The following is a 56,472-nucleotide window of genomic DNA, read 5'->3' as shown; positions in this document are numbered from 1 at the left end:
GGTGACCGATCGCAGCGGCAAGGAAGTGGACCAGGAGTCGTTCAACTCCATCTACATGATGGCCGATTCCGGTGCTCGCGGTTCCGCAGCGCAGATTCGCCAGCTGGCCGGCATGCGCGGCCTGATGGCCAAGCCTGACGGCTCCATCATCGAGACCCCCATCACGGCGAACTTCCGTGAAGGCCTCAACGTGTTGCAGTACTTCATCTCCACCCACGGCGCCCGAAAGGGCCTGGCCGACACGGCGCTGAAGACGGCCAACTCCGGCTACCTCACCCGCCGCCTGGTGGATGTGACGCAGGATCTGGTGGTCAACCAGCAAGACTGCGGTACGTCCAATGGCACCCTGATGCGCGCCATCGTCGAAGGCGGTGAAGTCATCGAATCGCTGCGCGACCGCATCCTGGGCCGCACCACGGCCGAGGAAGTGATCCACCCCGAAACGCGTTCGGTGCTGGTGCCGGCGGGCGAAATGCTCGACGAGGACATGCTCGACGAACTCGAGGTGGCGGGCGTGGACGAGGTCAAGGTGCGCACCGCGCTGACCTGCGAAACCCGCTTCGGCATCTGCGCCAAGTGCTACGGCCGCGACCTGGGTCGCGGTGGCCTGGTGAACATCGGCGAAGCGGTGGGTGTGATCGCAGCCCAGTCGATCGGCGAACCCGGCACGCAGCTGACCATGCGCACTTTCCACATCGGTGGTGCGGCGTCGCGTGCGGCGGTGGCCTCCAGCGTGGAAGCCAAGTCCAGCGGCTCGATCGGCTTCAACGCCACGATGCGCTACGTGACCAACACCAAGGGCGAACTGGTGGTGATCGCTCGTTCCGGCGAGATCATCATTCACGACGAACATGGCCGCGAGCGCGAGCGCCACAAGGTGCCGTACGGCGCCACGCTGTCGGTCAAGGCCGACCAGCAGATCAAGGCTGGTGCCGTCCTCGCCAACTGGGATCCGCTGACGCGCCCGATCATCACGGAATTTGCTGGTCAGGTGAAGTTCGAGAACGTCGAGGAAGGTCTCACCGTGGCCAAGCAGGTCAACGACGTGACCGGTCTCTCTTCGCTGGTGGTGATCGATCCCAAGCACCGTGGCTCGGCCAAGGTGGTTCGTCCGCTGGTCAAGCTGCTCGATGCGGCCGGCAACGAAGTGAAGATCCCCGGCACCGACCACTCGGTGACGGTGGGCTTCCAGGTCGGCGCGCTGCTCGAAGTGCGCGACGGCCAGGACGTCGGCCCTGGCCACGTGCTCGCCCGCATCCCGGTTGAAGGCCAGAAGACGCGCGACATCACCGGCGGTCTGCCGCGGGTGGCCGAGCTGTTCGAAGCCCGCAGCCCCAAGGACAAGGGCATGCTGGCCGAGATGACCGGTACCGTGTCGTTCGGCAAGGAAACCAAAGGCAAGGTCCGCCTGCAGATCACCGACCCCGAAGGCAAGGTGTGGGACGAGCTCATCCCCAAGGAAAAGAACATCCTGGTGCACGAAGGCCAGGTGGTCAACAAGGGCGAGAGCATCGTGGACGGGCCGGCCGACCCGCAGGACATCCTGCGCCTGCTGGGCATCGAGGAACTCTCGCGCTACATCGTCGATGAAGTGCAGGACGTCTACCGCCTGCAGGGTGTGAAGATCAACGACAAGCACATCGAGGTGATCGTTCGCCAGATGCTGCGCCGCGTGGTCGTCGAAGGCGTGGGCGATTCGAGCTACATCGCTGGCGAGCAGGTCGAGCGTTCGGAGATCCTCAACACCAACGATGCCTTGCGCACCGAAGGCAAGATCCCCGCGACCTACAGCAACATCCTGCTCGGTATCACCAAGGCCTCGCTGTCTACCGACTCGTTCATCTCGGCGGCTTCCTTCCAGGAAACCACCCGCGTGCTGACCGAGGCGGCCATCATGGGCAAGCGCGACGAGCTGCGTGGCCTGAAGGAAAACGTGATCGTGGGTCGTCTGATCCCGGCCGGTACCGGTATGGCCTACCACGAGGCGCGCAAGGTCAAGGAGAAGATGGACGACGAGGAACGCCGTGCCATCGCCGAAGCCGACGCGATCTCGCTGGCCGCCGACCAGGCCGATCAAGCCGATGCAGCGAGCACCAATGAAGCTTCTGAATAAGGCTTGAAGCAGCGCCTCGCGCGCCGCTGAATCTGCAGACGCCCCCGGTCATCTGACCGGGGGCGTTTTTCGTTGTGGCGCGGTCAAAGCATGCGCTGACCCCTGGAAACGCTGGGGTATATTGGCCGCGCCTGCCGGGGAGCGGGCTGTGCGCAAACCAACAAGGAGTTCCGAACATGTCCGTCTCTCTGTGGGTCTTTCTGGCTTTGGGCCTGGGGGTGTTTTTCTGGGCCGTGGGTGCCTACAACCGTCTGGTGCGGCTGAAGAACGCGATCGCCAATGCCTTTGGCCAGATCGATGTGCAACTCAAGCGCCGCTACGACCTCATTCCCAATCTGGTGGAGGTGGCGCGCCGCTACCTGGCTCACGAAGCCCAGACCCTGGAGGCCGTGATCGCCGCGCGCAACCAGGCGCGCACGGCCGAGCAGACGGCAGCCGGCAATCCGCTCAACGCCAGCGCGCTCGGTGCGCTGGCCGGTGCCGAGCAATTGCTCGGGGGCGCGCTGGGCAAGCTGTTTGCCGTGGTGGAGGCTTACCCAGACCTCAAGGCAGACCAGAACATGCGCGAACTCAGCGAAGAATTGGCCAGCACCGAGAACCGGGTCGGCTTTGCGCGGCAGGCCTACAACGACCAGGTGCTCGAATTCAACGACGCCGCTGCGCAGTTCCCCACGCTCATCATCGCGAGGCTGTTCGGTTTCATGCCGCAGAGCATGCTGGAGTCCACGACTTCCGAAGCCGAGCGCCAGACCTTGCGAATTCAGATGTGAGCGCGCGGCTGACTCCGGAGCACGCGGGTGCGCTTCTTCGAATTCCAGCGCGATGCCCGAGGCGAGACCCGGCGCCTCCTGTTCGCCTTCGCGCTGACTGTGGTGTTGCTGGTGGTGGCCGTCAACGCAGCGCTCGCCCTGGCCTGGGGGCTCACCTGGGGCTTCTGGATGCCCGGTGACCTGACCTATCCACGCCATTACTTCGCCGTGAATACGGCTGTCACTTTGCTCTTCGTGCTGGGCGGCTGGTGGGTGGAAACCTCGCGACTGGCCGAAGGCGGTGGCCAGCGGCTGGCCGAGCAGATGGGCGCGCGGCTGGCGCAGCCCTCGGGCGATTTCGATGAACAGCGCTTCTGCAACATCGTCGACGAAATGGCGATTTCCTCCAACCTGAAACGGCCGCAGGCGATGGTGCTGGCGCGTGACCAGGGCATCAACGCCTTTGCCACAGGGTGGGACGAGGACGACGCAGTGGTGGCCGTGACGCGAGGCGCGCTCGACCACCTCACGCGCGAGGAGTTGCAAGGCCTGGTGGCGCATGAACTGAGCCACATCGGCGAAGGAGACACGCGCCTGAACATGCGACTGGTGGGCATGGTGTTCGGGCTGGAGATGCTCTACCGCATGGGCCAGCACCTGTTCGAGCCCGACACGCGCGACCGCCGCATGGCCGCCGCCCTGATCGGGCTGGCCATCATGGCCGCAGGCTGGCTGGGCTGGCTCGCCGGCCATGCCTTGCAGGCCGCGGTGTCGCGCCAGCGCGAGTATTTGGCCGATGCCCGCGCCGTGCAATGGACCCGCAGCCGTGACGGCCTGGGCGGTGTGCTGCGCAAGGTGCTCACCCAGCGGCGAGAAGGCATCGAGGCGCGATCCACCGGTTCGCTCGTTCAGCACATGCTGCTGGTGGCCAACGAGAGTGGCCAGGTCGCGCACTGGCTCGACTCGCACCCACCGATTTCACAGCGCATCCGGCGCATCTATGGTCGCGACATGGGTCCGCTGCCGCTCTCGCGTGAAGAGGCGCCCGCCACCGTCGCTGTGTGACACTTGGCGGTCTCGCCGCCAGGCCTGTTTCCGGAACCCGCTGTTGACCGCTCCTGCTTCGCCTTCGCTCGCCCCCAGCCTGTCCACCCAGTTGCGCGCCACGGCGCGCTGCGTGCGCGCGGTGGGAGAAGGCCGCTCGCTCAGCGATGTCCTGCCCGAGGTGTCGCCTGCGCTTCGTCCGGGTGTGCAGGCCCTCACCTTTCACGTCTTGCGCCACCTCGGCATGGCGCGCGCCCTGGTGGCGCTGCTGGCCGAGCGAAAACCACAGGCGGCAGTGCTTGGCCTCCTGCATAGCGCCGTTGCCCTTTTGCTGGAGCCCACCGACGGCGTGCGCTACGCACCCCACACCGTGGTGAACCAGGCGGTGGAGGCGGCCCGTGCCGACCGCGCCACCGAGCGCCAGGCCCCTTTTGTCAATGCCTGTCTGCGCCGCTTCCTGCGCGAGCAGGCCGATCTGCTGGCCGAGGTCGAGCGCGATCCGGTGGCCCGCTGGAACCACCCTCTCTGGTGGATCGAGCGCCTGCGGCGCGACCACCCCGAACACTGGCAAGCCATCCTGATGGCCAACAACCAGCCCGGCCCGATGACGCTGCGTGTGAACCGCCGCCGCACCGACCGCGCCAGCTACCAGCAGGCGTTGCAGGCCGTGGGTCTGGTGTCCACTGCGGTGGGCAGCGATGGCCTGGAGCTGGCCACGCCGCAGCCGGTGGAACGCCTGCCCGGATTCGCGCAAGGCCACTGCTCGGTGCAGGACGCTGCGGCCCAGATGGCCGCCGACCTGCTGCTCGAAGGCCGCGACTGGAGCCGTGCCGACCGTGTGCTCGACGCCTGCGCAGCACCCGGTGGAAAGACCGCCCACCTGCTCGAACGCGCCGACGTCGACCTGCTTGCGCTCGATGTGGATCCGGAACGCTGCGAGCGCATCCAGGAGACCCTGGGCCGCCTGGGTCTGGCGGCCGAGGTGCGCTGTGCCGACGCCGCCCGCCCGCCCACCTGGTGGGATGGCCGGCCCTTCGATGCCATCCTGCTCGATGCCCCGTGCACCGCCTCGGGCATCGTGCGGCGCCACCCGGATGTGCGCTGGCTGCGCCGCGAGGCCGACGTGGCCGCGCTGGTGGCTGTGCAGCGCACCCTGCTGAAAGCCCTGTGGCCCCTGCTCAAGCCAGGAGGCCATTTGTTGTACGCCACCTGCTCGGTCTTTCGCGCCGAAGGCTCGGAACAGGTCCAGGCGTTCCTTGAGCACCACACTGATGCAATCGTTCGCCCCTCCGTGGGGCATTTGCTGCCGGGTTTGTCTGTCGCCTCCGGGGAGTTCAACGACAATCATTCGGGTGGACAAGACGGCTTTTTTTACACCCGGATCGACAAGGCCACGCCTTGAAAGTCCTTCCCGTACCCGGTTCTGGAGCCCGGTGTTGATCCGGGCAATCCGCCATTTGCGAAGCCTGGGCCTCGGCCTGACGTTGATCTGGCTGGCCCTGTGGCCGGCGCAGGCGCAGGGGCCGCTGCTTGACCAGCTCACCCTGCAGCGCACCACCGAGGCGCTGTACCTCTCGGCGCGCATGGAGATCAACCCCTCTTCCGTGGTGGAAGACGCGCTGCTCAAGGCCGTGCCCCTGTATTTTGTCTGGCGCGCCGACGTCTACCGCTACCGCTGGTACTGGACCGACAAACGCGTCACCAGCGCCTATCGCACCCTGCGCCTGGCCTACCAGCCTCTGACGCGCCGCTGGCGGGTGAGCCTCTCCAATGACACCGGCAATTCCAACAGCGGTGCTGGCCTGCAGTACGCCCTTCACCAGAACTTCGACACCCTCTCGGAAGCGTTGGCCGGCGTGGCCCGTGTGTCGCGCTGGCGCATCGCCGGCGCAGACCGGCTGGAACCCGGCGCCTCCCATCGGGTCGAATTCGCGTTCCGCCTTGACCTCTCCCTGCTGCCCCGCCCGTTCCAGATCGGCATGGCCAACCAGCCCGAATGGGCCATCGAACTGCAACGCTCGCTCGCCGTGCCGGAGGGCGCCGAGCCCGAGAAGCCACCGCTGGTCGATGGCGCGCACGCCGTGGAAGTCACGGGCGAGTCGCCCAGGGTCGAGCCTGCACGCTGATACGCTGGCGGCTCATCCCGCCTGGCCGCAGACACCGTGACACCTTCCAGCGAACTTCACCCCCCCCGTCGAAAGACCGCCGCCGTGCGCTGGGCGGTGGGCGCTGGTCTGGTCTTCATGGCCGGTGTGGGCATGGTGCTGTTGTTCCTGCTCACGCTGGCCACCAACAACCGCGCGCTCTACGAACAGAACTTCACCTGGCTGGTCGGCATCAATGTGGCAGTGGCCGCCTTCCTGCTGCTGGTCATTCTCTGGCTGGCGCTGCGCCTGGCCCTGCGCCTCAAGCGCGGCAAGTTCGGCAGCCGGCTGCTCATCAAGCTGGCGGCCATCATCGGTCTGGTCGGCATCCTGCCCGGTGTGCTCATCTACACCGTGTCCTACCAGTTTGTCTCGCGCTCCATCGAGAGCTGGTTCGACGTGCGCGTGGAATCGGCGCTCACCGCCGGCCTGAACCTGGGCCGCACCACGCTGGAAACCCTCACCGCCGACCTCAGCAGCAAGACCCGGGTGGCCGCCGAAAGCCTTTCGCGTGTGCCCAACTCGTCGGCGGTGTTCGCCCTGGAGCGCCTGCGCGAACAACTCGGTGTGACCGACCTGGTGCTCTGGAGCGCCAGTGGCCAGGCGCTGGGCAGCTCGGGTCTCTCGCGTTTCGACATCAATCCCGAGCGACCCACGCCCGCCCAGTTGCGCAGCGCACGCAACGCGCGCGTGGTGGCGCAGATCGAAGGGCTGGAAGAGGGCGCCGAGAACGACATCGAGGCGCTTATCGCCGTCAGCCAGGCTCGCATCAAGGTGCTGGCGCTGGTGAGCCCGCCCAGCTTCGGGCTGAATGCCGAGCCGCGCTACCTGCAGGTGGTGGTGCCGCTGCCCAGCGCGCTGGTGACCGACGCGCTGGCCGTGCAGGTGGCGAATCGCGAGTACCAGGAGCGGGCGCTCACCCGTGAAGGCTTGCGGCGCATGTACATCGGCACCCTCACGCTGGCGCTGTTCCTGGCCGTTTTTGGCGCGGTGCTGCTGGCCGTGCTGCTCGGCAACCAGCTGGTGCGCCCGCTGCTGGTGCTGGCCGAGGGCATGCGCGAAGTGGCCGCTGGCAACCTCGCGCCCAAGACCGCGCTGACCTCGCGCGATGAACTCGCCAGCCTCACGCGCACCTTTGCCCATATGACGCAAGACCTCGCTGACGCGCGCGGGGCGGTGCAGAAAAGCATGGAGCAGGTGGACGCCGCGCGCGACAACCTGCAGACCATTCTCGACAACCTCACCGCCGGCGTGGTGGTGCTCGACGAACAGGGCCGCCTGCAGAGCGTCAACCCCGGCGCGGCCCGCATCCTGCGCACGCCGCTCACGCTGCACATGGGGCAGACGCTGGCTGCCGTGCCCGGCCTGGAGGCCTTCGCTTCCGGCGTGCTGCAGCAATTCGAACGCTTTCTGTCGGAGCAGGCCCTGCACGAGGGGGGCCACTGGCAACAGTCGTTCGAGCTCAGCGCCGACGGCAGCACCCCGTTCGACGAAGGCATCACGCTGATCGCGCGCGGTGCATTGCTGCCGCACAACCAGCGCCTGCTGGTGTTCGACGACGTGTCCGAAATGGTGTCGGCCCAGCGTGCCAAGGCCTGGGGCGAGGTCGCGCGCCGGCTGGCGCACGAAATCAAGAACCCGCTCACTCCCATCCAGCTCTCCGCAGAGCGGCTGGCCATGAAGCTCGACGGCAAGGTGCAGCCGGCCGAGCAGGCCATCCTCAACAAATCGGTTCGCACCATCGTCGACCAGGTCGATGCCATGAAGCGGCTGGTGAACGAATTCCGCGACTACGCCCGCCTTCCCGCCGCGCGCCTCGTGCCCACCGACCTCAACGCCCTGGTGCGCGACATCCTCGTGCTGTACGACCACGCCGCCGTGCCGGTGCGCCTGGAACTCGCCGACGACCTGCCGCTGGCGCTGGCCGACGGGCAGCAGGTGCGCCAGACGCTGCACAACCTGGTCCAGAACGCACAGGACGCCATGGCCGGCCTGCCTGGCGCCCAGGTGGTGCTGCGCACCCGGCGCTCCGACACCGGGCAGTGGGTGCGCCTGTCCGTGCTCGATCAAGGCCCCGGCTTCGCGGAGCACATCCTCAAGCGCGCCTTCGAGCCTTACGTCACCACCAAGACCAAAGGCACTGGCCTCGGGCTGGCGGTGGTCAAGAAAATCATGGATGAACATGGCGGCCGGGTCGATCTGGCCAATCGTTTGACCGAAGGCAAGGTGAGCGGCGCCCAAGTGTCGTTATCATTCGCAGTTGCGAATTGACAACACGCTCCAAGGGAGCCACACCGAGCCATGGCAACTATTCTGGTCGTAGACGACGAATTGGGCATCCGGGATCTGCTCTCCGAGATCCTCAACGACGAAGGCCACACGGTCGAACTGGCCGAGAACGCCGCGCAGGCGCGCGCCGTGCGTTCCCAGTTGCGGCCTGACCTCGTGCTGCTCGACATCTGGATGCCCGACACCGATGGCGTGACCCTGCTCAAGGAGTGGGCCAGCACCGGGATGCTGTCCATGCCCGTGATCATGATGAGCGGCCACGCCACCATCGACACCGCCGTTGAAGCCACGCGCATCGGCGCCACCGCCTTCCTCGAAAAACCCATCACCTTGCAGAAACTGCTCAAGGCGGTGGATCAGGGTCTCAACAAGGCGCCCCCCAAACCCAGCAACAACGCCGCTGCGATGCCGCCCATGCGCATCGGCGGCATCGTCACCACCAGCGAACTCACGGTCGAATCCGTCATGACTGGGGGCGTGATGCTTGAGCCCATGCTCGACCTTGGTCCGCAGTCCTCGCAATCGTTCAACCTCGAAGGTCCGCTGCGCGAAGCCCGCGATGAATTCGAGAAGGCGTACTTCGAATACCACCTGGCCAAAGAGTCCGGCTCCATGACCCGCGTGGCCGAGAAAACCGGCCTGGAACGCACCCACCTCTACCGCAAGCTCAAGCAGCTCGGTGTGGACCTGGCGCGCAGCAAACGCAACGCGGTTTGAGCCCTGGCCAGCCCCGGAAAGCGGGTAGGGAAGCTGCTACAATCTCGCTTCTTCCAAAGGCCCGGTAGCTCAGTTGGTAGAGCAGCGGATTGAAAATCCGCGTGTCGGTGGTTCGATTCCGCCCCAGGCCACCAGCATTCATGCGCCCCAGCGCCCGATTCGGGTTCTGGGGCGTTTCTACATTCAGGTTCGGCTTCTGCAATTCATACGGTTTTGGGGTTTCATAGACGCGCCATGTGCACCCAGTTCACAAGCTGACTCAGGTGCTGATCGAGCAAACTGCCTCTACTGGCCTTGGCTTGGAACCATGCGGAGAGCCTTTTGAACTCATGCTGGTGCCAACAGGATAAGAAGTGCCCGCGAGCGATAATTGCCGCCATGGTCCAGAAGAAGGCGCAGCAATCGATCGAGCCGGGCGCAGAGAGCCCGCTCATGGTCAATTCCGTGCAGAAAGCGTTCCGCGTGCTGACTGCATTCAGCCGCACCGAACCGCGACTGACGCTCAAGCAGATTTGCGACAAGCTGGAGATCGACAAGAGCACGGCGCAGCGCTTCACGCACACGTTGCTGGTCATGGGATATCTGGACAAAGATCCGGTGACGCGGACGCTTGGCGTGACGGTAAGAATGCTCGACCTGGCGCACATCTACCTCACGACCAATCCGCTGGTGGCGGTTGCGATGCCGTATCTCATGCACCTGAATGGCGAGACCGGCGAGACCATCAATCTCACTGTGCTTGACGGCGCGTCCTCTGTTTTTGTGTCGCGTGTGGTCGGAAATCACTTGCTGTCGACCGGCGTCATGATCGGCACCCGCCTACCCGCCTACGCAAGCGCTTCGGGGCTTGCAATGCTGTCGGCGCTGTCTGAAGAGGATGTGGAGCAGGTGCTGCGCATGAGCGACCTGCGGCCGATCACACCCAAAACCGTGTACCTGCCGGCGCAGATTCTCGAACGGTTGGCGCAGATCCGGGAGAAGGGGTACGTGGTGAGTGTTGCTGACTACTTCGCCAACGATATCTCGCTGGGCGCGCCGCTGGTCTCGCAAACGGGCCAGATGATTGGCGCCATTTCACTTGCCGTCTCCAGCGATCGCTACACACCGAAGGAAGCAGAGGCGAAGTACGCCAAGGTGGTTGTGGCGGCAGCGAAGTCCATCCGCATCTGACGCTCCCTGTCGCAACGACAAGCGAGAAATTCCTTGGGATTGCCGTCCCGTATCCGTCTTGCGGGTCGCGCATCTCCATTGAAAAGCAGCAAAAACCCGCATTGCTGCTGAACCAGGCAGTGGCTCTGCGCCACTCTTCGCGCCTCGCCAGCTTCTCCCTGGATCGATAAGCAGCTCCGCGCGCTCGACGTGATGCAGGAAAACTTCTTGCATCAGCGGAGCTATGAGCGTAAACTGCATAAAACTCTTTAGTATTTTATTGAAATACTTTAAGGCATGTGTAGGAACGGTAAAACCATGGCTTCGATCAAAATTCTCGCGCCCACCGGCATGCTGGGTGCAGGCTTCGGCAAAGAGGCGCTGGAGCGCGGCATGTCGATGCGGCCTGACGCTATCGCTGTCGATGCCGGCTCAACAGATCCTGGCCCGTATCACTTGGGGTCGAGCGTCCCGCTGTACTCAGATGACGTCATCAAGCGAGAAATTCAGGCGCTGCTGCCGATGGCTCGCGCAGCGGGCGTCCCCTTCATCGTTGGGAGCGCAGGTGGGGCCGGAACCAATGCACAGGTAGACCGCGTATGTGAGCTGGTGAGGGAGGTCGCGGGCGAACTGGGTCTGCATTTCAAACTTGCCAGGATCTACTCCGACATACCGCGCGAGCGCGTAGTGCAGGCGATCGAGCGCGCAGAGGTGCGTGATTTCGAGGCCGGCTTCGAGCTCACGAAGGAGGCCGTAGTCGCTTGCTCGGGGCTGGTCGCCCAGATGGGAGACGAGCCCATCCGCAAGGCGCTGGATGAGGGTGCTGATGTCGTGATCGCAGGCCGTGCTTGCGATGACAGCGCGATTGCTGCCTATGCGATCTGGCGAGGTGCCAATGAGGCGTTGGCCATCCACATGGGCAAGATTCTGGAATGTGGGGCATTCAGTGCCGAACCATTTGCCATGGACGTGATGGTGGGCACGGTGGATGAGGCTGGATTTGTGCTGGAGCCGGGCAGCGAGAGCCGCCGTGCCTCGCTCAAGTCGGTTTCGGCACACTCGTTGTATGAGCGCGAAGATCCCTTCGAGCAGCACGGTCCCGGACGCGTGCTGGACCTGTCCCGCTGCCAGTTCGAGCAGCTCGATGAGCGCCGCGTGCGTGTGACAGGCACGCAAGGAAAGCGGACCGACGAATACTGGGTCAAGCTCGAAGGCGCGAGACCTGTGGGCTACCGCGCCATGACCATCGCCGGTGTGCGGTGCCCCACCATGATCCGCAACATCGACGGCGTACTGAATCAGGTCAAGGCGGCCACGCACACGCGGATCAGCGATCCCTCGCTGCGCATCACGTTCCGCAAGTACGGCATGGACGCCGTGATGCGCGAGCTCGAACCCGACAAGGCTCTGCCGCACGAAATAGGCCTTCTGCTGGAGACAACCGCCGCAACGCAGCAGGCGGCCTACGACGCCTGCAATGCCATGGGCGCCAAGCTTCTGCATGCTGCCTACCCAGGACAGAAGAACACATCCGGGAACGTGGCGTTTCCCTACTCGCCTCGCGCGCAGTCGCTGGGCATGCAGTACGAGTTTGCCGCCTACCACCTCATGAAAGTGGCGTCTGCACACGAATGCTTTCCCGTCTCCGTAGAAGAGGTCTGACCATGCCGGAAGTACGAAACATCAAACTCGGCAACCTCGCAGCCATTGTTCGCAGCAAGAACGCTGGGCCTTATCGCGTGACTTTCGATGTGCTGTTCGACTGCGACGAGAACTACCAGGCTGTGTCGAGCAGCAAGGCGCTCAACGCCGAATCCATTGCTACGGTGTATGGCATCGACCGACAGCAGGTGTCGTCATTCTTTGAAATCGCCGTCGCCCGAGCATTCAAAGTCACTTTCATACGACCGCACGCTCAGTGTGGCGAGGGGGAGACCGACGTTTACGGGGCGCAGCAACATGTGCCGCTGATGAACATGCCCATTCCGGTTACTACCACTGTCAAGGAGTTTCATGATGTTTGAGTCGCGCTTCCGATCGCTGCTGGCGCTTGTTGCCTGCGTGCCCCTGCTGGCCTTCGCACCGAAAGCTGGTGCCCAGGCCTTTCCTGATCCCAATCGCAACATCGAGTTGATCGTGCCTTACGCGCCCGGTGGATCGACGGACGCGATGGCGCGGATGATTGCGCCCAGGCTGCAGGAAATCCTCAAGTCGCCCGTGGTTGTGATGAACCGCGCGGGCGCTGCCGGTGCCATCGGCACCGCGTATGGCCTTGCAACGAGCGACGGGTACCGCATCATCGCAGCCGGTAACTCCAACCTTGGTCCGGGGCTGATTGCGCGCGACAAGCCCAGCTACACGCTGGATGATGTCAGCTCGCTGGCGCGCGCAACCATCAACCCGCTGTTGTTCGTGGCCAAGAAGGGCCGATTCGCCAGCTTCGAGGCTTTTGTGAAAGAGGCACGAGAAAAGCCCGACACCATCACGTTTGGAACCTGGGGCCCGCGTTCACCCGCACATTTCTATGGCGAGATGATCGGCGACAGCATCGGGGGCAAGTTGCGGCACATCCCGTATGACAGCGGCTCGAAAGCGATGCTTGCCGCATTGGCCGGTCAGATCGACATCGCTGTCGCCACTGCAGCCACGGCAAAGGCCAGCATCAACAGCGGCCAACTGATGGGACTCTTCGTCAGCACCGACTACAAGCTTGCCGACTTTCCCAACGTGGAATCGATCAAGACCCTCGGTTACCCGAACGCGGTCTACGTGTCCTTTGAAGGCTTTGTCACTGGCGCCAAGGTACCGGCCGACCGCGTGGCCGTGTTGCGCAGCGCGTTTGAAAAGATTCTCAATGACCCGAAGGTCAAGGCATCACTGGCCGAAGGCGGTGCGGAGCCAAGTTACCAGAGCGGTCCGCAATACGACCAACACCTGCGCAGCAACCTCACGACTCTGAGCGAAATCCGCGCCAAGGTCGGAATGGAAGACTAAACCCCGTCACACAGAAAGCACACACATGACCATCATTGAAGGCGGAATCAACGTCTACAACGCCGCAGTAGGCGTCATCACGCTGGACACCAAGCTTCCGCGGGCACACGGTGACGTGGCCAATGCCCGAACCTGGCCTTTTCCCATGCTGTACCGCGTGGCGCGTGGCGCATCGCCGCATGTTGTCGTGCACGAGCGCGGGCAGGGGCTCAACAAAATCCTGGTGGACACGGCCAAAGAACTTGTGGCGTCGGGTGCGCGGGGCATCACAACCACGGGTGGCTTCCTTTCGCTGTTTCAGGACGAGCTTTCGGCTGAATGCGGCGTGCCTGTGGCGAGTTCTTCCCTCATGCAAATTCCTCTGGTGCAGAAGCTCCTGCCCAAGGGCAAGCGAGTGGGCGTGGTGACGGTGCACGGTCCGCGCCTGGGCCCCGATCACCTGATTGCCGCAGGAGCGCCAGGCGACACGCCTGTGGAAGGAACGGAAACGGGTGATGAACTGACGCGCGTGTTGTTGAAGGGTGAGACACGCCTGGACCTGGAGAAGGCCGAGAACGACGTGGTGCAAGCTGGACTTCGGCTGGTGAAGCGCCATCCGGACATCGGCGCGATCGTCACGGAGTGCCACAACATGGCGCCCTACGCAGCTGCGCTGTCCAAGGCGGTTGGCCTGCCCGTCTACGACCTGTACTCATTCATCGTCTGGTTCCAGGCCGGCCTGCAACCTCGCGTGTTCGAGAAGAACTAGCTTCCAGCCATCGATCTTCCCGCATCTCCACCCGACTTCAGGAGTAATAGCAATGAGTTTCTCCGATCGTTTGATCACTGGCCGGCCGGTGTGCCGCTGGGTGCTGACCCTGGCAGGTGGTTTGTGCGCGATGGTTGGTCAATCTGCACATGCCAACATCGACGCCCAATGCAAACAGCTTGCACCGGGATTTCCCTCACGCACCATCACCATGGTGGTCGGCTTTCCGCCTGGAGGTCAGAGCGGTCAAATCGCCCGCATGATGGCTGACGCGCTGACAGCCCGGCTCGGCCAGTCGGTGATTGTTGACAGCCGCAGCGGCGCCGGTGGGACGATTGGTGCCGCCGTGGTTGCAAAAGCACCTGCCGACGGGTACACGCTTTTCATGGCGACCATGGGAACGCACGCCATCAATGCCTCGTTGTATCCGAAGCTCCCATACGACCACTTGCGCGATTTCCGTGGTGTTGCCTATGTCATCAATGCGCCAAACGTCTTTGTTGCGCGTGCTTCGTCACCCGTGAAGACGATGGGTGAGCTGCAGGCCGAAGCCAAGGCCAATGCACGCAACATCAACATCGCGCTGCCTGGCAGCGGCACCAGCCCCCACTTGTCTTCAGCGTTGTTCGAGAGCATGGCCGGAATCCAGATGCAGGGCGTCCAATACCGCGGCAACGCACCTGCGTTGGTGGACGTCCTTGGGGGGCAGGTGGAGTTCATGGTGGATTCGGTGACCACAGCACTGCCTCATATCCAGCGCGGCGATCTGCGCGCCCTGGGTGTGACAACAGCGACGCGCAGCCCGTTGTTGCCCAATGTGCCCACAGTGGGTGAAACGATTCCAGGTTATGAGGTGAGTGCGTGGTGGGGCGTCGTTGCACCGGCGGGCACGCCCAATTCGATTGTCGATCGCATCAATTGCGAAGCCAATCTGGCTTTGAAAGACCCGAAACTTGTCGATCGATTCAAGGAGATGGGTGCCGTCACGCAACCGATGACCCCAGAGCAGTTCGATCAGCTCATCGCGCAAGACACCACCAAATGGGCGCGCGTGATCAAGGCGGCCAACATCAAGCTCGACTGATCCGTTTGACGCACGGAAATCAAGCGCAAATGCGTGCGCCGATGCGTGTGCCTGCATGAAGCAATGCAGGTGCCCGGAGCAAAAAAACATCATCAAAAAATTACTCAAGGAAGATCTCATGCCCCAGTACATTGAAGTCCGCGTCGACACCTCAGGTGTCGGGCTCATCCGCCTCAACCGTCCGGAGAAGCTCAACGCCTGGACCATTGAAATGCGCGAGGAAATCATGGCCACGTTGGCCGACTTCGATGCGCGCGACGATGTCCGCTCCATCGTCATGACGGGAGCCGGCAATCGCGCCTTCAGCGCGGGCCAGGATCTCGAGGAAGCCCACGATTTCGACACAGAACGCGTCGAAGCCTGGATGCGTGGGTGGGAGCGGTTCTACGACGCGCTGCGCAGTCTGCGCAAGCCGTTGGTGATGGCGCTCAACGGCACGGCAGCGGGCTCCGCTTTCCAGGTCGCGCTGCTGGGCGACATTCGTATTGGCCACACGGGCGTGCGCATGGGCCAGCCGGAAATCAACGCAGGCATCTGCAGCGTGACGGGTCCATGGATCATGAACGCCATGCTGGGCCTCTCGCGCACCATTGAGCTGACGCTGACGGGCCGGCTCATGGATGCGGATGAATGCCACCGCGTGGGTCTGCTGCATGAGATCGTGCCGGAGGGCGAGGTGCTTGGCCGGGCGATGGCCGTTGCATCGGGGCTTGCTGCCAAACCGCCTGTCGCCATGCGCCTGAACAAACAACGGTTCCGCGAGGTGAGCGAGGCAGGATTCCGTGATGCCATCGATGCGGGTATCCGCATCCATGTGGAGTCCTACCTGTCGGGTGAGCCGGCACGCATGATGGAAGAGTTCTTCCAGAAGCGTGGTGGGAAAGTGAAGTTCGCCTGACCCATGCATCGTTACCCCCATCTATTCCCGGTCCGATGTCCGGAAGACGGTCTGGACATCGTCCCGCTGCTCCATGGAGCACTCGTTGCAGGCGATGTGCGCACGCTCTATGAATTCGGCGACGACGTGTGGGCCGTCGACCGTTTTGCGCGCCGGGTCGCCGGGCTGCAGGACTGGCTTCGCGGGCATGGCCTGAAGCCTGGGCAGCGTGTTGCGGTCATGCTCGACAACACGCCTGATCACATCGCACTGATTGCCGCCCTCATGCTCGGTGGCATCGTGTGGGTTCCCATCAACACGCGATTGAAAGCCACCGGCCTGCAATATGTCATTGATCACTGCAAGCCGGATCTCGCGATTGCCGGAAGTGCTTATGCACCGCTGTGGCAAGAGGCCCTGGGGATCAGTTCGCACAATCTCCAGGTGACCGACATACCTTCCCCCGCAGAACAGGATGCAGATACCCCCTTGCGCGCAGAGGTCCGTCCAGACGACGTGCTCTGCATCATCTACACATCCGGAACAACGGGTGCGCCGAAGGGAGTGCTCTTCACGCATCGCATGATGCGCGTGGCAAGCGAGGCTGCCTTGCGCGTAGCCGACGTGCTGCCGGGTGACTGCCTTTTTCTCTGGGAACCCCTGTGCCACATCGGGGGGGCGCAGATGCTGCTGGCGCCATTCCTTGCGGATGTCAGGCTCCATGTCGTGGAGCGCTTTTCAGTCGGGAGGTTCTGGGATCAGGTGCGCGGCGCGCGCGCAACACACCTCCATTACCTCGGCGGCGTGCTCGAGATCCTCATGCGGGTTCCCACACCAGAACCCAGCAGCCACCTGCTGCGCACGGTATGGGGTGCCGGTCTCACGGCGCAGACCTGGCGCAAAGTGGATGAAATGTTCGGTCTGTCGATCCGCGAGTGCTATGGCATGACCGAATGCTCCAGCTTTGCCACGGTGAACGAAACGGGAAAACCTGGCTCCATCGGCCAGGCGCTCCCTTGGCTGCGCGTGGAGTTGCTGGATGGCGCGGGTCACCCGGCGCAGCAGGGAGAGGCCGGCGAGATAGTGCTGTCGAGCGAAGTGGATGGCATCTTCCTGGCGGGTTATCTCGATAACCCGGAAGCGACGGCAAAGACCATCCGCAACGGCCGGCTGCACACGGGGGATTTCGCACGGCGCGATGCCGATGGTGACCTGTTCTTCGTGGGCCGGGGCACCGACAGCATGCGCGTGCGCGGAGAAAATGTTTCGGCCTGGGAGATCGAACGCGTCCTGGCCCTTCATCCCGCCATCCAGGCGTGTGCGGCCGTTGGCGTGGACGGTGAGATCGGTGAGCAGGACATTCTGCTGTATGTGCAGGTCCGCGAGGGAGCGCCACTCGACTGGGATGAGCTGCTGCAGTGGTCGCGCAACCACCTGCCCAGCTATCAGGTGCCCCGCTACTATCTTCGTGTACAGGCTTTTGAAGTCACGCCGAGCGAACGCATCCGAAAGTCCCTGCTGCCGCGTTCGGTCGAAGGCGCATGGGACGCTGCCCCCGCGCGCGCATAGGCAATACCGGTTCATTGAAAGCCCCAAGTGATGGCATCGACAGAAGAACAACGACTTCTATACCTGGGAACGCGGGATATCCAGGCGCTGGCACTCACGCCGCGAGTCGTTTGCGATGCGCTTGCGGAGGGGTTTGCAAACCACGCCGCCGGCCGGTTCAACCTGCCGCCCAAGCAGAGTCTGGTGCTGGGGCCTGGGCACTTTTTCCAGTCACTCTCGGTGACTGGAAACGAAGGAGGTCATGCCGCAACGAAATGGGTGGGCCTGTCACCTGGCAATGCTGCGCGTGGTCTTGCCAATGTCAATGGCCTGATCGTTCTGAGTGATGTCGAGACTGGCGTGCCTCTTGCCGTCATGGATGCCAATCTGCTCACTGTCGCCCGGACGGCTGGCATGTCGGCACTCGGGGCGCGGTATCTCGCGCGCGCCGACAGCAAGAGCATCGGCTTCGTCGGTTGCGGCCAGCAGGCCAGAGGTAACCTGCTGGCGCTGAGCGACGTGCTGCCCGGTCTGGAGCACGCCGTCACGTATTCGGCATCGAGCGCAAGCGCACAAGGCCTCGCGCGATGCGCCACGCAGCTGGGCATGTCTGCACGCGCGACGCTGGACAGCGAAGAAGTGCTCGGGTGCGATGTGATCGTGACCTCAGTTTCCGGAGGACCGGCACTCAAGCCCTTCCTGGATGCGTCCAGGGTGCGCCCAGGCGCATTCGTTGCGGCTGTGGATCTGGGGCGGTCATGGCGACCGGAGACGCTCGACCAGTTTGATCTCAAGGTCACCGACGACCGTAGCCAGGCCGACGATCCTGCCAACCGGTCCAAACTGGCTTTCAAGGGACGCTTTGACGCCGATCTGGCTGAACTTGTGTCCAACTCAGGCACAGGCCGCCAGGACGCAAGGCAGAAGACGTTGTTGCTTTTCCCGGGGTTCGCGCTGGGAGACCTTGTGATTGCCAGCCTTGCCTATCACAGCGCGCGGAATGCAGGCATCGGGACATGGCTGCCACGCTGAGTCGGATCGCCTATGTTTGAAACCCCCAGCGGACATCACACACCGCCACGCCAGACGGCTTCGCACTGGGGTGTCTACAACGTTGCAGTCGATGCGCAAGGTCGTCTGATTGAAGTTGGAGGACATCGCCAGGATCCGCATCCTTCACCGTTGAACTCAGGCATGGTGGAGGCCGTTCACAGCCCACTGCGGATCACGCAGCCGCATGTCCGTCACAGCTATCTGAAGCACGGTCATCGAACACAGGTCAAACGGGGTTCAGAGGCGTTCGTGCCCGTGAGCTGGGAGCTTGCACTTGACCTGGTGGCACAGGAACTGGTGCGCGTGAAAGCGGAGCATGGGAACGAGGCCATATACGGAGGCTCATACGGTTGGGCGAGCGCGGGCCGCCTGCATCACGCGCCGAGCTTGCTCAAACGATTTCTCGGGCTGCATGGTGGCTACGTAGACAAGCGTGGCAATCACAGCTGGGGCGCGGCATATCACATCATGCCCTACGTGATTGGCCGGGCCGACATCAGCCAGTTGACGACGGCTTGGCCGGCGGTGCTCGGGGCCTGCCGTCTCATCGTGATGTTCGGCGGTGCGCCGATCAAGAATGCCGAGATCGCCAATGGTGGCGAGGTGCGCCACGAAAGCCGTGAATGGCTGGCCCGCGCCAAAGAGGAAGGCATCGAGTTCGTCAACATCAGTCCGGCGCGCAGCGATGCAATGCAGAGCCTCGATGCCCAGTGGCTGCCGATTCGCCCGAATACCGATGTGGCGCTGATGCTGGCGCTGGCTCACACGCTGCTCACCGAGGGCTTGCACGACCGCGAGTTCCTGGCCAGGTACTGCGTCGGCTTTGAAGAGTTCTCCCGGTATCTGCTCGGCCACCAGGATCGCACGCCCAAGGATGCGGCATGGGCAGCGGCCATTTGCGGCGTCTCCATGGAAACCATTGCCACGCTCGCGCGCCGTATGGCGTCCACTCGGACAATGATCACCACCAGCTGGTCAATCCAGCGTGCCGATCATGGCGAGCAACCGTACTGGATGACGGTCGTGCTGGCCGCGATGCTCGGGCAGATCGGCTTGCCGGGGGGAGGCTTCAGTTTCGGATTCGGGGCCAACAGCAACATCACTTCCCCTCGGAACAGCGACATTCCGCGCCCCAAGATCTCCCTGGGGAGCAATGCCGTCCAGCAGCATGTGCCCGTCGCGATGGTGGGAGACATGCTCAGCCATCCCGGCAAGGTCATCGACTACAACGGGTCGAAGCTCACCTATCCCGATATTCGCATCATCCACTCGATGGGCGGCAATCCATTTCATCACAACACCAACCTCAACATGTTCCTTCCGGGCTGGCAGCGGCCGGAGACCGTCATCGTGCATGAGCCGTGGTGGAACCCGGTGTCTCGTCATGCAGACATCGTGTTGCCGTCCACCACGTCGTTCGAGCGCAATGACATCATGGCCGCGGAGCTCGGTCGCGACTGGGTCTCGATGCATCAGGTCATTGCGCCCGTCCATCAGTCCCGCAACGACTTTGACATCCTTGCGGATCTCTCGGCCAGGATGGGGTTCGAGTCGCAATTCACCGAAGGCCGCAGTGAGATGGGCTGGCTGCGCCACATGTACGAAGAGGCGCGCGTGATTGCCATCGCGCGTGGGTATGCACCACCTTCATTCGACGAGTTCTGGCAAACGGGCATCTACGAATTCCCGGTCTCGCAGCCGAGCGGGCCCCTGCTAGGCGAGTTCGTCGCCCAACCCGTGAAGCACCCGTTGCAGACCCCCTCGGGTCGCATCGAGATCTACAGTGCAAAGATCGCCTCTTTTGGTTATGAGGATTGCCCACCACATCCTGTATGGATGGAGCCGGCCGAGTGGCTCGGAAGCGCGCTCGCGGACCAGTATCCGCTGCATCTGCTGTCCAACCAGCCGGGCACACGGTTGCATAGCCAGAATGACATGGCCACGGTCAGCCGCAGTTCAAAAGTGGCGGATCGCGAGCCGATCCATCTTTCTGCTGCTGATGCTGAAAGCCGGGGCATTTGCGCGGGCGACATTGTCTGCGTATTCAACTCGCGCGGCGCTTTCCTCGCAGGTGCGGCAGTCGATGAAGGACTGATGCAAGGGGTGGTGCAGATCGCGACAGGCGCGTGGTTCGACCCTGCGGAGCAAGGCGTCCCGGGGAGCCTTGAAAAGCACGGGAACCCGAACGTCGTGACGCTGGGCAAGGGCACATCCAGGCTCGGACAATCGTCCACTGCGCAAACTGTGCTGGTCGAGATCGAGAAGTACCACGGGTCCCCTCCCCAGGTCACCGCATTTGATCATCCACCGACCGTGGTGTCGCTTGGCTAGATCCGCTTCATGACCAGCGCATGGCTGGTTCAAACCCTATGTCCAAAAAGACCAGAATTGCGTTCATAGGCGCCGGCAACATGGCCACGGCCCTGGCACGCGGGCTTCAGCGTTCCGACTCGAAGATCGACTGGTCCATTGCAGCGACCGATCCTGACGATTCCCAGCGCGCCCGGTTCACGGCGTCGGTTTCTGGCGCTTCTGTCAGTGCCAATGCGGCTGAGGCCTTGTGTGGCGCCGATGTCGTGATCTGGGCTGTCAAGCCTCAAGTCCTGCCGGCAGTCGCGGCTGAGCATGCAAGCAAGACGAGGGATGCCTTGCACCTGAGCATTGCAGCAGGAGTCCGGCTCCTGGACCTGGCGCGGTGGTTCGGCAGCTCGCGCATCGTCCGCGCCATGCCCAACACGCCGGCGCTTGTTGGCGCCGGCATCTGCGGCTTGCTCGCAGGCGCGGCGGTCACGGACGAAGACCGGATACAGGTCGAGAACATCCTGGAGCCGACGGGTGAGATCTTCTGGGTGTCTTCGGACGAAGCCATGGATGCGGTCACCGCCATCACGGGCAGTGGCCCAGCCTATGTGCATCACTTCATGGAAAGCCTGAGCGAGGCTGCCGTGCAGTCCGGATTCGAACCTGAGCTGGCGCGCCGAATGGTACTGGCGACCGTTCTGGGGACAGCCCGTCTGGCCCAGGATCAACCCGTCGCGTTCGGTGTCTTGCGGCAGCAGGTGACATCACGCGGCGGAACCACAGCTGCGGCACTTGATGTGCTCGACGCACGTGGAACAAGAGACGCCGTCATGGCAGCTGCGCGCGCCGCGCTCGTGCGTGCGCGTGAGCTCGGAGCCGAACTCTCTTGAGAATCCAATCAGTTGAACAACCACTCTCGCGCAATCATGTGCACCCCGAGCAGGGCCAGGCAGCTGAGAAAAACTCGTTTGAAGACCAGGGGAGACAACCTGTCGCGCAGGTATTCCCCCAGCTGCATGCCGGCAATGGCAGGCAGCAGCATCAGGGTTGAGACACCGAGCGTTGCCACCGGGTAGCTCGAGTTGACGTACAGGCCCATGGCCAGCGCCAGTGTCGACACGGTGAACGAAATCCCCATCGCCTGGATGAGTTCGTCGCGCTGCAAGCCCAGGCCCTGCAGATACGGAACCGCAGGAATCGCGAACACCCCAGTGGCCGACGTCACGAACCCGGTGATGAGGCCAACCATCGGCCCCAACCATCGCTGAGATGCCACAGGCACCGTGAAGCCTTTGCCGCTCAGGCTCCACAAGGCGTAGGCGATCAGCGCGGCGCCCAAGGAAACCATGGCCCAGGCCCCTGCCGGTGCGCCCAGCCACCATGCGCCGCCCAACGTGCCCGTGAAGACGCCGACCTGCATGGGGGCAAGCCGCCGCACCATCGGCCACGCCGTTGTCCAGGGCCGGATCTGCCAGACGTTGGTGATCAGCGAGGGAATGATCAGAAGTGCCACGGCTTGCACGGGTGCCATCATCAATGCCAGCAAGGCGATCGAGATCGTGGGCAGCCCCAGACCCACGACGCCTTTGACGATGCCGGCCAGCAAGAAGACGCCAATGACCAGTACAGGCGGAGCGCCCGCCATCGTGGCGGAAAAGGTTTCGATCAAGGACATGGGTTCTCGAGGTTCGGCAGATGCACGATTCTCCGGAATCCCGTGCACCGCCCGCATCCGGATTTGACGGAGCGAGCCTCAGGCGTGGCCAGAGGCTGATTCTCGGGAAACGTGGTAGTTTTATGCCATGCGTTTCGACCTCACCGATCTGCGACTCTTCCTCAATGTCCTTGAGGCAGGAACCATCACCGGTGGGGCCGAGAGCACCCACATGACCCTTGCCTCCGCCAGTGAACGCATTCGCGGCATGGAGGACACGCTGGGCTCGCCGCTGCTGTTGCGCGACCGTCGCGGCGTGCAGCTCACCCCCGCCGGCCGCACCCTCGCGCACCATGCGCGGCTCGTTCTCCTGCAGGTGGACCGCATGCAAGGCGACCTGGGCGACTATGGCATGGGACTCAAGGGACACGTCCGCGTGCTTTGCAACACCTCAGCGCTGAGCGAACATCTGCCAGAGGTGCTGAGCGGATTTCTCACCACTCATCCCGGCATCTCGGTGGATCTGGAGGAGCGCACAAGCCATGAAATCGTCGATGCCGTGCGCAACAGCCTCTGCGACATCGGCGTCGTGTCCGATGCGGCCGATCTCGAGGGCCTGGAAGTTTTCCCTTTTCGGGAGGATCCCCTGTCGGTGGTTGTCCCACGCGACCACCCCCTGGCACATCGCTCCCGGGTTTTCCTGGTCGATCTTGTCGACTGCGCCTTCGTCGGATTGGCCGAGGGCAGCGCGTTGCAAGAACACGTGTCGCACCACGCGCGCCGTCTCGGCAAGCGGCTGCATTACCGGCTCCGCCTGCGCAGCTTCGAATCGATCTGCCGCATGGTCGGACTTGGCATCGGTGTGGGGATCGTCCCCCAGGCGGTAGCCGCTCGCTGCTCGCGTTCAGCCCGCGTCAAGCGCATTGCGCTGGCCGATCCATGGGCAGTCCGCAATCTCGTTCTGTGTGTGCGGCGTCTGGATCAATTGCCTGCGCATGCCCAACAGATGGTGCAGCACGTGCTTGGCCCACGGCCCGGCACCTGACGCGTCGTCGGACATCTCAGCCTCCCCATGCCGCGCAGACGTCCTGACCGCTGGGCGCCTGTCGCAGCCGGTTCAGGAAATCGAGTTGCATCTTGCCCACCGCACTCCCCTGCGCCGCCGCCTTGCGAAGCCAGAGACCGGCCTCGCAGCGGTTGGCCTTCACGGTGGGCCCATACAGCGTCGGGCCGACGAGCAGAGCCATGCCCAACATCTCTTGCGCTTCGACATTGCCGTGCGACGCCGATTCACGGAGCCGGTTGAGCATGGTGCGGTACTCGCGAGCGCTCTGTGCCTCGAGGCCCATCTGAAGGTTCTGCTCCGGCGTTGGAACCATATGGGGAGTGGCCGATGCGGTCGCAGCGAAGGTTGCCGCGCAGAGCCACATGGAAAGCGCGAACGCGCCGGACCCAAGGTGAAATCGTGAAACGAAAAGAGGCATGGATATCTCCGTTAGATGAAAGTGCCATGCATCTTTTCGGAGGATCGGCGGTATGAAAAGCTGGATGTTCCTGACCTGGTCTCAGGCACTGGCTGAGCATTGCGCATGCATGTTTCAACTCACCTGTTTGCTACATGGACGTTGAGGCTGGATACCTTGCGCCGGTTCCTTTCGGCGAACTTCGTGCGCTGCCGTACGGAGGGGCACTCATTTCTACTGCCCACTCTTCTTCTGATTTTCGAACGTGGAACGGAATCCGGCACTGTTTTGCGTGTTGCTCGAAACGAAACCCATGACGACTTCGTTGAAGGCATTTGGGTTGTCCCGATGCGCGCCATGCCCGCAAGCGGGAATACGGACAGGGGCTGCTTGCGTCATGACCTGGCTGAGCGCCTTGAAGATCGCGTCGTGAATCGGCTCCGTTCTCTCTCCCGCCAACAGCAATGTCGGGACTTCAAGGGTTCGAAGGTGCTCTTCGTCCAATTGCGGAAAGGGTTCTTCCGAGGCGAGAAGGCAGCGCATTGCCCGAGCGTTCTCGAGGCGCCGCGCCATCCCTATTTTCGAAGTGGCAAAGTTCGGGGTAGTGCCGTTGATGCCTTCCACCAGCAGCTTGACGGCCTGTTCCGTATCACCTGCCTTGAATGCTGCGTCTGCAGGAAATAGAACCTCCAGCTCGAACTTGCGCCGCACTTGCTTGCCACCCAGGAGTCGGTCCGCAAGATGCATGAGCGGTGGCTCTGCGATTGCCAAGGCGGACACGGCCTCCGGCGATCGTAGAGCCAACATCAAAGCGGTGTACGCTCCATAGGATGTTCCCACCAGGATAGCTGGCTCCGAACACCAGTTTTCGAGCAGCTCGCCAAGATCTGCTGCCTCATCTCGGACAGATTTGTAGCCCCTTGCAAGCTCGTTTGCATTCGGGACGCTGTACCTGCGGCTGTACGTGATGCATCGATATCTTTCAACGAATACAGGCCATTGCGGCTCCCAGGATCGCCAATCTCCGAAACCCCCATGCACGAAGACAAGGGGAGGGCCTTCGCCCTCAGAAAGGTAGTGAAATTCGTTGCCGCTGCGGAGTTGGATTCGCTTGAGTCGTGACGGGTGCATTTCAGGTTATTCGATGGTGACGGTAGCGGCGATGGCCCGAAGCTTTACGTCGTCCTTCACCAGAAATTGCCGGAATGCGTTGGGATCTGCATATTCCACAAGCACGTTGCCATTGCGGGCCTCAGTTTCCCGAAACGCCTGATCGGCGAGAACCTCGCGCATGACGGCAGAAAGCTTGGCAACGATGGCCGGAGGCAGGTTGGGAGGTGCAGCCAAGCCACCCCACAAGTCAGCTTCAACCCCCTTCACCACCTTGCCTTCATTGACGGTGGCAATTTCAGGCGCAGTGGGGTCGCGTTTGAGCGAAATGACACCGAGCGACTTCAACTTTCCCTGACGAATCAGAGAAAGCGCAGAGGACAGTGCGATGGTTCCTACCTGGACGTGACCACCGACGAGGTCCGTCATCAACGGCCCGCCTCCTTTGTAGGCAATGACGTTGAATTTGAAGCCGGCGGCGTTGGCGAACATGATCCCGCCGAAAGTCTGCAACGTTGCCATGCCGGTCGCACCCAGCGGGATCACACCGTTGTTCTTCTTGGCATATTCCACCAGCTCGTCCGAGTTGTTGGCAGGGAAAGAGGGATGCGCAACAAGAATGGTCGGAACCGAGAACAAACGGGCGATGGGGGTGAAGTCCTTCGCGGCATAGCCTGCCTGTTTCATGGCGATCGGAGCCATCATCATGTCGTTGACGGTGCCCAGCAGCAGCGTGTATCCGTCTGGTTGAGCCCGCAGCACCTTCTGACCGGCCAGCGTCCCGGACGCTCCACCCACGTTTTCGACCACGACTGGCTGGCCCAGACGCTTGCTCATTTCAAGTGCCAGTGCGCGACCAACGCGGTCTGTCACAGCCCCAGGAGGAAAGGGGACCACCAGCGTTACTGGCTTCTCGGGATAGCTCTGCGCTTGTAGCGGTGTCGATGTCACAGCCATCGCTACGAACATGGCAAGGACTCCACGCCGCAGGAGAAGGGGATGCTGAAGGTTCATTTTTTGTCTCCGTATGAGTACTTCGAAGAAGCTACTGTGCGCCGGCATGCGATAAATATCTAATAGAATATTCCTCCTATCAATAATCATTGGTAATGGCAATGAGCGCACCCAGTTCTGTCGTTCTGAGAAATCGGCTGGTCAGCCACGCTCGGATACGGCATCTTCAAGTGCTGATGCGCGTCGCTGAGTTTGGAACCGTCACCCGCGCGGCGCAGGCGATTGGCGTGACGCAGCCCGCCGTTACGCATGCGCTGGCAGACCTTGAGGAGATGCTGGGAACGCCGCTGTTTTTTCGACATGCTCGCGGCATGAATCTGACACCAGCTGGACAAGCCCTACTGCCCGTCGCAAGACGAATCCTTGCCGCGATAGACGATGGCGCCGAGCAAATTGCAGCCGTTGCGCGAAACGGTTCTGGCGTTGTGCGAGTGGCAGCAATCACGGCAGCCATCGCAGGATTCCTGGTCAGGAGTGTGCCGGCGTTCCGGAAGAAGCACCCGGGGATAGTCGTTCAGCTTCAGGAGGCCGATCCATTCAGACAGGCCGACCTTGTCTCCCGCTCTGACATCGATGTTTCCTTCTGCCGTGCTCCCTCCGTGACGCCTGCAGGCTGGCGATTCGTTCCTCTCATCGAGGACCGTTTTGCTGTCGTTGCAGGGTCGGGGCATCCTTTGTTGAGCAAATCACGTGTTGGAATGGCTGCACTGAGGCAAGCCACATGGCTGATTGCGCCTGCATCTACCGCAGCACGAGAGGCATTCGATCGCCTCTTTGGAAGCGATGACGCAATGCCGGCTTCCTCTCAGGTCATTACAAGCGTCCCGGCAATGTTCTGGGCAATGCTTTGCCAGGAAGAGCTACTTGCCATCCTGCCTGCCAGCTTCGCCAGGCAACTTGTTGATGCCGGTGAAATCTTCGAAGTAAAGCTGGAAGAGGAAATCCCGTTCGAGCCGATCGGCATGCTCCATCCAGAGGTTGATATGGGAGAAGGCGCTCAGACCTTTTGCCAGTTCTTGGAAGGGTTTGCATTGCGCGAGAAGACTTCTGTTCCTCCAGGGAACACCCGACGCCGCCGACGACCGTGAACCAGTGGTTGCCGACTGGTTCACACCAGATTCGTGAGTTTGAATCCTACGTCGCGGTGAGAGCAATCTGCTCGTCCTGGCAGTCCTGTGGGGCGTTGTACCCCTCTCTGGTGGTGGTTCGAGTTTTTCTTCATTTACCCGAACATCATTCTCCAGAAAAGTTTGAGCTGGTGAAGCATGGGGCTCAGTTCTCTTTGGCAATATGGGCCGCCATCGCCTTGGCCCTCGCGGCGTACTCGACAAATGACTACTTCAAAGTTCCCGAGCCGCCGAAGGTGGGTGCATACCAGGCGCGATAGGCCTAGCGGTGTTGGCCCTGGGGCGGGGCATCTTCAAAGAGCCGATTCAAGAGGCAACTTGCAGATAGCTGCGGGCGCGTGCGAGCACGGGCGCATCCACCATGGCGCCTTCGAACTGGAACGCGCCGGCCCGCTGTGCGCTCGCGGCCGCCAGCACGCGCCGCGCCCAGTCGACCTGGGCAGAGGTCGGACCCAGTGCCACGTTCACCGGGTCGACCTGGCTTGGATGGATGCACAGCTTGCCCGTGAAACCGAACCGCCGGCTCCGCTGGGCATCCTGCGCCAGGCGGTCCGGATCGTGGAGGTCGACCGTCACACCGTCCACGGGGCCGGGCAGGCCGGCGCGCCGCGAGGCGGAAACGAATGCGAGTCGCACGGCGTCGAGCTCGCGCTCCTCCGCATCGCATTGCATGCCGAGATCACCCTGGAAATCGAGATGGCCGAAGACCAGGCGCGTCACGGCCGGAGCGCGCGCAATGGTGTCCAGCGCGGCCAGTCCTTCGGCCGACTCCACCAGCGCCAGCAGAGCGGTGTCACCGGTCTGAAGCGCCAGCGCATCAAGCTGCGCGCCCGACTCCGTCTTGGCCAGCATCACGGCGCCCGGGCCGGCGGGCATTTGTCGCGAGAGCCAGGCCACATCGTCGGCGTGCCACGGGCTGCTTGCTGCGTTGATGCGAATGGCGATGCGTGCGCGCGTGGCCTCGTCCAGCTGCTGCCAGTGCCCGTCCAGTGCCGCGCGGGCCTGCGCCTTGGCCGCCGGTGCCACGGCGTCTTCCAGGTCGAGAACCACCATGTGCGCGCCGCATGCCAGGGCCTTGGCCAGCCGTTCCAGCCGGTCGGCTGGCAGAAAGAGGAAGGTGCGTGCAGAGGTGGCGGAATTTTCCATAAATAAACCGTCAGGACGGATTATTATAAGGACCTGACCCAAGAACGGAGTGCGATGAAAATCCTGATTGTCTATGCCCATCCCGAGCCCCTCTCGTTCGGACGCGCGCTGCTGGATCGCTCGGTCGCGACCCTCATGGATTGCGGGCACGAGGTGGTGGTTTCCGACCTGTACGCCATGGGTTTCAACCCCGTGGCCACCGGTGACGATTTCACGCAGCGACGCTTTCCGGATGCCTTGCAGTACGACCGGGAACAGAAACTGTCGTCGCAACGGAACACGTTTTCGCCGGACATCCAGACCGAGCTGGACAAGCTGCTGGCCTGCGATCTGCTGATCCTTCAGTTCCCGCTCTGGTGGTTCTCGGTGCCCGCCATCCTCAAAGGCTGGATTGATCGCGTGTTCGTCAATGGCACCGTCTATGGCGCCGGTGGCATGCGCTTCGATCAGGGCGGTCTCAAGGGGCGCAAGGCCATGCTGGCTCTCACCACGGGGTGCTTTCCCGAGATGATGGAGTCCGACGGGCTGCTGGGTCAGCGCGATGTGATCCTCTGGCACCTTCACCATGGCACTTTCGGCTACAGCGGACTGCAGGTGCTGGAGCCCTTCGTGGGCTGGTCGATCCAGTACACGGACGTCGACAAGCGCAAGGACTACCTGGATGCGTATGAGGCGCGCCTGCGCCACATCGAGCATGAAGACACCATGCCCACGCACACATTGACCGAGTTCGGTCCCGACTGGCGGCTCAAGCCCGGGATCGAGCCTCGAACGGCGGGCCATCGCCGTTCCACTCAGCAAGGGTGATGCATGCCAAGCACGCCCTGGAACGAACTCGACATCCCTCAACTGCTGGCCCTGGACGCGGTGGCGCCGGGCCTCTGGCGCACGCGCCATGGCGACGCCAACCTCAACGGTCGTTCCTACGGTGGCCAGCTCCTCGGACAGGCCATGATGGCGGGCTTGATGGACGTGCCCGCGGGGCGCGAGCCCACCATGATGCAATTCCTCTTCCTGCAAGGCGCGATGCCGCAGGACACCGTGGACCTGCAGGTCACGGAACTGCAGGAAGGCAAGCGGTTCAGTTCAAGGCACGTGCGCGGCAGACAGGACAACGGCCGTCTGGTGCTCGATGCGCAGGTCACCTGCGCCCTGCCGATGGAGTCGCCCACCCACGGCCAGCCCAGCACGGCGCCGGTGGGGGAACGACCCGAGGACCTGGCCACGCTCGACGAGGTCGACCCCGCTCTGATGCGAGGCATCCGGCGCCTGGGCGGCTACTCCGAAGACCGCAAGCCCAGCATCGAATTCCGCATCCCGGATGCCGGTCGACAACTCGCGCCCGATACCATGAACGGGCGCTTCCGCTTCTGGATGCGTGCAGCGCGCCCCGTGCCGGAGGACACGCGCATTCATGCGGCGGTGTTCGCCTACCTATCAGACTGGTGGCTCAATTTCAGCTCGCTGGGTCTGCACCTGCGAGACCTGGGTGAGCGCCGGCTCTACATCTCCAGCCTGAACCACGCGATCTGGCTGCACCGGCCGTTGCGCGTCGATCAGTGGCTCCACGTGGACTGCGTGAGCCCGGCTGGTGCCAGCGGCCGCAGCCTCTCCATGGGCGCGGTGCACGATGTGCAGGGCCGGTCGCTGGCGACCCTCACGCAGGAATGCCTGATGGCCTACGCCGACTGATCCCGAACGACCGGCGGCGGCATCACACCTGCTCTTGTGGCAGATGCACCACCACGCCGTCGAGCTCGGGTGTCATGCGGATCTGGCAGCACAGCCGGCTGTTCTCGCGCAGTTCCGGCACGCCTTCCAGCATGAACACCTCGGTCTCCGAGCGGGCCGGCAACGCCGCTGCCCAGGGCTGGTCCACGTAGCCATGGCAGGTGGCGCAACTGCACGACCCCCCGCAATCGCCCAGGATGCCGGGGACGGCGTTGTCGAGCGCGACCTGCATCAGGCTTTTGTTGAGCGGCGCCTGGACCTGGTAGGTGGCGCCGGCGTGATCGATGAAGACGACGGTGGGCATGCGATGTACTTTCTTTGATGCACGAGACGGCAGAATACGTTGACATAGTCCGTCCCGTCGGACTATTATTGCACCAACGATTCGCTCCAACAACCCTTTCGGGAGACAGCATTTGGAACACAGCGCCACCATCTCGATCGCGCCTTCGAGGTCCTCGTCGGCGCCCGCCTGGGACCACCTCGTGCGGACCGATCAGGTCCATGGCTCGCTTTACACGGACCCCGTGATCTACCAGGAAGAACTGCGCAAGATCTGGTTTCGAACCTGGGTCTACGTGGGCCACGAAAGCGAGATACCCAACGCCAACGACTACGTGATGAAGTCCATCGGCCCCGAGCCGGTGATCATGACGCGCGACAAGACGGGCACCATCCACCTGCTGCACAACCGCTGCGCGCACCGTGGCAACCGCGTGTGCATGAGCGAGCAGGGCAACGCCCGTTCGTTCACCTGCCCTTACCACGGCTGGACCTTTGCGAACGATGGGGACCTCAAGGGCTATCCCTTCCCCTCGGGCTATGAGGGCGTCGATCGTCGCGAGCTGGGCCTGGGCCGTGTGGCGCGCGTGGGCAACTACCGAGGCTTCATCTTCGGGTCCATGGCGGCAGAGGGGCCCACCCTCGGAGAACACCTGGGTGCGGCCGCGGGTGCCATCGATGCGCTGTGCGACACCTCGCCCGAAGGCGAGGTCGAGATCACCGCCGGCTTCCTCAAGCACAAGGTCAAGGCCAACTGGAAGTTCCTGGTGGAGAACGAAACCGATGGCTACCACCCTTCGTTCGTCCACGCGTCCATCTTCGAGGTGGCACAAAGTGGCATCGGTACGCTCTACAGCGCCGAATCTACCGCGGTCTCGCGCGACTTCGGCAACGGGCACACAGAGAACGACCTGCGCCCGGAGTTCCGCAAGCGCGACGTGCCGATGTCCTGGTTCGGCACCACAGCCGACAAGCTGCCTGACTACGTGGAGAAGATGAACGCGGCGCATGGCCAGGAGAAGGCCCGCCAGGTCATGATCGACGGCACGCCGCACATCATGATCTTCCCCAACCTGTTCATCGCGGAGATCCAGATCTTCGTGATCCAGCCGCTCGGGGTGGACGAAACGGTGCAGCACGTGACCGCCCTGCAGTTCAAGGGCGCTCCCGACCTCAACCGCCGCCTGCGCCAGCAGACCATGGGCTCGGTGGGCCCGGCCGGCTTCCTGCTGGCCGACGATGCCGAGATGTACGAGCGCACGCAGATGGGCGTGCAGATGCGCAACCCCGAATGGCTGTACCTCGGCCGCGGCAAGCACCGCGAGCGGCGCGACGAAAACGGCTTCCTGATTGGCGACAACACCGACGAGGTCCCGACCCGTGGCATCTGGCGCCATTACAAATCGATGATGGAGGCCGACTGATGGCCATGACACCCGAACAACGGGAAACGCTCCAGGACGTCACGCAGTTCATCTACCGCGAAGCGCGGCTGCAGGACGAGCACCAGTACGACGAATGGGAAAGCCTGTGGACCGACGACGGCGTCTACTGGGTGCCCGCCAACGGCGACGACATCGATCCGGAGCAGAAGATGTCGATCCTCTACGACAACCGCTCGCGCATCGCCCTGCGCATCCGCCAGTACCACACCGGCAAGCGCTTCAGCCAGACGCCGCAGTCGCGCCTGCGCCGCCTGGTGTCCAACGTGGAGATTCTGTCCGACGAGGGCACTGAACTGCGCGTGGCGGCCAACGCCATGGTGTTCGAATCGCGCACGCGCGGCGACGTGGTCTGGGCATCGCGCAACGAATACACGCTGCGCCGTGAAGGCAGTGGCTTGCGCATCGCCTTCAAGAAGGTGATGCTGGTCAACAACCACACGGCCCTGCACTCCATGGCCTTCCTGATCTGAGGCACACGCCATGAACCCTTCTTCCCCCAACGCCGCACCCGAGGTGCTGATCGCCGAAGGGCCGGCGCTGCTCGAGATCCACGCCGATGGCGTGGCGCACATCCGCCTGAACCGTCCCGAGTCGGCCAACGGCCTGAACATCGAACTGCTCAAGGCGCTGCACGAGGTGGTCATGCAGGTGCATGGCCATGCCCGCGTGCGCGCCGTGCTGATCACCGGCGAGGGCAAGAACTTCTGTGCGGGGGGTGATGTGCACACCTTCCTCTCCAAGGGCGAAGACCTGCCGCACTACATCCGCGTGGCCACCTCGTACCTGCAACTGGTCGCGGCGGGTCTGATGCGGCTGAATCCGCCGGTGGTGTCGGCGGTGCACGGCTTTGCGGCCGGCGGTGGCGGCATGGGGCTGGTGTGTTCGTCCGATTTCGTCATGGCGGCCGAGTCCGCCAGGTTCCTGGCCGGCGCCACGCGCGTGGCCATGGTGCCGGACGCGGGGGTGTCGGTCACGCTCACCCAGCTCGTCGGCCTGCGCCGCGCCACCGAAATCCTGATGCTCAACCCCGTGATCACGGCATCCGAGGCCAAAGAGATGGGTCTCATCACCCGCGTGGTTCCCGACGACCGCCTGGCCGAGGAGGCGCTGGCCCTGGCGCGCCAGCTGGCCGCAGGTGCACCGGCCGCGCTGGCCAACACCAAACGCCTGCTGTGGAGCGGCATTGGCCAGGGCGTGGAAGCCGTGATGCCCGAAGAGAACCAGACCCAGGCCGTGCTCAGCGGCATGGCCGATGCGCGCGAGGGCCTCTCGGCCGTGATCGAGAAGCGCGCACCGCGCTTCGTGGGCCGGTGATGAGCGCGACCGCAGCAAGCCCCCTGGCGGGACGGCGCGCCATCGTCACGGGCGGTGCCAGTGGCATCGGCGCGGCCATCGCACGGCGCCTGGCCGCCGACGGCGCGAGTGTGCTCATTGCCGATCTGCAGGGTGACGCCGCCGCACGCCTGGCCGCCGAGATCGGCGCGACCAGCGTGCAGCTCGACGTGGTCGATTTCGATCGCGTGCAGGCCGTCGTGCGCGAACACGGCCCCTTCCACATCCTGGTCAACAGCGCGGGCGTGGACCAGCATGCCTTCTTCACCAAGACCACCCCCGCCGACTGGCACCGCCTGCTGGCGGTGAACCTGGAGTCGGTGCTGAACACCACCCACGCGGTGCTGCCCGCCATGCAGGCGGCGGGCTACGGTCGCATCGTCAACGTGGCGTCCGAAGCCGGTCGCCTGGGTTCGCGGGGTGGCTCGGTCTACGCGGCTGCCAAGGGCGGGGTCATTGCGTTCACTCGCTCCATCGCGCGCGAGAACGGCCGCAAGGGCATCACGGCCAATGTGGTCGCCCCCGGCCCGATCGACACGCCGCTGCTGCGCAAGGCGGTGGAGCACGCGGGCGAGAAGATCATGGAGGCCATGACCGGTGCCACGCTGGCCGGGCGCCTGGGCACACCCGACGAAGTGGCGGCGGCCGTGGCGTTCCTTGCGTCGGAAGCGGCGGGCTTCGTCACCGGCGAAGTGCTGGGCGTGTCCGGTGGCATGGGGTGTGGGGCATGAACCCGGCCGTGCAAGCCATCGTCGAGCGCGTTGGCCAGACCTATCGCCGCTGGCGCCGTGACACCCCGGTGGCGCAGATGCGCGCCGACTGGGACGCGCTCTTCAGCTCGCGCGCCGATGCGCTCGTCGAGCCGGTGGATGCGAACAGCGTGCCGTGCCAGTGGATCTGCGCACCGGGCGCTCGCGAAAACCGCGTCGTGGTCTATTTCCATGGCGGGGGATTCCAGGTGGGCTCGCTCGCTTCGCACGCGGAGCTCATGGCCTGCATCTCCAGTGCCGCGCAGGCCCGCGTGCTGGGGGTGGACTACCGGCTCGCGCCGGAGCATTGGTACCCCGCAGCCCTGGAAGACGCCCTGGCCGCCTGGCGGTGGCTGCTGGCCCAGGGCATGCGGCCTTCGCAGGTGGCCGTGGCGGGCGACTCCGCCGGTGGTGGACTGGCACTGTCCCTGCTGCTGGCCTTGCAGGCCCGGGGCGAGTCGTTGCCCGTGGCTTGCTGGGGCTTGTCCGCCTGGACCGACCTCACCGTGTCGGGCTCCAGCTACGAGACGCGGGCCGCCCTCGACCCCATTCATCAGCGTCCCATGATCGTCGCGATGGCCCGGAACTACCTGGGCACTGAAGGCGACGCGAAAGACCCCATGGTCTCCCCGCTGCTGGCCTCGCCAGCGCAACTGGGCGCACTGCCGCCGATGCTGCTGCAGGTGGGCGAGCGGGAAACCGTGGTCAGCGACTCGGAAGACTTCGTGGTCAAGGCGCGCTTGGCCGGCGCACGGGCCGAGCTCCAGGTCTGGCCCGGAATGATTCACGTCTTCCAGCAATTTCCCGCCGAACTTCCCGAGGCGCGCGAGGCGCTGGAGGCCGGCGGCCAGTTTCTTGCGGCGCAGTTCGACGCCGCATCCACCTGAGAGAGACCTCCATGATCGGAATCACGGGATTCGGCGGCTACCTGCCGCGCCTGCGACTGTCGCGGCAAGCCGTGGCACAGGCCAACGCGTGGTACACCCCCGGCTTCGCGGGCCGCAAGGGCACGCGCAGCATGACCAACTGGGACGAAGACAGCATCACCATGGCTGTGGCCGCCGCGCGGGACTGCCTGGGTCCGGCTGAAGACCGGCAGCATGTCCGCGCCGTGTTCCTGGCGTCGGACACGCTGCCCTTCGCCGAGAGGCTCAACGCAGGCGTCGTGGCCGGCGCCCTTACGCTGGCCGAAGACATCGAGGCCATCGACATGGGCGGCTCGCAGCGCGCGGCGCTCTCGGCCGTGGCGCAGGCCGTGGCGCGCGTGCAGTCGGGTTCGGGCGACGTGCTCGTTCTCGCCGCCGATGACCGCAGGACGCGCGCGGCCAGCCAGCAGGAGCTGGAGTATGGCGACGCCGCCGCCGCGCTGCTGATCGGCCAGGACAAGGTGCTGGCCGAGTACCTGGGCTCCAGCACACTCTCCGTGGATTTCGTGGACCACTTCCGCGCCAGTGGCGAGGAGGTGGACTACCACTGGGAAGAGCGATGGGTGCGCGACGAGGGCATCGGCAAGCTGATGCCCTGCGCCATTGCCGCGGCGTTGGCTCAGGCCCAGGTCACTGCCGCGCAGGTCGATCACTTCATCTTTCCGTCCAGCTTCGCCAAGATGGATGCGCAGCTCGCGAAGACCTGTGGCGTGCGCGCCGAAGCGGTGGCCGACGCCTTGCTCGACCGCGTGGGCGACAGCGGTCTGCCGCACGGTCTTCTCATGCTTGCGCATGTGCTCGAGCGCGCGCAGCCTGGCCAGGTGATCGTGGTGGCGCAGTTCGGCAGCGGCGCGCAGGCGCTGGTGTTTCGCGTCACCGAGGCCATTGGCTCGTTCCAGCCGGTGCGCGGCGTGGGCCAGTGGCTCGCGCGCGGCGTCGAGGAACGCAGCTACACCAAGTTCCTCGCCTTCAAGGGCCAGCTTCAGCTGGAGCGCGGGATGCGTGGTGAGCAGGACAAGAAGACCGCGCTGTCCACCGCCTGGCGCCACCGCGAGGCGCTGATGGGGCTGGTGGCAGGTCGCTGCGAAGTGACCGGCAGCGTGCATTTCCCGCCGTCGCGCCTGTCGTACGACCAGGGCAAGCCCTTGCAGGACACGCAGAAACCCCACAAGCTCGCCGATCGTCAGGCGCGCATCCTCTCGTGGTCGGCGGAGTACCTCTCCTACCACCCGGCACCACCGCACCACTACGGCCAGATCGACTTCGATGGTGGTGGCCGCATCCTGATGGACTTCACCGACCTCGATGTCGGCGAGGTCGATTCCGGCACGGTGATGGAGATGGTGTTCCGCGTCAAGGACGTGGACGAGCGCCGGGGTTTCACCCGCTATTTCTGGAAAGCCACGCCGGTGCGTGCCGCTTCCACCAACGCTTGAAAGGAACCAGCATGGCCACGGGCATCAAGGACAAGGTCGCCATCCTCGGGATGGGTTGCAGCAAGTTCGGTGAGCGCTGGGACGCCAGTCCCGAAGACCTCATGCTGGAGGCCTACAACGAGGCCATGGCCGACGCGGGCATCTCGCCGGAGCAACTCGACGCGGCCTGGTATTCCACCCACATGGACGATGTGGGAACGGGGCGCGGCGGCACGCCGATGAGCATCGCGCTGCGCCTGCCCAACATCGGCGTCACCCGGGTGGAGAATTTTTGCGCCGGTGGCTCCGAAGCCACGCGCGCTGCGGTGTACGCCGTGGCCGCTGGCGCCTGCGACATCGCGCTGGCGCTCGGCGTGGAGAAACTCAAGGACACCGGCTACGGCGGGCTGCCGATGGCGCAGGTCGGCACCTACATTCCCCAGTGGTACCCGAACGCGGTGGCACCGGCCAACTTTGCACAACTGGCGAGCGCTTACCGCACCAAACACGGCATCGACGCCGCGCTGCTCAAGCGCGCCATCTCGCACGTGTCGATCAAGAGCCACGCCAACGGTGCCAAAAACCCCAAGGCCCACCTGCAGAAGCCGATCACCGAAGAGCAATGCATGAAGGCGCCCACCATCGCGGCGCCGCTGGGGCTGTTCGATTGCTGCGGCGTGTCCGATGGGGCAGCGGCGGTGATCGTCACCACGCCCGAGATCGCGCGTGCGCTCGGCAAGACCGATCTGGTCACTTTCAAGGCGCTGCAACTGGCCGTATCCAATGGCTGGGAACTCCAGTCCAGCGAATGGGATGGCAGCTACGTGCACACCGCGCGCGTCGCCGCGAAGAATGCGTACAGGGAAGCCGGTATCCGCGATCCGCGCAAGGAACTCAGCATGACCGAAGTGCATGACTGCTTCTCCATCACCGAACTGGTGACCATGGAAGACCTGGGTCTGTCCGGCGAAGGCCAGGCGGTGCGCGACGTGCTCGATGGCGTGTTCGACGCCGATGGTGAGGTGCCCTGCCAGATCGACGGCGGCCTCAAGTGCTTCGGCCACCCGGTGGGCGCCAGCGGCATCCGCATGCTCTACGAGATCTACCTGCAACTGCAGGGCCGCGCCGGCCCGCGCCAGCTCGCGGACCCGAAGACCGGGCTGATCCACAACCTCGGTGGTCAACCCTCGCAGAACGTGTGCTCGATCTCCATCGTCGGCCTGGAAGGGGTCTGAGCGTGACGGAGCCTGTCGTCCTGCTCGACCAGCCGTCACCGCACGTGGCGCGGCTGCTCATCAACCGTCCGCAGAAGCGCAACGCGATCGACTTCGACGTGCGCGAGCAGATGACCGTGCACCTGCGCCAACTGCTGGACGACACATCGACGCGCGCCCTGGTGCTCGGCGGCGTGGGCGGGATTTTCTCGGCCGGCGGTGACGTGGACAGCATGCAAGGCCTGGACGAGGCGCAGGCGCGCGCCAGGATGCAGCACATCCACGTCCTCTGCCAGCTGGTGGCCGGCGCGCGGTTCCCGGTGGTCAGCGCCATGGAAGGCATCGCGGCGGGCGCCGTGGTCGGCCTGGCGTTGCTGGGGGACCATGTGGTGGGCGGTCCGGGCACGCGCGTGATGTTTCCCTTCCTGCGCCTGGGCCTGGCGCCCGACTGGGGCCAACTGCTCACGCTGCCGCGCAAGGTCGGCATCGGCAATGCCCGCCGCATCCTCACCCGCGGCGAGGCCGTGGGCGGCGACGAAGCCCTGCGCATCGGCCTGCTCGATGAACTGGTGGCGGACGACGACGTCATGGGCGCTGCCGTGCGCAAGGCCTCCGAACTGGCGCGCCTGCCCCAGGCCGCCTACAGCCGCATGAAGCAGCGCCTCAACAACGTCTCCGGTTCCCTGGCGGAAGAACTGGCGCGCGAGGAAACGGACCAGGCCGTCTGCCTGCTCGGCGACGACTTCCGGGAAGGCTTTGCGGCGTTTCGCGAAAAGCGCGCCCCTGACTTCGTTCGACCGGGAGGTGCCCGATGACGACCGAGACAACCCCGCCCCCGGTGCTGGTGCGCCGCGAAGGTGCGGTGGGCCTGGTGACCCTGAACCGGCCCGAAAAAAGGAATGCGCTGGACCTGACCATGCGCGCCGCGATTGCCGCTGCCGTGGAGGAGCTCGCCCGCGATGGGAGCGTCCGTGTCCTGGTCATCACCGGCAGCGAGACGGTCTTCGCCGCCGGTGCCGACCTCAACCTGCTGGTCGACAAAGGGGCGCAGGACGTCGCCGACATCGATCTCGGCCAGTACTGGGCGCCGGTGGCGAACTGCGGCAAGCCCGTCATTGCGGCGGTCAGCGGCTTCGCGCTCGGTGCGGGCTGCGAACTCGCGCTGATGTGCGATTTCATCGTGGCCGACGAGAGCGCACGATTCGGACAACCGGAGCTGGCCGTGGGCATCATGCCGGGCGCTGGTGGCACGCAGCGGCTGGTGCGCAGCCTGGGCAAGCAGGTGGCGGGCCTGATGCTGCTCGCGGGCGAGCAGATCACCGGCACGCGTGCGTTCCAGCTGGGCCTGGTGGCCGACCTGGCGGATCCTGGCCAGACGCTGCTGCGCGCGATGGAGCTGGCGAAGAAAGTGGCTCGCATGCCGCCCAAGGCCGTGGCGGCCACGCGGCGCACCTTGCGCCAGGGTGCCGACCTGCCGCTGGACGCTGCGCTGGCGCTGGAGAACCGCGAGTTCCTGCTGCTGTTCGACACCGCCGACAAGACCGAAGGCATGCGCGCCTTCCTGGACAAACGCAAGCCCGAATTCAAGGGATCCTGAGCATGGCGGAGAAGATCACCATCGGCGTCGTGGGCGCCGGCACCATGGGGCGCGGCATCGTGCAGCTGTTCGCGCAAGCCGGTCATGCCGTGCGCTGCTTCGACGCGCAGGCTGGTGCGGCCGAAGCGGCGGTGCAACATGTCGTGGGCATGCTTCAGCGCAACGTGGAGAAGGGCCGGCTGGCTGCCGACGCCTTCAACCGCATTCGCTCCAATATCAGCGTGGCCCCGGACCTGCCGGCGTTGGCCGGTTGTGGCGTCGTGATCGAAGCGATCGTCGAAGACCTGGGCGTCAAGCGCGAGCTGTTCCGCAGCCTGGAGGCCATCCTGAGCGAGGAAGCCGTGCTGGCCACCAACACGTCTTCGCTCACGGTGTCCGAGATCGCTGCAGGCTGTGCGAGGCCGGGGCGCGTGGCCGGCCTGCACTTCTTCAACCCGGTGCCTTTGATGAAGGTCGCCGAGGTCATTGCGGCCGTTCGCACCGAGCCCGCCACCGTCCGTTTGCTGCAGACCCTGACCGAGGGCGCGGGCCACCGCGCGGTGGTGACGGCCGACCAGCCCGGTTTCCTGGTGAACCACGCGGGCCGCGGCCTCTACACCGAAGGCCTGCGCGTGGTCGAAGAGCAGGTGGCCACGCCCGCCGACGTGGACGACGTGCTGCGCGAGGGCATGGGCTTTCGCATGGGCCCGTTCGAACTGCTCGACCTCACTGGCCTGGACGTGTCGTCCCGGGTGATGGCCTCCATCTACGAACAGTTCCAGCAGGAGCCGCGCTTTCGTCCTTCCGCGCTGGTGCCACCGCGTGTGGCGGCCGGCCTGTTCGGACGCAAGAGCGGCGAGGGCTGGTACCGCTACGACGCTGGCCAACAGCAAAGACCAGCGGCACGCCCGGTGCCGGCGCTGCCCGCAGGCTTGCGCGTGTGGGTGGACCCGCAGGCCGAGCATGCCGAAGGGCTGAAGGCCCTGGCCACCGGTGGGGGCCTGGTGCTGGTCCCGCAGGATGCGGATGCCGATCTTTGCATCGTGCAGCCATGGGGCATGGACGCTACCACCACCGCGCTCCAGCTCGGCCTGGACCCGGCCAGGACGGTGGCCATGGACCCGCTCACGCCGTTTGGGCTGCGCCGCACGCTGATGCTCACCTCGGTGACGGCGGTGGCCGTCCGCGACGCCGCGCACGGCCTGCTCGCCAGCGATGGCGTGGCGGTGACGGTGATCAACGACTCGGGCGGCTTCATCGCGCAGCGTGTGATGGCGACCATCGTCAACATCGCCGCCAACATCGCCCAGCGCGGCATCGCCAGCGTGGCCGATCTCGAGGACGCGGTGAAGCTGGGCCTGGGCTATCCACACGGGCCACTGGCCTGGGGAGACCTCATCGGGCCTGCACGCATCCTGGCGATCCTGCGCGCCCAGCAGGACGCCACCGGCGACCCACGCTACCGCCCCAGCCCCTGGCTGGTGCGCCGTGTTGCGCTGGGGCAGGCGCTGGTCGTGCCGGAGGCCGTGCGATGAGCGACGGCGTCACCATCGACCTCGACCACCTGCGGCAGTGGGTGGGCCGCTCGGCGACGCAGGAGCAGCACCTGGAGCCGTTTGCGGCGCGTGCCCTGGCGGGTCTGCTCGATCGCACCGATGCGCCCGGCGAGGGCGACGCGCTGCCGTTGCTGTGGCACTGGCTCTATTTCCTGGAAGCACCGAGCCGCGCCGGCACCGGCGTGGATGGCCATCCGAAGCGCGGTGGCTTCCTGCCGCCGGTCCCGTTGCCGCGCCGCATGTGGGCCGCGGGCGAACTCACGCTGCACCGGCCGCTGCGCCTGGGTCGCAGCGCGCGAAAGACATCCACCGTGCGCAGCGTGGACCTCAAGCAGGGCAAGGCCGGCGCGCTGGTGTTCGTGACGGTGGCGCACGAGCTGGCACAGGACGACCGTGCCTGCATCAGCGAGCTGCAGCACATCGTCTACCGCGAGGCGCCTGCCGCACCTGCGCCGCTGCCGCCGGGCGAGACCGCGCCCACGGCGGCCGAATGGTCGCGCGAACTGTTGCCTGACACCCCCCTGCTGTTCCGCTACTCCGCGCTCACCTACAACGGACACCGCATCCACTACGACCGCGACTACGCCACGCAGGTGGAGTTCTATCCCGGGCTGGTCGTGCACGGCCCGCTGCTGGCCACGTTGCTGCTCGACCTGGCCGCGCGCGAGAAAGCCGATGCGGCCGTGGCGCACTTCAGCTTCCGTGCACAGCGGCCCGCCTTTGACACCGATGCACTGCGTCTGTGTGGCCGCCCCGATGACGGCGGCGCCGCGCTCTGGACGGCCGACCCGAGCGGTGCCATCGGCATGACGGCGCAACTGCGCTGGCGCTGAGCCCAACCCATTCAACAGAACGCAACAGGAGACAAGATGACCCAAACCCACTACGACGCGATCGTCATCGGTGCCGGCGCCGGTGGCATGAGCGCTGCGGCCCACCTGGTGGCCGCCGGGCGCAAGGTGCTGCTGGTGGAATCGCTGGATCGCCTCGGTGGTCGCGCGTCCAGCGAAGAGATCGACGGCTTCATCGTCAACCGCGGCGCCATCGCGATCGAGCGCGGCAGCGGTTTCGAACAGACCTTCGACCTGCTGGGGGTGCCACTGGACGTGCGCGAGCCGCAGCCCGCCACCGTGTTCCGCATCGACGGCAAGATCATCGACCCCAGCAAGGGCGGCGGCTGGAACCTCATCCTCGGTGGGCTGACCAAGGCCGCCGCGAAGATCGGTGCGAGCTTCGGCGATGTGCGCAAGGGCAACGCCGAGCTGCCCGAGGAAACGCTGAGCACCGAGGACTGGCTGAAGAAGTTCACCAAGAACGCAACGGTGCACCGCCTGTTCCGCAACTTCTGCGCCGCCATCTGGGCCGCCAACGCGGACGAGCTGCCCGCGCGCGCCTTCCTCACCTACTTCGCTTTCAAGGGCGCCTTCAAGCGCTTCGGCTTCTGCCCGCGCGGCACCCTCGGTCTGTGGAACGACCTGGGCGCCGGCATCCGCGCCAAGGGCGGCGAGATCTGGCTCGACACGCCGGTGAGCAAGATCCACGTGGCCGATGGTCGCGCGACCGGGGTGGATGTGGTGCGCAACGGCGTTACGCAGCGCATCGACGCGCGCGTGGTGATCAGCAACGTCGGCCCGTCGGCCACCATCAAACTCGCGGGTGAGGACGCCCTGGGCGAGGCTTACGTGGCGAAGGCGCGCAAGGTGCTGCGCCCGGCCGCGAACATCGTGGTCAACTTCGCCACGCAACAGCGTCTGATCGACCAGCCCGGCCTCATCACCTTCGCCAACACCGAGCGTCTGTGCAACCTGGGCGAACTCACGGCCACCTGCCCCGAGATGGCACCGGCCGGCTGGTACCTGTACGTGGCCTACGTGGTGCCCAAGCCCGCGCTGAGCGATTTTGACGAGAAGGCCGAAACCGAGCTGGGCCTGCAGGATTTGCGCAACGAGTTCCCGGGGTTCGCCGAGGCAAAGATCCTCTCCATCCGCGTGATGCGCGACGAGTGGCCCGCCCAGCGCTCCTGCGCCGGCTACGACATGCCGCAGGAAACGCCGCTGCCCAACCTGTGGAACGTGGGCGACGCGGTGAAAGACTACGGCGGTGGTGGCACGCAGGCCTGCGTGGACACGGGCCGCGAAGCCGCGCACATGGCCCTGAGCGTGCTTGGCGTGGGCAAGGTGGCTTGATGTCCGACATGGCCGAACCCATGCAACAAGAACTCGCGAATGCGTCTGCCGTTCTGGCGCGTGTGCGCGCTCTGTTCGATGCCAGCGTGCTGGCGCTCGCGCAACGCTGCCAGGAAGGCGGGCGCCTGAACGCCAAGCGCCTGGACGAGCAGCAGGTGGCCAGCTTCGAGATGGCCTGGGCCGGTGCGGAGTTGCTGGCTGCCGAGACCGCCATCGCCGCGCTCACACCGGCCAGCGTTCCGCTGGACGCGCGCCTGGCGCTGGTCTTCACCGTGGACGCGGTGGTGGCGCTGCTTGATCGCCTGGACGTGATGCTGGCCGATACCGGGCAGGACCCGGCCGCTGTCGATGCGCTGCGCACTCTGCCCGCGTGGCGCGCGCTGCGCCAGGCCGCGGGCGGCAGCGAGGCCCTGCGGGCCGCGGGCCGCGGCGTGATCGACGCGCAAGGCATCGTGGGCGAGGTGGCGCTGGACGAGCAGCACGCCATGGCACAGGACGCCTTCCGCCGCTTCGCGCAGGAGGTCGTCGCGCCGCAAGCCGAGGCCATTCACCGCCACGATCTCACCGTGCCCGAATCCCTGTTGCAGCCCATGCGCGAGATGGGCGTGTTCGGCCTGGCCATTCCCGAAGAACATGGCGGCAGCGCCCCCAACGACCACGACGACACGCTGCTGATGGTGGTGGTCACCGAGGCCTTGTCCGAAGGTTCGCTGGCCGCTGCCGGCAGTTTGATCACGCGCCCCGAAATTCTTACCCGCGCGCTGCTGGCGGGCGGCACCGACGAACAGAAGCACCACTGGCTGCCGCGCCTGGCCTCCGGCGATTCGCTGTGCGCCATCGCCATGACCGAGCCCGACTACGGCTCCGACCTCGCGGCGTGCGTGCTCAAGGGCACACGCGTGCCCGGTGGCTGGGTACTCAACGGTGCCAAGACCTGGTGCACCTTTGCGGGCAAGGCCAGCGTGCTGATGGTGGTGACGCGCACCGACCCTGACCGCTCGCTGGGCCACAAGGGTCTGTCCGTGTTGCTGGCCGAGAAACCGTCCTTCGACACGCACGAATTCGAGGTGGTGCAGGACGGTGGCGGCAAGCTCAGCGGCCGCGCCATCCCCACCATCGGCTACCGCGGCATGCACTCCTTCGATCTGGCCTTCCAGGACTACTTTGTGCCCGACGCGAACGTGGTCGGTGGCGAAGCGGGACTGGGCAAGGGCTTCTACTACACGCTGGCCGGCATGGTCGGTGGGCGCATGCAGACATCCGCCCGCGCCTGTGGCGTCATGCGCGCAGCGCTGCGCGCCGCGGTGCGCTACACACAGGACCGCAAGGTGTTCGGCGCGCCGCTCGCCGACCTGGCCCTCACGCAGGCCAAGATCGCGCGCATGGCCGCGCGCCACGCCGCGTGCCGGCGCCTCGCGTACACCGTGGCCGGCATCGTCGACAGCGGCAATGGCCGCATGGAGGCCAGCCTGGTCAAGCTGCTGGCCTGCCGCTCGGCCGAAATCATCACCCGCGAAGCCCTGCAATTGCACGGTGGCATGGGCTACGCAGAAGAGACCCCCGTAAGCCGCTACTTCGTGGATGCGCGCGTGCTCTCGATTTTCGAGGGCGCTGAGGAGACGCTCGCGCTCAAGGTGATCGCGCGCAGCCTGATGGAGCGCGCCATGGGTGTCCAGCAGGCGGGAGAATGACGGCATGAGCAAAGGCATCCTGTCAGGCATGCGCGTGATCGAGGCATCCGCCTTCGTGGCCGCGCCGCTGGGCGGCATGACGCTGGCGCAGATGGGCGCGGACGTGATCCGCATCGACCCGCTCGGCGGTGGGCTCGACCACCGCCGCTGGCCCGTGACGGCGGACAACACCAGCCTGTTCTGGTGCGGTCTGAACAAATCCAAGCGTTCCGTGGCGCTGGACCTGGCCTCGGCCGAAGGGCGCGAACTGGCGATGGCGCTGATCACCGCACCGGGCGAGGACGCCGGCCTGTTCCTGACCAATTTCCCGCCGCGCGGCTGGCTCGACCATGACAAGCTCAGAGCACGGCGCGAAGACCTCATCCAGCTCACCGTACAGGGTGACCGGCACGGCGGCTCGGCGGTGGATTACACCATCAACTCACGCGTCGGCATCCCGTACATCACGGGCGACGAACGCGGTGCAGCCACCAACGAGGCCGTCAATCACGTGTTGCCCGCCTGGGACCTCATCACGGGCCAGATGGTGGCGGTTGGCCTGCTGGCGGCCGAACGTCACCGCCTGAAGACCGGTCAGGGCCAGCATGTGAAGCTCGCGCTCGAGGACGTGGCGCTGGCGGCTGTGAGCCACCTGGGCCTGATCGCCGAAGCCCAGCTCGGCCAGCAACGCGAACGCCACGGCAACGAGCTGTTCGGCGCTTTCGGCCGCGACTTCAAGACAGCGGACGGCGAGCGCGTGATCGTTGTCGGCCTGACCCTCAAGCAATGGCAGGCCCTGTGCGATGCCATGGGCCTGAACGAGGCCGTCAGTGCGCTGGGTGAACGCCTGGGACTGGACCTGAACCTGGAAGGTGACCGCTTCAGGGCGCGCAAGGAGCTGGGTGCGATGGTGGAGGGCTGGATGGCTCGCCACACTTATGTGGAAGTCGCTGCGTCGTTGACGAAGCAGGGGGCCTGTTGGGGCAGGTACCAGACGCTCGCGGAGCTGGTGACGCAGGACGAAGCCTGCTCAGTGGCCAATCCCATGTTCGGTCTGATCGATCAGCCGGGTGCCGGGAAGTACCTGGCGGCGGGGCTGCCACTGAATTTCTCGGGCTTGGAGCGGGTGCCGGTGGGCGTGGCCCCGACGTTGGGACAACACACCGCCGAGGTGCTGTCGGAGATTCTGGGTATCACGCAGGCCCAGTATGGCGGGATGGTCGATCGAGGTCTGGCTGCGCGGTAGTTGCGTCAGAATACCCAGCTCAATACCTGAGCGGAACACGATGGCCAGATCGCTTGCAAGCAACCACGACGACAAACGCCAAAAGATCCTGGAGGAAGCAGCCGTCCTTTTCGCCAGCGCGGGTTTCGAAAGCGCCCGGCTGCAGGACGTTGCGGCGGCATGCAACACGTCCAAGTCGGCCCTCTACCACTACTTCCCCCGCAAGGAAGACCTGCTGTACGTGATGATCAGCGAGCACATCATGAGCGCGGTGCGTGAGCTGGAGGCGATCGCGCGCGGGCCGGGGGCGCCGAAGGAGCGGTTGACGCAGTTTGTTCGCGCGATGGTGAAGCGTGCCATCGACAAGCGGCATGAGCACATGGTGTTGACCCATGACCTGAAATTTCTCCCGACGCTGCAGCAGCAGGAGATCAAACTGGCGCAGGCGCAGGCGCTGGACTTCGTGGTGGAACTCCTGAGGGAGATCAATCCACCTCTCATGCGGCGCCGCCGTGAGCGGGCGGCCTACGCCCTGTTCCTCTACGGCTCGATGATTTCGACAGCCACCTGGTTCCGCAAGAAGGGTGGCATGACGCCGCATGAGTTGGCCGATCGGATGACGGAGCTGTTTCTCAACGGCTTTGACGGCGGTGACCATCCGCCGGGCTACAGATAGCACTGCACACGCGCTTCGGGTGACAGCCTGAGCTGGCCGCCGCCGTCCATGTGCCGGCGGTGGCGGGCTTTTGCGCCTCTCCCATGTGGATCGGTTGCGGCAAAAACCACCATATGAGTCGGTTTTGTAACGGGTGGGGTGTGTGCGAAATCTGCCACGCACGAGGACGTAAGGGGAAATCCCTAGATATTTTCCAGACACCGTTCTTTGTTAAACCGTCCCGTCGGTCTATTATACGGTCTGCCATCCGATGATCATTCCCGTCAACCCAACCCAGGAGACAAGCATGCGCATATCCCTCCACAGGCTCACCGCAGCCCTGGCTCTTGCCAGTGCCTTCGCCGCTGGCGCACCCGCCATGGCCCAGACCACCGTTGTGAAGTACTCCAACTGGCTGCCCGCAGGCCAGGCCATGCGCGTCGAGGTGATCGAGCCATGGATCACCGAGGTTGAGAAGGTCACGGCCGGCCGCGTGAAGATCGACACCTTGCCCAAAGTGGTGGGCACGCTGCCCGCGCAGTTCGATGTGGCGCGCGATGGACAGGCCGATCTCGTGGTCTTCATTCCGGGCTACACACCCAACCGCTTCGACATCCTTGAAGCGCTGCAGATGCCCTTCGTGAGCGACAACCCCGAAGTGCTTGCACCGATTGCCGACCGCTTCTTCCGCAAGCACCTCGCCAGCTACGGCGAGTTCAAGGGTGTGCATCCACTGTCGGTGTACGTCGTGTCGCCAGGCCAGATCTTCAACAACAAGCGCCCGCTGCGCAGCATCGCCGATTTCAAGGGTCTGAAGTTGCGCAGCCCGCAGCCCAGCGCCACGCAGGCGCTGTCGCTGCTGGGCGCGGTGCCAGTGAGCAAGCCCGTGAGCGAAACCTACGAGCTGATGTCCTCCGGGGTGCTCGATGGCACGCTGATGCCGCCCGAGTCCATCCCTGCCTTCAAGCTCAACGACCTGGTGCCTTACTCGACCATCGTGCCGGGCGCGATCTACAACACCGTGCTGGTGTTCGGCATCAACGAAGCCAAGTGGAACTCGATCAGTGCCGTCGACCGCGAAGCGATCACGAAGATCAGCGGCGACGTGTTCGCGGCCAAGATCGGTGCCGCCTATGCCAAGGGCGACCGCGCCGCGTTCGACGGCCTGAAGGCCGCCGGCAAAAGCGTGGAGATCGCCCCGCCCGCACTGGTCGCCGAGATGAAGAAGGTGATCGCGCCGGTCGAGAAAGACTGGATCGAGAAGGCGAAGAAAAAGGGCGTGGCCGATCCGCAGAAGCTGCTGGACCAGCTGCGCGCCGACGTGGCCGCCGGAAAGTAAACGCATGGTTCAAGCAACACCGGGCCGCATCGAGCGCGCTCTGACGTACCTGGGCACCCTGAGCCTGCTGGCGCTGATGGCCATCGTGTTTGTTGATGTGCTGGGGCGCAACCTCTTCAACAGCCCGCTGCTGTGGGGAACGGAACTGGCCGAGGTGTTGCTTGCCGTGATGGTCTTTGTCTTCTACCCCGTGCTGGCGCGGCGCGGTGGCCACATCGTGGTCGACCTGATTCCGGTGCCGCGCGCCACGCGGGTGGCGCAGCGTGTGCTGGCGGGTGGTGTGGGCGCGGCCCTGTTCGGCATCGTGGCCTTGTGTTGTGGGCGTCAGGCGCTGCGCTCGGCGGAATACGGCGATGCGTCGGCCATCCTCGGGCTGCCCACAGCCTGGGTGCTATGGGGCATGACGGCGCTGGCGGGCCTGAGCGCGCTGGTGTTCGTGGGCCAGGCCCTGGGTATGTTGGGTGAGTCGGCCGCCCCCGGTGGCCACGGAGATTGAAATGCTCGCGGTGTCCCTGGGTTTTCTGATCGCCTTCGCGCTGATCTTTCTGCAGGTGCCGATCGCCACTGCGCTCGGCCTCGTGGGCTTTGGTGGCGTGGTGGTGCTCAACGGCTGGACGCCCGGGCTCAGCATGGTAGCCACGATCACGCGCGACAGCACGCTGGTCTACACGCTGATCGTGCTGCCGCTCTTCGTGTTGATGGGCAACCTGGTAGCCGGCGCCGGCATCTCGGGCGACCTGTTCCGGGCCGCGCAGGCCATGATCGGCCGCCGCCGCGGCGGTGTGGCCATGGCGACGGTGGCCGCGTGCGGCGCCTTCGGTGCCATCTGTGGCTCCAGCGTTGCCACCGCGGCCACGATGGGCAAGGTCGCGATCCCCGAGATGCGCCGCCTGGGCTATGGCGACAAGCTGGCCAGCGCCGCGGTGGCCGCGGGCGGGACGCTGGGCATCCTGATTCCGCCCTCGGTGATCATGGTCGTCTATGGGGTGGCCACGCAAACGCACATCGGCAAGCTGTTCGCGGCCGGCATCGTGCCGGGTTTGATTGCGGTGGTGGGCTACATGCTCGCGGTGCGCTACATGGTCTGGCGCGATCCATCGCAGGCGCCACGCAATACCGAACGCGTGAAGATGGATGGCCGCTCGCTGCTGCGAACGCTGTGGCCGGTGGCGGCGATCTTCGGCATCGTGATGGGCGGCATCTACGGCGGCCTGTTCACCTCGGTCGAGGCGTCCGGCATCGGTGCCGCCGCCGCACTGCTGTTCGCGCTCACGCGCCACAACCTCAGCCTCGCGCAGATCCGCGAGATCTTCGCGGACAGCGCACGCACCTCCGCCATGATGTTTGCCATCATCCTGGGCGCAGCGCTGTTCGGTGAGTTCGTCAACATCACCGGCGTGCACGAAGGCCTGCTCGCCATGGTGCAGGGCAGCGGTCTCTCGCCCTTCGGTGTGATCCTGGTGATGATCGCGATCTACCTGGTGCTCGGCTGTGTGCTCGAGAGCCTGTCCATGATCCTGCTCACGGTGCCTATCTTCTTTCCCATCGTCGTGGCGCTCGGCTTCGACCCGGTGTGGTTCGGCATCCTGATCGTGGTCGTGGTCGAGATCGGTCTCATCACCCCCCCCATCGGTGTCAACCTGTTCGTGATCCGGTCGGTGACGCCGGACATTCCCATGGGGGCCATCGTGCGCGGCGTGTTGCCGTTCATCACGGCCGATCTCGTCCGGGTGCTGCTGATCGCCGCCGTGCCGGCCCTGAGCCTGTGGCTGCCCAACCTTCTGTTCAAAAGTGCTGGCGGATGACCGAAGCGTGCATCGATCTGTCGGCGGAGCACTTGAGCCGCCGCCTCTCGCCCTTTCTCTCGGCAACCTTGAAACGGCCCCTGCGCCTGGATGGCTGGCGCCGTTTTGCGGCCGGCTTCTCCTGGATCACCATCGGCTTCCAGGCCACACCGCAGGAGGGCGGTGATCCGCTCGAACTCATCCTGCGCATCGGTGATCCGCAGGGTCTGCTCGCGCCCTACCGGGCCGAGCCCGAGTACCGTGCCATGGAGGCGCTGCAGAGCCTGGCCGCGCTGCCGGTTCCGCATGTATTCGGTTTCAGCGACGACCCCGGCGTGATCGGCGCACCCTTTCTCATCAGCGGCCGCGTGGAGGGCGACACGCCCATGCCCTGGAAGGGCGAGGCCGAAGCGCGTGGCGAGGCGCAGAACGCCAGCCTGGGCGACGACTTCGCCGATGGCCTCGCTGCACTGCATGCGGTGGACTGGACGCAGACTGGCCTGCACCGCCTGTGGGGTGATGTGGACCGCGGCACGGTGGCGCACGAACAGATCGACTTCTGGTGGCGCCACGCTGGTTTTGCCGACGAAGCCTCGCAAGCGCCGCCGCAGATGCACCATGCCATGCGCTGGCTGCGCCGGCATGCACCAGCGGCTCCGCGTGTGACCATCGTGCACGGCGACTACCGCGTCGGCAACTTCCTGCAGGTGGACGGTCGCATCACGGCCGTGCTGGACTGGGAACTGGTGCACCCGGGTGACCCGCACGAGGACCTGGCGTGGGCAGCGTTGCGCGTCTTCTCGGGTGGCACGGGCCGCGTGGGGGGCATCATGGAACGCGAAGCCTTCTTCGAGCGCTACGCGCAGCAGGCGGGCTTCATGCCTGATGCGGATGTGCTGCGCTACTACGAAGTGCTGGGTCTGTTCAAGAGTGCGTCGATGTTGCTCGGCGCAGCGCAGCGTGTGGAAAGTGGGCGAGGGCGCGATGTGCGCATGGCCTCCATGGGCTTCCAGGTGACCTCCACCCTGCTGGAACTGAATCGCCTGATGACGGAGGCTGCATGAACACCGCCGTGCAGGGCTCGGAGGCTTTCGAATGAACACGGACCTGGCCAAGCTGATCGAAGCCCTGCGCCGCGCACTCAACGACGCGGTCGCACCCGAGCTGAGCAGCGACCACGCGCGCGGGCAACTGGCTGCCGTGCACGACATCCTGGGCAAACTGGCCGGCATGACGGTGTGGGACCCGCGGGCCCTGGAAGCGCAAGCCCAGGCCTTGCGTGAGGGTCATGAACGCTTTGCCGCGCATGCCGCGCAAGCCGGCCTGACCGTGCCCGCTGCGGACAACGCCGGCACCGATCTGACCAGCGAAGAAGCCCGCAATCGCCAACTCACCGACTGGCTCGACCAGCAGGAGCCCCATGTGCCTGCGCCGCTCGCGGCCGAGCTCGATGCCATCCTGCGCCAGGCCCTGCGCGAGCAACTGCGGATCGAGCGCAAGCGCATCCCGCTGACCGACTTCAGTGCCATGACCTCCGGCGCATCCCAAGACAGGAAGGACTGAACCCATGCTGACTCCCCAAGACGACCTGCCCGGCCACCAGACGTCCGGCACCTTTGCACAAGCCGGCAGCGGCGACCCCCGTTTCACCGAACGCTGGTGGTACACCGCACACCCGATCGATGGCAGCCCGCTGCTGCTCGACATCGGCTTCGGCTACTACCCCAACCGCGGCGTGATGGACGCCTTCGCGGGCGTCACCGTGGGCCGTGCGCAGCACAACTTCCGTGCCTCGCGGCAACTGGGCAACAACCCGCTGGACCTGGACGTCGGTCCGTTGAGCCTGGACATCGAGCCCAGGAAAGGCCTGCACCACCTGCGCTTGCGAGACAACGCTTCGGGCGTTTCCTTCGAGCTCGCGTTCGAGGCCTGGCTGCCCGCTGCGCAGGAAAAACAAAGCCGGCGTGAGCGCGATGGTGTGCTGGAGGAAGACCTCGCGCGCGTCACGCAGTTTGGCCGCTGGCGCGGCTGGCTGATCGTGGACGGCCAGCGCCATGAACTCACGCCCGCCACCTGGTGGGGCCAGCGAGACCGCTCATGGGGCGTGCGCTCCGAGATGCGCACCGATTGGGCTGCACCGCCCATGCAGACGCACAAGAAGTTCTTCTGGACCTGGACCATGCTGCAGACCGAGAGCGTGGGTGTTTGCATGTTCCTCAAGGAGCGCGAACCGGGCAAGCCTTTCTACCTCTCAGGCGCGGCCTTCGAGCGTCAGGCCAACGGCAGCGTGCTGCAACGCGACATCACAGGCGTCGAGCACGAGCTGCAATGGGCCGATGACCCCCTGGGCCAGACCCTGGCGGGCGGCGAACTGCGCCTGAGCTTCGAGGATGGTGCGCCGCGCGTGCTGCGCCTGGAGCCCCTGCCCACGCGCTTCTACCTCAAGGGCGGTCTCTATGGCGGTTTTGGTGGCTGGAACCACGGTGACGACAAAGGCGCTTACGCCGAAGGGCACGACGTATGGGACCTGGACGACCCGCTCACGCGCGAACGCGCCCGCACCCTGGGCGATCACGTGCTGCGTGTGCACACCGATGGACCGAAAGGCAGCGAAAGCGGCATCGGCATCAGCGAGTACGGCGTGGCCGCGGGCTATCCCCGTTATCCTTCGCCGCAAAAACACCCGGCGCTGTAAAGTCGGAAGTGCGAGGCGATTTCCATGCAATTGACGCAGACACTCACGCGGGCGGTGCAGACCCGGCACCGCCACACCGCCACCATTTACCAGAACCGCCAGCGCACATGGGCCGAGGTGGGCGAACGCGTACCGCGCCTGGCCGCTGGCCTGCGCAGCCTGGGTCTGCAGCCCGGTGACCGCCTGGCCGTGCTGGCCTTCAACAGCGACAACTACATCGAACTGTTCTTCGCCGCCGCCTGGGCCAACCTGGTGATCGTGCCGCTGAACACGCGCTGGGCCATTCCGGAGAACATCTACAGCTTGAAGGACGCGGGCTGTGCCGGCCTGGTGCTGGACGATGACTTTGCGCCCCAGGCCGGCGACCTGCTCAAGGGGCACACCATGGCGCACGTGGTTCACATGGGCGATCAGCCCGCGCCCAGGGGAATGCACAGCTACGAAGTGCTGATCGCACAGACGCCCCCGATGGCCGACGAGTGTGGCTGCGACGATGCGCTGTGCGGCATCTACTACACGGGCGGCACCACGGGTCACCCCAAGGGTGTGATGCTCTCGCACAAGAACTTCATCGCGGCCTCCATCAACTGGATCGCGACGCTGCACTTCTCGGATCAGACCAACTACATGCACTCGGCCGGTCTGTTCCACCTGGCCGGTGCCTCTCCAGCGTTCGCGCTCACGCTGGCCGGTGGCACGCACGTGTGTCTGCCGAAGTTCGAGGCCGTGCTGGCCTTCGAGGCGATCCAGAAGCACAAGGTCAACTACGTGCTGTTCGTGCCGACCATGATCAACATGATGTTGAACCACCCGGATTTCGACCGCTACGACCTCACGAGCGTGCGCTACTGCGAGTACGGCGCCTCGCCGATTCCCGACGCTGTGCTGGCGAGGGCGATCGAGAAGCTGCCGAGCTGGGAGTTCATTCAGGGCTATGGCATGACGGAGACCGCCGCGCTCACGGTGAGCCTGCCCTGGCGCTTCCATTTCGACGGTGACCACGGCCCGCACAAGCGCCTTGCCGCGGGGCGCGCTGCGTACGGCGTGGATGTGAGGATCGTCGACCCGGATGGCCAGGAGCTGCCGCGTGGCACACCGGGCGAGATCGCGGTGCGAGGGGCGCAGGTGATGCTGGGCTACTGGAACAAACCCGAGGCGACTGCGGCTGCCATCCGGAACGGCTGGATGCACACGGGCGACGGCGCCTGGATGGACGAGGAAGGCTTCATCTACATCGTTGACCGCGTGAAGGACATGATCATCAGCGGCGGCGAGAACATCTACTCGCGCGAGGTGGAGAACGCGGTACACGCGCACCCTGCGGTTCGCGAGTGTGCCGTGATCGGTGTGCCCGACGAGAAATGGGGCGAGGCCGTGCTCGCGGTGGTCACCCTGAAAACCGGCTCGCATGTCACGGCCGAGGACATCATCGCGCACTGCCACCAGCTGATCGCGAACTACAAGTGCCCGCGGCGCGTCGAATTTCGCGACGAATTGCCACTGTCCGGTGCCGGGAAAATCATGAAGAACGTGCTGCGCGAACCCTACTGGCAGGGCAAGCAGCGCTCGGTGAATTGACGCGGGTTGATGGCAATCCTGCAAGGCGCTCCGAACTTTCGCGACCTGGGTGGCTGCCTGACACCCTCGGGCCAGGCCATTCGGCGTGGCAGGGTGTTCCGGTCCCAGCGTCTCGCAGGTCTCAGCCAGGGCGACCGGCTGTGGCTCGACCAGTCCGGTATCGTCACGGTCTGCGATCTGAGGACTCCCACCGACCTGGCCAGGAGGCCCAACGAATGGCCGGACGGCCGGCTGCTGCGCACGATCGTCCTGGAAACCGACCGGGGCGCCGAGGCGGCGACGCCCCAGTACTGGCGGAACAGGCTGGACGACCCGGCTTTCGGTCCTGCACAGGCCCGGGACGAAATGCTCGCCTTGTACAGGCTGCTGCCCCGGCTCTTCGCGCGCCACATGGCCGAGCTGTTTGCCTATCTGGCCGATGAAGGCAGTGGGCCGCTGCTGATTCACTGCGAGGCTGGCAAGGACCGGACGGGGTTCGTCTGTGCCGTGCTGCTGCTCTCGCTGGGTGTCTCGAAAGAGGTGGTCCTGGCCGACTACCTGCAGAGTGCGGAGCGCTATGTACTGACGCCCGACAGCCATATTGCGCAGCAGCTGTTGAGCGGCGACACGCCAGAGCGTGCGATGGCCGCCTTGAAGGAAGTGATGACCGTGTATCCAGCCTATCTCGATGCGGCCCTGGCGGAAATTGATGCCGCCCATGGCTCCCTGGATGCCTACCTTCGTCACGCCGCGGGCATCAGCCGTGACCGGCTGATGCGGGTTCACCGGCACCTTGTCGCAGATTGATGCGCACCTCGCCCCGCTGCGTGTGACTGCCCGGCGCGGCAGAGGTCAAGTCTGCGGCAGCGCCTTGAACCCGTGGATGAACAAGGTCGAGATGTGCTGCGCCAGTTCGCGCGGCGTGATGGATCCCGTGCGCCGGTACCAGGAAAAGGTCCAGATCATCATGCCGAACAGCAACAAGGCATAGGGCTTGTTCAGCTGGACCTCGGCCATGTACTCGGGGTTGATCTCCCGCAACAGGGTCTCCATGAGTTCGGTCATTTCGACCTCCATCCGGCGGACCTTCTCGAGCTGCAGCTTGGGCAGCAGCTTGATGTCGTTCATCAGGATCAGGTGCTCGTTGCGGGCGCGGGCCGCGCCTTGTATGAAGCTGTTCACGAACTGTTCGAACCGCTGCTCTGCGGGCAGCGGCAGCGCCACGATGCGCGCGAGTTCGGCGGCCTGCCGCGTGATGTATTCGTGCACGATGGCGTACAGCAGGTCTTCCTTGCTGGGGAAGTAATGGTAGAGGTGCGACTTCGATGTGCCGCAGGCCTTGGCGACGTCCATCATGGTCGCGACCTCGAACCCCTTGCGGGCGATCAGCGCAGCGGCCTTGTCGAGAATCGCCTGCTTCTTGTCCTCGTAGTCGTCGGCGCGTGCACGCGTCATCTTCTGCTCCTGTGGCCTTGGCGGCCCCATGTTCCCTGATTTGCCGGACCTGCGTCGGCCGCCCTTGCGCGCCGGTCTCAATGTCTTTATAGTTAGACCGACGAGTCGGACTATAAAACACATCTGGCTGAAACAGATTAGGGTAAGCATGGAGACACCACACTGCGGATTGCTCATTGTCGGTGCCGGACACGCGGGCAGCGAGCTCGCCGTTGCCGCGCGCCAGGGCGGCTGGACGGGGCGCATTGTCCTGCTGGGCGAGGAGGCCGGCGTGCCGTACCAGCGCCCACCCCTGTCCAAGGCCTACCTGCTGGGCAAGTCGGACGTGGACTCGCTGGCGTTGCGGCCGGCCTCTGCCTACGAAGCGGCAAACATCGAACGCGTGCAGGGCGCGCGCCTCGTGGCCATCGACCGTGCGGCGCACCGCGTGACGCTGGCCGATGGCAGCACGCTGGTCTACGAGAAGCTGGCGCTGTGCACGGGCGGCCGGCCCCGGCCTCTGGTGTGCGAGGGCATCGACGCTGCGCATCCACCGACCAACCTGTTCTACCTGCGCACCCTGGCCGATGCGGATGGCATGCGCACGGCGCTGCGTCCCGGCGCGCGGGTGGTGGTGGTGGGTGGCGGCTACGTGGGCCTGGAAGTGGCCGCGTCTGCGCGTGGTCAGGGCGCGGTGGTCACCGTGCTGGAAGCCCAGCCGCGCGTGCTGGCCCGGGTGGCGGGGCCCGAGGTTTCGCGCTTCTACGAATCCGTGCACCGCGATGCCGGCGTGGAGATCCTGACGGGCACAGGCCTTGCCCGTGTCGAGTGCGAAGGTGGGCGCATCGTCGCCGTGCAATGCAGCACCGGGCAGCGCCTGGAGGCCGATCTGGTCGTTGCCGGCATCGGCATGCTGGCGAACATCGAGGCGGCGCGCGATGCGGGCCTGGTCGAGCAGGGCGGCATTCTGGTGGACGAGTTGTCGCGCACCGCCGATCCCGACATCGTGGCCGCTGGCGACTGCACGGTGCAGCACCATGCGCTGTACGGCCGGCAACTGCGGCTGGAGTCCGTGCCCAACGCGCTGGAGCAGGCGCGCGCGGCCGCATCGTGGCTGTGCGGCAAGCCCAAGCCCAACCACTCGGTGCCCTGGTTCTGGTCCGATCAGTACGAACTCAAGCTGCAGATGGCCGGCCTGTCGCAGGGCCACGACCGCTGCGTGGTGCGTGGCAACCCCGAGGCGCGCAGCTTCTGCGCGTTCTACCTTCTGGGGCAACGTGTGCTGGCGATCGATGCCGTCAACCGACCCGCTGACTTCATGCAGGTGCGCCGCGCGCTCGCGCAAACGCCGAGTGTCGATGTCGACCGCCTGTCGGA

At 65.0% G+C, this 56,472-nt stretch carries 53 protein-coding genes and 1 tRNA gene (2 of these 54 cut by a window edge); 47 read left to right on the top strand and 7 right to left on the bottom strand.

Features of this window, described 5'->3' with window-relative positions:
* The 19 genes from rpoC to proC all read left to right on the top strand — a co-directional run.
* On the top strand, positions 1-2,113 hold the 3' portion of the coding sequence (rpoC, locus tag ACTIF6_RS16745; protein ID WP_439589066.1) for a DNA-directed RNA polymerase subunit beta'. The gene continues 2,111 nt to the left of window position 1, outside the view; only the last 2,113 of its 4,224 coding nucleotides appear in the window; the start codon falls outside the window, past its left edge; the stop codon is at positions 2,111-2,113.
* Between the two features lie 176 nt (positions 2,114-2,289).
* The gene (locus tag ACTIF6_RS16740) at positions 2,290-2,883 is read left to right on the top strand and encodes a LemA family protein (RefSeq protein ID WP_439589065.1); all 594 of its coding nucleotides are present in this window, start codon (positions 2,290-2,292) and stop codon (positions 2,881-2,883) included.
* 27 nt (positions 2,884-2,910) lie between these two features.
* Entirely contained in the window at positions 2,911-3,927 is a 1,017-nt protein-coding gene (locus ACTIF6_RS16735; RefSeq protein ID WP_439589064.1) for a M48 family metalloprotease, read from the top strand.
* 43 nt (positions 3,928-3,970) lie between these two features.
* Positions 3,971-5,308 (top strand): 16S rRNA (cytosine(967)-C(5))-methyltransferase RsmB, encoded by a 1,338-nt coding sequence (gene rsmB / locus ACTIF6_RS16730; protein ID WP_439589063.1) that lies wholly within the window; start codon positions 3,971-3,973, stop codon positions 5,306-5,308.
* Positions 5,309-5,342: 34 nt separating this feature from the next.
* Positions 5,343-6,032, top strand: a complete 690-nt coding sequence (locus tag ACTIF6_RS16725; RefSeq protein WP_439589062.1) for a DUF4390 domain-containing protein — start codon at positions 5,343-5,345, stop codon at positions 6,030-6,032.
* 36 nt (positions 6,033-6,068) lie between these two features.
* Complete coding sequence (locus ACTIF6_RS16720) at positions 6,069-8,321, top strand: ATP-binding protein (RefSeq protein WP_439589061.1); 2,253 nt, start codon at positions 6,069-6,071, stop codon at positions 8,319-8,321.
* A gap of 30 nt (positions 8,322-8,351) precedes the next feature.
* The gene (locus ACTIF6_RS16715) at positions 8,352-9,056 is read left to right on the top strand and encodes a response regulator (protein ID WP_439589060.1); all 705 of its coding nucleotides are present in this window, start codon (positions 8,352-8,354) and stop codon (positions 9,054-9,056) included.
* A 58-nt stretch (positions 9,057-9,114) separates the two neighbouring features.
* A tRNA-Phe gene (locus ACTIF6_RS16710) sits at positions 9,115-9,190 on the top strand.
* Positions 9,191-9,434: 244 nt separating this feature from the next.
* Positions 9,435-10,226: an IclR family transcriptional regulator gene (locus ACTIF6_RS16705; protein ID WP_439589059.1), complete on the top strand. Its 792-nt coding sequence runs from the start codon at positions 9,435-9,437 to the stop codon at positions 10,224-10,226.
* Between the two features lie 276 nt (positions 10,227-10,502).
* On the top strand, positions 10,503-11,867 hold the full coding sequence (locus tag ACTIF6_RS16700; RefSeq protein WP_439589058.1) for an acyclic terpene utilization AtuA family protein: 1,365 nt from the start codon (positions 10,503-10,505) through the stop codon (positions 11,865-11,867).
* Between the two features lie 2 nt (positions 11,868-11,869).
* On the top strand, positions 11,870-12,229 hold the full coding sequence (locus ACTIF6_RS16695) for a DUF4387 domain-containing protein (protein ID WP_439589057.1): 360 nt from the start codon (positions 11,870-11,872) through the stop codon (positions 12,227-12,229).
* A complete protein-coding gene (locus tag ACTIF6_RS16690; protein ID WP_439589056.1) occupies positions 12,222-13,199 on the top strand; it encodes a Bug family tripartite tricarboxylate transporter substrate binding protein in 978 nt (325 codons plus the stop codon). Before ACTIF6_RS16695 ends, ACTIF6_RS16690 begins: the two co-directional genes overlap by 8 nt.
* Before the next feature lie 25 nt (positions 13,200-13,224).
* Positions 13,225-13,947 (top strand): aspartate/glutamate racemase family protein, encoded by a 723-nt coding sequence (locus tag ACTIF6_RS16685; protein ID WP_439589055.1) that lies wholly within the window; start codon positions 13,225-13,227, stop codon positions 13,945-13,947.
* Positions 13,948-13,999: 52 nt separating this feature from the next.
* The gene (locus tag ACTIF6_RS16680; RefSeq protein WP_439589054.1) at positions 14,000-15,031 is read left to right on the top strand and encodes a Bug family tripartite tricarboxylate transporter substrate binding protein; all 1,032 of its coding nucleotides are present in this window, start codon (positions 14,000-14,002) and stop codon (positions 15,029-15,031) included.
* 118 nt (positions 15,032-15,149) lie between these two features.
* The gene (locus ACTIF6_RS16675; protein WP_439589053.1) at positions 15,150-15,929 is read left to right on the top strand and encodes an enoyl-CoA hydratase/isomerase family protein; all 780 of its coding nucleotides are present in this window, start codon (positions 15,150-15,152) and stop codon (positions 15,927-15,929) included.
* A 3-nt stretch (positions 15,930-15,932) separates the two neighbouring features.
* Positions 15,933-17,477, top strand: a complete 1,545-nt coding sequence (locus ACTIF6_RS16670; protein ID WP_439589052.1) for an AMP-binding protein — start codon at positions 15,933-15,935, stop codon at positions 17,475-17,477.
* 30 nt (positions 17,478-17,507) lie between these two features.
* Entirely contained in the window at positions 17,508-18,488 is a 981-nt protein-coding gene (locus ACTIF6_RS16665; RefSeq protein ID WP_439589051.1) for an ornithine cyclodeaminase family protein, read from the top strand.
* Positions 18,489-18,500: 12 nt separating this feature from the next.
* Positions 18,501-20,840, top strand: coding sequence for a molybdopterin-dependent oxidoreductase (locus tag ACTIF6_RS16660; protein ID WP_439589050.1), 2,340 nt, complete (start codon positions 18,501-18,503; stop codon positions 20,838-20,840).
* A 38-nt stretch (positions 20,841-20,878) separates the two neighbouring features.
* A complete protein-coding gene (gene proC, locus ACTIF6_RS16655) occupies positions 20,879-21,700 on the top strand; it encodes a pyrroline-5-carboxylate reductase (RefSeq protein ID WP_439589049.1) in 822 nt (273 codons plus the stop codon).
* An 8-nt stretch (positions 21,701-21,708) separates the two neighbouring features.
* Here proC and ACTIF6_RS16650 read toward each other — a convergent pair whose 3' ends face one another.
* Complete coding sequence (locus ACTIF6_RS16650) at positions 21,709-22,485, bottom strand: sulfite exporter TauE/SafE family protein (protein WP_439589048.1); 777 nt, start codon at positions 22,483-22,485, stop codon at positions 21,709-21,711.
* 127 nt (positions 22,486-22,612) lie between these two features.
* Here ACTIF6_RS16650 and ACTIF6_RS16645 point away from each other — a divergent pair, with 127 nt between their 5' ends.
* The gene (locus ACTIF6_RS16645; RefSeq protein ID WP_439589047.1) at positions 22,613-23,509 is read left to right on the top strand and encodes a LysR family transcriptional regulator; all 897 of its coding nucleotides are present in this window, start codon (positions 22,613-22,615) and stop codon (positions 23,507-23,509) included.
* A gap of 16 nt (positions 23,510-23,525) precedes the next feature.
* Here the strand turns inward: ACTIF6_RS16645 and ACTIF6_RS16640 are convergent, their stop codons facing one another.
* From ACTIF6_RS16640 to ACTIF6_RS16630, 3 genes are all read right to left on the bottom strand, one after another.
* Entirely contained in the window at positions 23,526-23,813 is a 288-nt protein-coding gene (locus tag ACTIF6_RS16640; RefSeq protein WP_439589046.1) for a sel1 repeat family protein, read from the bottom strand.
* Positions 23,814-24,161: 348 nt separating this feature from the next.
* Positions 24,162-25,058, bottom strand: a complete 897-nt coding sequence (locus ACTIF6_RS16635) for an alpha/beta fold hydrolase (RefSeq protein ID WP_439589045.1) — start codon at positions 25,056-25,058, stop codon at positions 24,162-24,164.
* Positions 25,059-25,064: 6 nt separating this feature from the next.
* Positions 25,065-26,051 (bottom strand): Bug family tripartite tricarboxylate transporter substrate binding protein, encoded by a 987-nt coding sequence (locus ACTIF6_RS16630; protein ID WP_439589044.1) that lies wholly within the window; start codon positions 26,049-26,051, stop codon positions 25,065-25,067.
* 101 nt (positions 26,052-26,152) lie between these two features.
* On the opposite strand from ACTIF6_RS16630, the gene ACTIF6_RS16625 reads away from it, so the two are divergent.
* Complete coding sequence (locus ACTIF6_RS16625; RefSeq protein WP_439589043.1) at positions 26,153-27,139, top strand: LysR family transcriptional regulator; 987 nt, start codon at positions 26,153-26,155, stop codon at positions 27,137-27,139.
* Between the two features lie 345 nt (positions 27,140-27,484).
* Here the strand turns inward: ACTIF6_RS16625 and ACTIF6_RS16620 are convergent, their stop codons facing one another.
* Positions 27,485-28,324 carry an HpcH/HpaI aldolase/citrate lyase family protein gene (locus ACTIF6_RS16620; RefSeq protein WP_439589042.1) on the bottom strand — a complete coding sequence of 280 codons (840 nt, stop codon included), beginning with the start codon at positions 28,322-28,324 and terminating at the stop codon, positions 27,485-27,487.
* Positions 28,325-28,378: 54 nt separating this feature from the next.
* Here ACTIF6_RS16620 and ACTIF6_RS16615 point away from each other — a divergent pair, with 54 nt between their 5' ends.
* Both ACTIF6_RS16615 and ACTIF6_RS16610 read left to right on the top strand, forming a co-directional pair.
* Complete coding sequence (locus tag ACTIF6_RS16615) at positions 28,379-29,131, top strand: NAD(P)H-dependent oxidoreductase (protein WP_439589041.1); 753 nt, start codon at positions 28,379-28,381, stop codon at positions 29,129-29,131.
* 3 nt (positions 29,132-29,134) lie between these two features.
* Positions 29,135-30,016, top strand: a complete 882-nt coding sequence (locus ACTIF6_RS16610) for an acyl-CoA thioesterase (protein ID WP_439589040.1) — start codon at positions 29,135-29,137, stop codon at positions 30,014-30,016.
* A 22-nt stretch (positions 30,017-30,038) separates the two neighbouring features.
* Here the strand turns inward: ACTIF6_RS16610 and ACTIF6_RS16605 are convergent, their stop codons facing one another.
* Positions 30,039-30,359 carry a 2Fe-2S iron-sulfur cluster-binding protein gene (locus ACTIF6_RS16605; protein WP_439589039.1) on the bottom strand — a complete coding sequence of 107 codons (321 nt, stop codon included), beginning with the start codon at positions 30,357-30,359 and terminating at the stop codon, positions 30,039-30,041.
* A gap of 112 nt (positions 30,360-30,471) precedes the next feature.
* On the opposite strand from ACTIF6_RS16605, the gene ACTIF6_RS16600 reads away from it, so the two are divergent.
* The 23 genes from ACTIF6_RS16600 (at position 30,472) to ACTIF6_RS16490 (ending at position 54,468) form a co-directional block, all read left to right on the top strand.
* Positions 30,472-31,761 carry an aromatic ring-hydroxylating oxygenase subunit alpha gene (locus ACTIF6_RS16600; RefSeq protein ID WP_439589038.1) on the top strand — a complete coding sequence of 430 codons (1,290 nt, stop codon included), beginning with the start codon at positions 30,472-30,474 and terminating at the stop codon, positions 31,759-31,761.
* Entirely contained in the window at positions 31,761-32,252 is a 492-nt protein-coding gene (locus ACTIF6_RS16595; protein ID WP_439589037.1) for an aromatic-ring-hydroxylating dioxygenase subunit beta, read from the top strand. Before ACTIF6_RS16600 ends, ACTIF6_RS16595 begins: the two co-directional genes overlap by 1 nt.
* 10 nt (positions 32,253-32,262) lie before the next feature.
* Entirely contained in the window at positions 32,263-33,096 is an 834-nt protein-coding gene (locus ACTIF6_RS16590; protein WP_439589036.1) for an enoyl-CoA hydratase/isomerase family protein, read from the top strand.
* Positions 33,096-33,845, top strand: a complete 750-nt coding sequence (locus ACTIF6_RS16585; protein ID WP_439589035.1) for an SDR family NAD(P)-dependent oxidoreductase — start codon at positions 33,096-33,098, stop codon at positions 33,843-33,845. Before ACTIF6_RS16590 ends, ACTIF6_RS16585 begins: the two co-directional genes overlap by 1 nt.
* The gene (locus ACTIF6_RS16580; RefSeq protein WP_439589034.1) at positions 33,842-34,750 is read left to right on the top strand and encodes an alpha/beta hydrolase; all 909 of its coding nucleotides are present in this window, start codon (positions 33,842-33,844) and stop codon (positions 34,748-34,750) included. The genes ACTIF6_RS16585 and ACTIF6_RS16580 overlap by 4 nt, the downstream gene beginning before the upstream one ends.
* An 11-nt stretch (positions 34,751-34,761) precedes the next feature.
* Complete coding sequence (locus tag ACTIF6_RS16575; RefSeq protein WP_439589033.1) at positions 34,762-36,225, top strand: hydroxymethylglutaryl-CoA synthase family protein; 1,464 nt, start codon at positions 34,762-34,764, stop codon at positions 36,223-36,225.
* Between the two features lie 11 nt (positions 36,226-36,236).
* Entirely contained in the window at positions 36,237-37,439 is a 1,203-nt protein-coding gene (locus ACTIF6_RS16570; protein ID WP_439589032.1) for an acetyl-CoA acetyltransferase, read from the top strand.
* 2 nt (positions 37,440-37,441) lie between these two features.
* Positions 37,442-38,233 carry an enoyl-CoA hydratase/isomerase family protein gene (locus ACTIF6_RS16565; protein WP_439589031.1) on the top strand — a complete coding sequence of 264 codons (792 nt, stop codon included), beginning with the start codon at positions 37,442-37,444 and terminating at the stop codon, positions 38,231-38,233.
* Positions 38,230-39,015, top strand: a complete 786-nt coding sequence (locus tag ACTIF6_RS16560; protein ID WP_439589030.1) for an enoyl-CoA hydratase-related protein — start codon at positions 38,230-38,232, stop codon at positions 39,013-39,015. Before ACTIF6_RS16565 ends, ACTIF6_RS16560 begins: the two co-directional genes overlap by 4 nt.
* A 2-nt stretch (positions 39,016-39,017) precedes the next feature.
* Positions 39,018-40,529 (top strand): 3-hydroxyacyl-CoA dehydrogenase, encoded by a 1,512-nt coding sequence (locus ACTIF6_RS16555; protein ID WP_439589029.1) that lies wholly within the window; start codon positions 39,018-39,020, stop codon positions 40,527-40,529.
* Positions 40,526-41,383 (top strand): FAS1-like dehydratase domain-containing protein, encoded by an 858-nt coding sequence (locus ACTIF6_RS16550; RefSeq protein WP_439589028.1) that lies wholly within the window; start codon positions 40,526-40,528, stop codon positions 41,381-41,383. The genes ACTIF6_RS16555 and ACTIF6_RS16550 overlap by 4 nt, the downstream gene beginning before the upstream one ends.
* Positions 41,384-41,419: 36 nt before the next feature.
* The gene (locus tag ACTIF6_RS16545; protein WP_439589027.1) at positions 41,420-42,736 is read left to right on the top strand and encodes a phytoene desaturase family protein; all 1,317 of its coding nucleotides are present in this window, start codon (positions 41,420-41,422) and stop codon (positions 42,734-42,736) included.
* Between the two features lie 20 nt (positions 42,737-42,756).
* Positions 42,757-44,427: an acyl-CoA dehydrogenase family protein gene (locus ACTIF6_RS16540; protein ID WP_439589026.1), complete on the top strand. Its 1,671-nt coding sequence runs from the start codon at positions 42,757-42,759 to the stop codon at positions 44,425-44,427.
* 4 nt (positions 44,428-44,431) lie between these two features.
* Entirely contained in the window at positions 44,432-45,652 is a 1,221-nt protein-coding gene (locus tag ACTIF6_RS16535) for a CoA transferase (protein ID WP_439589025.1), read from the top strand.
* Between the two features lie 40 nt (positions 45,653-45,692).
* Positions 45,693-46,307 carry a TetR/AcrR family transcriptional regulator gene (locus tag ACTIF6_RS16530; RefSeq protein ID WP_439589024.1) on the top strand — a complete coding sequence of 205 codons (615 nt, stop codon included), beginning with the start codon at positions 45,693-45,695 and terminating at the stop codon, positions 46,305-46,307.
* A gap of 286 nt (positions 46,308-46,593) precedes the next feature.
* A complete protein-coding gene (locus ACTIF6_RS16525; protein ID WP_439589023.1) occupies positions 46,594-47,625 on the top strand; it encodes a TRAP transporter substrate-binding protein in 1,032 nt (343 codons plus the stop codon).
* Between the two features lie 4 nt (positions 47,626-47,629).
* Entirely contained in the window at positions 47,630-48,121 is a 492-nt protein-coding gene (locus tag ACTIF6_RS16520; protein ID WP_439589022.1) for a TRAP transporter small permease, read from the top strand.
* A gap of 1 nt (position 48,122) precedes the next feature.
* Entirely contained in the window at positions 48,123-49,430 is a 1,308-nt protein-coding gene (locus ACTIF6_RS16515) for a TRAP transporter large permease (RefSeq protein ID WP_439589021.1), read from the top strand.
* Entirely contained in the window at positions 49,427-50,473 is a 1,047-nt protein-coding gene (locus ACTIF6_RS16510) for a phosphotransferase family protein (protein ID WP_439589020.1), read from the top strand. The genes ACTIF6_RS16515 and ACTIF6_RS16510 overlap by 4 nt, the downstream gene beginning before the upstream one ends.
* 31 nt (positions 50,474-50,504) lie before the next feature.
* A complete protein-coding gene (locus ACTIF6_RS16505; RefSeq protein WP_439589019.1) occupies positions 50,505-50,972 on the top strand; it encodes a hypothetical protein in 468 nt (155 codons plus the stop codon).
* A 4-nt stretch (positions 50,973-50,976) separates the two neighbouring features.
* Positions 50,977-52,104 (top strand): hypothetical protein, encoded by a 1,128-nt coding sequence (locus tag ACTIF6_RS16500; protein WP_439589018.1) that lies wholly within the window; start codon positions 50,977-50,979, stop codon positions 52,102-52,104.
* A gap of 24 nt (positions 52,105-52,128) precedes the next feature.
* On the top strand, positions 52,129-53,682 hold the full coding sequence (locus ACTIF6_RS16495; protein WP_439589017.1) for an acyl-CoA synthetase: 1,554 nt from the start codon (positions 52,129-52,131) through the stop codon (positions 53,680-53,682).
* Positions 53,683-53,691: 9 nt separating this feature from the next.
* Complete coding sequence (locus tag ACTIF6_RS16490; RefSeq protein ID WP_439589016.1) at positions 53,692-54,468, top strand: tyrosine-protein phosphatase; 777 nt, start codon at positions 53,692-53,694, stop codon at positions 54,466-54,468.
* 45 nt (positions 54,469-54,513) lie between these two features.
* Here ACTIF6_RS16490 and ACTIF6_RS16485 read toward each other — a convergent pair whose 3' ends face one another.
* Positions 54,514-55,116: a TetR/AcrR family transcriptional regulator gene (locus ACTIF6_RS16485; RefSeq protein WP_439589015.1), complete on the bottom strand. Its 603-nt coding sequence runs from the start codon at positions 55,114-55,116 to the stop codon at positions 54,514-54,516.
* Between the two features lie 148 nt (positions 55,117-55,264).
* On the opposite strand from ACTIF6_RS16485, the gene ACTIF6_RS16480 reads away from it, so the two are divergent.
* Positions 55,265-56,472 carry the 5' portion of an NAD(P)/FAD-dependent oxidoreductase gene (locus ACTIF6_RS16480; protein WP_439589014.1) on the top strand. It continues 61 nt past the right edge of the window, so 1,208 of the gene's 1,269 nt are visible here — the first part of the coding sequence; its start codon is at positions 55,265-55,267; the stop codon falls past the right edge of the window.

It is taken from the genome of Hydrogenophaga sp. (genome assembly GCF_051860785.1).
Classification (GTDB): domain Bacteria; phylum Pseudomonadota; class Gammaproteobacteria; order Burkholderiales; family Burkholderiaceae_C; genus Hydrogenophaga.
Note: the sequence above shows the minus strand (reverse complement) of the source record. Positions and strands in the feature narration are given on the sequence as shown.

What these genes read in the sequence shown, in the direction of transcription:
- ACTIF6_RS16615 (WP_439589041.1), top strand. Translation starts at nt 28,379, where the DNA reads ATGAAAATCCTGATTGTCTATGCCCATCCCGAGCCCCTCTCGTTCGGA.
- ACTIF6_RS16705 (WP_439589059.1), top strand. Translation starts at nt 9,435, where the DNA reads ATGGTCCAGAAGAAGGCGCAGCAATCGATCGAGCCGGGCGCAGAGAGC.
- ACTIF6_RS16595 (WP_439589037.1), top strand. Translation starts at nt 31,761, where the DNA reads ATGGCCATGACACCCGAACAACGGGAAACGCTCCAGGACGTCACGCAG.
- ACTIF6_RS16635 (WP_439589045.1), bottom strand. Translation starts at nt 25,058, where the DNA reads ATGCACCCGTCACGACTCAAGCGAATCCAACTCCGCAGCGGCAACGAA.
- ACTIF6_RS16550 (WP_439589028.1), top strand. Translation starts at nt 40,526, where the DNA reads ATGAGCGACGGCGTCACCATCGACCTCGACCACCTGCGGCAGTGGGTG.
- ACTIF6_RS16625 (WP_439589043.1), top strand. Translation starts at nt 26,153, where the DNA reads ATGAGCGCACCCAGTTCTGTCGTTCTGAGAAATCGGCTGGTCAGCCAC.
- ACTIF6_RS16495 (WP_439589017.1), top strand. Translation starts at nt 52,129, where the DNA reads ATGCAATTGACGCAGACACTCACGCGGGCGGTGCAGACCCGGCACCGC.
- ACTIF6_RS16490 (WP_439589016.1), top strand. Translation starts at nt 53,692, where the DNA reads ATGGCAATCCTGCAAGGCGCTCCGAACTTTCGCGACCTGGGTGGCTGC.
- ACTIF6_RS16630 (WP_439589044.1), bottom strand. Translation starts at nt 26,051, where the DNA reads ATGAACCTTCAGCATCCCCTTCTCCTGCGGCGTGGAGTCCTTGCCATG.
- ACTIF6_RS16670 (WP_439589052.1), top strand. Translation starts at nt 15,933, where the DNA reads ATGCATCGTTACCCCCATCTATTCCCGGTCCGATGTCCGGAAGACGGT.
- ACTIF6_RS16675 (WP_439589053.1), top strand. Translation starts at nt 15,150, where the DNA reads ATGCCCCAGTACATTGAAGTCCGCGTCGACACCTCAGGTGTCGGGCTC.
- ACTIF6_RS16650 (WP_439589048.1), bottom strand. Translation starts at nt 22,485, where the DNA reads ATGTCCTTGATCGAAACCTTTTCCGCCACGATGGCGGGCGCTCCGCCT.
- ACTIF6_RS16510 (WP_439589020.1), top strand. Translation starts at nt 49,427, where the DNA reads ATGACCGAAGCGTGCATCGATCTGTCGGCGGAGCACTTGAGCCGCCGC.
- ACTIF6_RS16515 (WP_439589021.1), top strand. Translation starts at nt 48,123, where the DNA reads ATGCTCGCGGTGTCCCTGGGTTTTCTGATCGCCTTCGCGCTGATCTTT.
- ACTIF6_RS16555 (WP_439589029.1), top strand. Translation starts at nt 39,018, where the DNA reads ATGGCGGAGAAGATCACCATCGGCGTCGTGGGCGCCGGCACCATGGGG.
- ACTIF6_RS16580 (WP_439589034.1), top strand. Translation starts at nt 33,842, where the DNA reads ATGAACCCGGCCGTGCAAGCCATCGTCGAGCGCGTTGGCCAGACCTAT.
- ACTIF6_RS16585 (WP_439589035.1), top strand. Translation starts at nt 33,096, where the DNA reads ATGAGCGCGACCGCAGCAAGCCCCCTGGCGGGACGGCGCGCCATCGTC.
- ACTIF6_RS16660 (WP_439589050.1), top strand. Translation starts at nt 18,501, where the DNA reads ATGTTTGAAACCCCCAGCGGACATCACACACCGCCACGCCAGACGGCT.
- ACTIF6_RS16700 (WP_439589058.1), top strand. Translation starts at nt 10,503, where the DNA reads ATGTGTAGGAACGGTAAAACCATGGCTTCGATCAAAATTCTCGCGCCC.
- ACTIF6_RS16645 (WP_439589047.1), top strand. Translation starts at nt 22,613, where the DNA reads ATGCGTTTCGACCTCACCGATCTGCGACTCTTCCTCAATGTCCTTGAG.
- proC (WP_439589049.1), top strand. Translation starts at nt 20,879, where the DNA reads ATGTCCAAAAAGACCAGAATTGCGTTCATAGGCGCCGGCAACATGGCC.
- ACTIF6_RS16570 (WP_439589032.1), top strand. Translation starts at nt 36,237, where the DNA reads ATGGCCACGGGCATCAAGGACAAGGTCGCCATCCTCGGGATGGGTTGC.
- ACTIF6_RS16505 (WP_439589019.1), top strand. Translation starts at nt 50,505, where the DNA reads ATGAACACGGACCTGGCCAAGCTGATCGAAGCCCTGCGCCGCGCACTC.
- ACTIF6_RS16620 (WP_439589042.1), bottom strand. Translation starts at nt 28,324, where the DNA reads ATGGAAAATTCCGCCACCTCTGCACGCACCTTCCTCTTTCTGCCAGCC.
- ACTIF6_RS16575 (WP_439589033.1), top strand. Translation starts at nt 34,762, where the DNA reads ATGATCGGAATCACGGGATTCGGCGGCTACCTGCCGCGCCTGCGACTG.
- ACTIF6_RS16525 (WP_439589023.1), top strand. Translation starts at nt 46,594, where the DNA reads ATGCGCATATCCCTCCACAGGCTCACCGCAGCCCTGGCTCTTGCCAGT.
- ACTIF6_RS16640 (WP_439589046.1), bottom strand. Translation starts at nt 23,813, where the DNA reads ATGGGCCTCGAGGCACAGAGCGCTCGCGAGTACCGCACCATGCTCAAC.
- ACTIF6_RS16520 (WP_439589022.1), top strand. Translation starts at nt 47,630, where the DNA reads ATGGTTCAAGCAACACCGGGCCGCATCGAGCGCGCTCTGACGTACCTG.
- ACTIF6_RS16680 (WP_439589054.1), top strand. Translation starts at nt 14,000, where the DNA reads ATGAGTTTCTCCGATCGTTTGATCACTGGCCGGCCGGTGTGCCGCTGG.
- ACTIF6_RS16605 (WP_439589039.1), bottom strand. Translation starts at nt 30,359, where the DNA reads ATGCCCACCGTCGTCTTCATCGATCACGCCGGCGCCACCTACCAGGTC.
- ACTIF6_RS16540 (WP_439589026.1), top strand. Translation starts at nt 42,757, where the DNA reads ATGCAACAAGAACTCGCGAATGCGTCTGCCGTTCTGGCGCGTGTGCGC.
- ACTIF6_RS16610 (WP_439589040.1), top strand. Translation starts at nt 29,135, where the DNA reads ATGCCAAGCACGCCCTGGAACGAACTCGACATCCCTCAACTGCTGGCC.
- ACTIF6_RS16715 (WP_439589060.1), top strand. Translation starts at nt 8,352, where the DNA reads ATGGCAACTATTCTGGTCGTAGACGACGAATTGGGCATCCGGGATCTG.
- ACTIF6_RS16685 (WP_439589055.1), top strand. Translation starts at nt 13,225, where the DNA reads ATGACCATCATTGAAGGCGGAATCAACGTCTACAACGCCGCAGTAGGC.
- ACTIF6_RS16690 (WP_439589056.1), top strand. Translation starts at nt 12,222, where the DNA reads ATGTTTGAGTCGCGCTTCCGATCGCTGCTGGCGCTTGTTGCCTGCGTG.
- ACTIF6_RS16590 (WP_439589036.1), top strand. Translation starts at nt 32,263, where the DNA reads ATGAACCCTTCTTCCCCCAACGCCGCACCCGAGGTGCTGATCGCCGAA.
- ACTIF6_RS16545 (WP_439589027.1), top strand. Translation starts at nt 41,420, where the DNA reads ATGACCCAAACCCACTACGACGCGATCGTCATCGGTGCCGGCGCCGGT.
- ACTIF6_RS16695 (WP_439589057.1), top strand. Translation starts at nt 11,870, where the DNA reads ATGCCGGAAGTACGAAACATCAAACTCGGCAACCTCGCAGCCATTGTT.
- ACTIF6_RS16560 (WP_439589030.1), top strand. Translation starts at nt 38,230, where the DNA reads ATGACGACCGAGACAACCCCGCCCCCGGTGCTGGTGCGCCGCGAAGGT.
- ACTIF6_RS16500 (WP_439589018.1), top strand. Translation starts at nt 50,977, where the DNA reads ATGCTGACTCCCCAAGACGACCTGCCCGGCCACCAGACGTCCGGCACC.
- ACTIF6_RS16665 (WP_439589051.1), top strand. Translation starts at nt 17,508, where the DNA reads ATGGCATCGACAGAAGAACAACGACTTCTATACCTGGGAACGCGGGAT.
- ACTIF6_RS16740 (WP_439589065.1), top strand. Translation starts at nt 2,290, where the DNA reads ATGTCCGTCTCTCTGTGGGTCTTTCTGGCTTTGGGCCTGGGGGTGTTT.
- ACTIF6_RS16535 (WP_439589025.1), top strand. Translation starts at nt 44,432, where the DNA reads ATGAGCAAAGGCATCCTGTCAGGCATGCGCGTGATCGAGGCATCCGCC.
- ACTIF6_RS16530 (WP_439589024.1), top strand. Translation starts at nt 45,693, where the DNA reads ATGGCCAGATCGCTTGCAAGCAACCACGACGACAAACGCCAAAAGATC.
- ACTIF6_RS16485 (WP_439589015.1), bottom strand. Translation starts at nt 55,116, where the DNA reads ATGACGCGTGCACGCGCCGACGACTACGAGGACAAGAAGCAGGCGATT.